Annotated in this window: 54 protein-coding genes (1 of these 54 only partly in view); 36 read left to right on the top strand and 18 right to left on the bottom strand. The window is 64.2% G+C overall.

The genetic code is table 11. The features are described from left to right. The 9 genes from rpsR to ABWY06_RS10900 form a co-directional block, all read left to right on the top strand. On the top strand, window positions 1-113 hold a 113-nt coding region (gene rpsR, locus ABWY06_RS10860; protein WP_353925631.1), incomplete at its 5' end, for a 30S ribosomal protein S18. A 36-nt stretch (window positions 114-149) separates the two neighbouring features. Next, the gene (locus tag ABWY06_RS10865) at window positions 150-1,043 is read left to right on the top strand and encodes a YybS family protein (protein ID WP_353925577.1); all 894 of its coding nucleotides are present in this window, start codon (window positions 150-152) and stop codon (window positions 1,041-1,043) included. An 18-nt stretch (window positions 1,044-1,061) separates the two neighbouring features. Next, window positions 1,062-1,508 (top strand): 50S ribosomal protein L9, encoded by a 447-nt coding sequence (gene rplI, locus ABWY06_RS10870; RefSeq protein ID WP_353925578.1) that lies wholly within the window; start codon window positions 1,062-1,064, stop codon window positions 1,506-1,508. 108 nt (window positions 1,509-1,616) lie between these two features. Continuing rightward, window positions 1,617-3,011 (top strand): replicative DNA helicase, encoded by a 1,395-nt coding sequence (dnaB, locus tag ABWY06_RS10875; RefSeq protein WP_353925579.1) that lies wholly within the window; start codon window positions 1,617-1,619, stop codon window positions 3,009-3,011. Between the two features lie 94 nt (window positions 3,012-3,105). Continuing rightward, the gene (gene alr, locus ABWY06_RS10880; RefSeq protein ID WP_353925580.1) at window positions 3,106-4,182 is read left to right on the top strand and encodes an alanine racemase; all 1,077 of its coding nucleotides are present in this window, start codon (window positions 3,106-3,108) and stop codon (window positions 4,180-4,182) included. 150 nt (window positions 4,183-4,332) lie between these two features. Then, window positions 4,333-6,630: a YgiQ family radical SAM protein gene (locus ABWY06_RS10885; protein ID WP_353925581.1), complete on the top strand. Its 2,298-nt coding sequence runs from the start codon at window positions 4,333-4,335 to the stop codon at window positions 6,628-6,630. A gap of 236 nt (window positions 6,631-6,866) precedes the next feature. Further along, window positions 6,867-7,874 (top strand): SGNH/GDSL hydrolase family protein, encoded by a 1,008-nt coding sequence (locus ABWY06_RS10890; RefSeq protein ID WP_353925582.1) that lies wholly within the window; start codon window positions 6,867-6,869, stop codon window positions 7,872-7,874. Between the two features lie 139 nt (window positions 7,875-8,013). Beyond that, complete coding sequence (locus ABWY06_RS10895; RefSeq protein WP_353925583.1) at window positions 8,014-9,252, top strand: parallel beta-helix domain-containing protein; 1,239 nt, start codon at window positions 8,014-8,016, stop codon at window positions 9,250-9,252. Then, window positions 9,249-10,364, top strand: a complete 1,116-nt coding sequence (locus ABWY06_RS10900) for an SO2930 family diheme c-type cytochrome (RefSeq protein WP_353925584.1) — start codon at window positions 9,249-9,251, stop codon at window positions 10,362-10,364. Before ABWY06_RS10895 ends, ABWY06_RS10900 begins: the two co-directional genes overlap by 4 nt. A 323-nt stretch (window positions 10,365-10,687) precedes the next feature. On the opposite strand, the gene ABWY06_RS10905 is transcribed toward ABWY06_RS10900, so the two are convergent. From ABWY06_RS10905 to ABWY06_RS10925, 5 genes are all read right to left on the bottom strand, one after another. Beyond that, a complete protein-coding gene (locus ABWY06_RS10905; RefSeq protein ID WP_353925585.1) occupies window positions 10,688-12,406 on the bottom strand; it encodes a diguanylate cyclase domain-containing protein in 1,719 nt (572 codons plus the stop codon). After that, entirely contained in the window at window positions 12,403-13,452 is a 1,050-nt protein-coding gene (locus tag ABWY06_RS10910; protein ID WP_353925586.1) for an extracellular solute-binding protein, read from the bottom strand. The genes ABWY06_RS10905 and ABWY06_RS10910 overlap by 4 nt, the downstream gene beginning before the upstream one ends. Before the next feature lie 178 nt (window positions 13,453-13,630). Then, window positions 13,631-13,819, bottom strand: coding sequence for a hypothetical protein (locus tag ABWY06_RS10915; protein WP_353925587.1), 189 nt, complete (start codon window positions 13,817-13,819; stop codon window positions 13,631-13,633). Between the two features lie 100 nt (window positions 13,820-13,919). Next, the gene (locus ABWY06_RS10920; RefSeq protein ID WP_353925588.1) at window positions 13,920-14,681 is read right to left on the bottom strand and encodes a tetratricopeptide repeat protein; all 762 of its coding nucleotides are present in this window, start codon (window positions 14,679-14,681) and stop codon (window positions 13,920-13,922) included. A gap of 118 nt (window positions 14,682-14,799) precedes the next feature. Continuing rightward, window positions 14,800-15,759: a DUF808 domain-containing protein gene (locus ABWY06_RS10925; protein ID WP_353925589.1), complete on the bottom strand. Its 960-nt coding sequence runs from the start codon at window positions 15,757-15,759 to the stop codon at window positions 14,800-14,802. Between the two features lie 490 nt (window positions 15,760-16,249). On the opposite strand from ABWY06_RS10925, the gene azu reads away from it, so the two are divergent. After that, window positions 16,250-16,699: an azurin gene (azu, locus tag ABWY06_RS10930; RefSeq protein ID WP_353925590.1), complete on the top strand. Its 450-nt coding sequence runs from the start codon at window positions 16,250-16,252 to the stop codon at window positions 16,697-16,699. Window positions 16,700-16,765: 66 nt separating this feature from the next. Here the strand turns inward: azu and ABWY06_RS10935 are convergent, their stop codons facing one another. Continuing rightward, on the bottom strand, window positions 16,766-17,785 hold the full coding sequence (locus tag ABWY06_RS10935) for a 2-oxoadipate dioxygenase/decarboxylase family protein (RefSeq protein ID WP_353925591.1): 1,020 nt from the start codon (window positions 17,783-17,785) through the stop codon (window positions 16,766-16,768). Window positions 17,786-17,867: 82 nt separating this feature from the next. Next, window positions 17,868-18,842 carry a LysR family transcriptional regulator gene (locus tag ABWY06_RS10940; protein ID WP_502948186.1) on the bottom strand — a complete coding sequence of 325 codons (975 nt, stop codon included), beginning with the start codon at window positions 18,840-18,842 and terminating at the stop codon, window positions 17,868-17,870. Window positions 18,843-18,981: 139 nt separating this feature from the next. Between ABWY06_RS10940 and amaB the strand changes: the two genes are divergently transcribed. From amaB to ABWY06_RS11005, 13 genes are all read left to right on the top strand, one after another. Then, a complete protein-coding gene (amaB, locus tag ABWY06_RS10945; protein ID WP_353925592.1) occupies window positions 18,982-20,472 on the top strand; it encodes an L-piperidine-6-carboxylate dehydrogenase in 1,491 nt (496 codons plus the stop codon). 45 nt (window positions 20,473-20,517) lie between these two features. Further along, window positions 20,518-21,801, top strand: coding sequence for an L-pipecolate oxidase (gene amaA / locus ABWY06_RS10950; RefSeq protein WP_353925593.1), 1,284 nt, complete (start codon window positions 20,518-20,520; stop codon window positions 21,799-21,801). Window positions 21,802-22,270: 469 nt separating this feature from the next. Then, window positions 22,271-23,392 carry a branched-chain amino acid ABC transporter substrate-binding protein gene (locus ABWY06_RS10955; protein WP_353925594.1) on the top strand — a complete coding sequence of 374 codons (1,122 nt, stop codon included), beginning with the start codon at window positions 22,271-22,273 and terminating at the stop codon, window positions 23,390-23,392. A gap of 186 nt (window positions 23,393-23,578) precedes the next feature. Continuing rightward, a complete protein-coding gene (locus tag ABWY06_RS10960) occupies window positions 23,579-24,493 on the top strand; it encodes an ABC transporter permease subunit (RefSeq protein ID WP_353925595.1) in 915 nt (304 codons plus the stop codon). A gap of 3 nt (window positions 24,494-24,496) precedes the next feature. After that, window positions 24,497-25,777: a high-affinity branched-chain amino acid ABC transporter permease LivM gene (gene livM / locus ABWY06_RS10965; RefSeq protein WP_353925596.1), complete on the top strand. Its 1,281-nt coding sequence runs from the start codon at window positions 24,497-24,499 to the stop codon at window positions 25,775-25,777. A gap of 32 nt (window positions 25,778-25,809) precedes the next feature. Beyond that, a complete protein-coding gene (locus ABWY06_RS10970; protein WP_353925632.1) occupies window positions 25,810-26,649 on the top strand; it encodes an ATP-binding cassette domain-containing protein in 840 nt (279 codons plus the stop codon). Then, window positions 26,646-27,359 (top strand): ABC transporter ATP-binding protein, encoded by a 714-nt coding sequence (locus tag ABWY06_RS10975; RefSeq protein ID WP_353925597.1) that lies wholly within the window; start codon window positions 26,646-26,648, stop codon window positions 27,357-27,359. The genes ABWY06_RS10970 and ABWY06_RS10975 overlap by 4 nt, the downstream gene beginning before the upstream one ends. Before the next feature lie 99 nt (window positions 27,360-27,458). Continuing rightward, window positions 27,459-28,400: a bifunctional Delta(1)-pyrroline-2-carboxylate/Delta(1)-piperideine-2-carboxylate reductase gene (gene lhpI / locus ABWY06_RS10980; RefSeq protein WP_353925598.1), complete on the top strand. Its 942-nt coding sequence runs from the start codon at window positions 27,459-27,461 to the stop codon at window positions 28,398-28,400. Window positions 28,401-28,618: 218 nt separating this feature from the next. Continuing rightward, the gene (locus tag ABWY06_RS10985) at window positions 28,619-29,392 is read left to right on the top strand and encodes an SDR family oxidoreductase (RefSeq protein ID WP_353925599.1); all 774 of its coding nucleotides are present in this window, start codon (window positions 28,619-28,621) and stop codon (window positions 29,390-29,392) included. Window positions 29,393-30,359: 967 nt separating this feature from the next. Beyond that, window positions 30,360-30,524 carry a hypothetical protein gene (locus tag ABWY06_RS10990; protein ID WP_353925600.1) on the top strand — a complete coding sequence of 55 codons (165 nt, stop codon included), beginning with the start codon at window positions 30,360-30,362 and terminating at the stop codon, window positions 30,522-30,524. Window positions 30,525-30,940: 416 nt separating this feature from the next. Beyond that, window positions 30,941-31,351 carry an Imm70 family immunity protein gene (locus ABWY06_RS10995; protein WP_353925601.1) on the top strand — a complete coding sequence of 137 codons (411 nt, stop codon included), beginning with the start codon at window positions 30,941-30,943 and terminating at the stop codon, window positions 31,349-31,351. 293 nt (window positions 31,352-31,644) lie between these two features. After that, window positions 31,645-31,806 (top strand): DUF2986 domain-containing protein, encoded by a 162-nt coding sequence (locus ABWY06_RS11000; protein ID WP_353925602.1) that lies wholly within the window; start codon window positions 31,645-31,647, stop codon window positions 31,804-31,806. Between the two features lie 134 nt (window positions 31,807-31,940). After that, window positions 31,941-32,153: a DUF6434 domain-containing protein gene (locus tag ABWY06_RS11005; RefSeq protein WP_353925603.1), complete on the top strand. Its 213-nt coding sequence runs from the start codon at window positions 31,941-31,943 to the stop codon at window positions 32,151-32,153. Window positions 32,154-32,357: 204 nt separating this feature from the next. Here the strand turns inward: ABWY06_RS11005 and ABWY06_RS11010 are convergent, their stop codons facing one another. The 6 genes from ABWY06_RS11010 to ABWY06_RS11035 all read right to left on the bottom strand — a co-directional run bounded on the left by ABWY06_RS11010 (window position 32,358) and on the right by ABWY06_RS11035 (window position 36,900). After that, on the bottom strand, window positions 32,358-33,491 hold the full coding sequence (locus ABWY06_RS11010) for an AGE family epimerase/isomerase (RefSeq protein ID WP_353925604.1): 1,134 nt from the start codon (window positions 33,489-33,491) through the stop codon (window positions 32,358-32,360). Between the two features lie 132 nt (window positions 33,492-33,623). Further along, a complete protein-coding gene (locus ABWY06_RS11015) occupies window positions 33,624-34,196 on the bottom strand; it encodes a HupE/UreJ family protein (protein ID WP_353925605.1) in 573 nt (190 codons plus the stop codon). Window positions 34,197-34,232: 36 nt separating this feature from the next. Continuing rightward, window positions 34,233-34,847, bottom strand: coding sequence for an urease accessory protein UreG (gene ureG / locus ABWY06_RS11020; protein ID WP_353925606.1), 615 nt, complete (start codon window positions 34,845-34,847; stop codon window positions 34,233-34,235). A 15-nt stretch (window positions 34,848-34,862) separates the two neighbouring features. Further along, window positions 34,863-35,540, bottom strand: a complete 678-nt coding sequence (locus ABWY06_RS11025; protein ID WP_353925607.1) for an urease accessory protein UreF — start codon at window positions 35,538-35,540, stop codon at window positions 34,863-34,865. Window positions 35,541-35,583: 43 nt separating this feature from the next. Further along, window positions 35,584-36,084 carry an urease accessory protein UreE gene (ureE, locus tag ABWY06_RS11030; RefSeq protein WP_353925608.1) on the bottom strand — a complete coding sequence of 167 codons (501 nt, stop codon included), beginning with the start codon at window positions 36,082-36,084 and terminating at the stop codon, window positions 35,584-35,586. Window positions 36,085-36,267: 183 nt separating this feature from the next. Beyond that, complete coding sequence (locus ABWY06_RS11035) at window positions 36,268-36,900, bottom strand: TetR family transcriptional regulator (protein WP_353925609.1); 633 nt, start codon at window positions 36,898-36,900, stop codon at window positions 36,268-36,270. A 144-nt stretch (window positions 36,901-37,044) separates the two neighbouring features. On the opposite strand from ABWY06_RS11035, the gene ABWY06_RS11040 reads away from it, so the two are divergent. Beyond that, the gene (locus ABWY06_RS11040; protein ID WP_353925610.1) at window positions 37,045-38,160 is read left to right on the top strand and encodes a ferredoxin reductase; all 1,116 of its coding nucleotides are present in this window, start codon (window positions 37,045-37,047) and stop codon (window positions 38,158-38,160) included. A 44-nt stretch (window positions 38,161-38,204) separates the two neighbouring features. Next, window positions 38,205-39,287, top strand: a complete 1,083-nt coding sequence (locus ABWY06_RS11045; RefSeq protein WP_353925611.1) for a fatty acid desaturase family protein — start codon at window positions 38,205-38,207, stop codon at window positions 39,285-39,287. A 79-nt stretch (window positions 39,288-39,366) separates the two neighbouring features. Here the strand turns inward: ABWY06_RS11045 and ABWY06_RS11050 are convergent, their stop codons facing one another. Beyond that, on the bottom strand, window positions 39,367-39,885 hold the full coding sequence (locus ABWY06_RS11050) for a hypothetical protein (protein ID WP_353925612.1): 519 nt from the start codon (window positions 39,883-39,885) through the stop codon (window positions 39,367-39,369). 358 nt (window positions 39,886-40,243) lie between these two features. Here ABWY06_RS11050 and ABWY06_RS11055 point away from each other — a divergent pair, with 358 nt between their 5' ends. The 3 genes from ABWY06_RS11055 to ABWY06_RS11065 all read left to right on the top strand — a co-directional run bounded on the left by ABWY06_RS11055 (window position 40,244) and on the right by ABWY06_RS11065 (window position 43,789). Further along, a complete protein-coding gene (locus ABWY06_RS11055) occupies window positions 40,244-42,331 on the top strand; it encodes an AsmA family protein (RefSeq protein WP_353925613.1) in 2,088 nt (695 codons plus the stop codon). 68 nt (window positions 42,332-42,399) lie between these two features. Then, a complete protein-coding gene (locus tag ABWY06_RS11060; RefSeq protein ID WP_353925614.1) occupies window positions 42,400-42,774 on the top strand; it encodes a Rho termination factor N-terminal domain-containing protein in 375 nt (124 codons plus the stop codon). Between the two features lie 124 nt (window positions 42,775-42,898). Then, complete coding sequence (locus tag ABWY06_RS11065; RefSeq protein WP_353925615.1) at window positions 42,899-43,789, top strand: esterase/lipase family protein; 891 nt, start codon at window positions 42,899-42,901, stop codon at window positions 43,787-43,789. A 16-nt stretch (window positions 43,790-43,805) separates the two neighbouring features. Here the strand turns inward: ABWY06_RS11065 and ABWY06_RS11070 are convergent, their stop codons facing one another. Both ABWY06_RS11070 and ABWY06_RS11075 read right to left on the bottom strand, forming a co-directional pair. Then, complete coding sequence (locus ABWY06_RS11070; protein ID WP_353925616.1) at window positions 43,806-44,015, bottom strand: hypothetical protein; 210 nt, start codon at window positions 44,013-44,015, stop codon at window positions 43,806-43,808. Window positions 44,016-44,034: 19 nt separating this feature from the next. Beyond that, the gene (locus ABWY06_RS11075; RefSeq protein ID WP_353925617.1) at window positions 44,035-44,757 is read right to left on the bottom strand and encodes a class I SAM-dependent methyltransferase; all 723 of its coding nucleotides are present in this window, start codon (window positions 44,755-44,757) and stop codon (window positions 44,035-44,037) included. Between the two features lie 260 nt (window positions 44,758-45,017). Between ABWY06_RS11075 and ABWY06_RS11080 the strand changes: the two genes are divergently transcribed. The 4 genes from ABWY06_RS11080 to ABWY06_RS11095 all read left to right on the top strand — a co-directional run bounded on the left by ABWY06_RS11080 (window position 45,018) and on the right by ABWY06_RS11095 (window position 48,148). Beyond that, window positions 45,018-45,338 (top strand): hypothetical protein, encoded by a 321-nt coding sequence (locus tag ABWY06_RS11080; protein ID WP_353925618.1) that lies wholly within the window; start codon window positions 45,018-45,020, stop codon window positions 45,336-45,338. A gap of 162 nt (window positions 45,339-45,500) precedes the next feature. Then, window positions 45,501-46,430 (top strand): ZIP family metal transporter, encoded by a 930-nt coding sequence (locus ABWY06_RS11085; RefSeq protein ID WP_353925619.1) that lies wholly within the window; start codon window positions 45,501-45,503, stop codon window positions 46,428-46,430. A 33-nt stretch (window positions 46,431-46,463) separates the two neighbouring features. Next, window positions 46,464-47,390, top strand: coding sequence for an ABC transporter ATP-binding protein (locus ABWY06_RS11090; RefSeq protein WP_353925620.1), 927 nt, complete (start codon window positions 46,464-46,466; stop codon window positions 47,388-47,390). Beyond that, window positions 47,387-48,148 carry an ABC transporter permease gene (locus ABWY06_RS11095; RefSeq protein WP_353925621.1) on the top strand — a complete coding sequence of 254 codons (762 nt, stop codon included), beginning with the start codon at window positions 47,387-47,389 and terminating at the stop codon, window positions 48,146-48,148. Before ABWY06_RS11090 ends, ABWY06_RS11095 begins: the two co-directional genes overlap by 4 nt. Before the next feature lie 13 nt (window positions 48,149-48,161). On the opposite strand, the gene ABWY06_RS11100 is transcribed toward ABWY06_RS11095, so the two are convergent. After that, window positions 48,162-49,427 (bottom strand): Hsp70 family protein, encoded by a 1,266-nt coding sequence (locus tag ABWY06_RS11100; RefSeq protein WP_353925622.1) that lies wholly within the window; start codon window positions 49,425-49,427, stop codon window positions 48,162-48,164. A gap of 340 nt (window positions 49,428-49,767) precedes the next feature. Between ABWY06_RS11100 and gbpA the strand changes: the two genes are divergently transcribed. Next, the gene (gene gbpA, locus ABWY06_RS11105) at window positions 49,768-51,189 is read left to right on the top strand and encodes an N-acetylglucosamine-binding protein GbpA (protein WP_353925623.1); all 1,422 of its coding nucleotides are present in this window, start codon (window positions 49,768-49,770) and stop codon (window positions 51,187-51,189) included. 210 nt (window positions 51,190-51,399) lie between these two features. Next, a complete protein-coding gene (locus ABWY06_RS11110) occupies window positions 51,400-52,344 on the top strand; it encodes a substrate-binding domain-containing protein (protein ID WP_353925624.1) in 945 nt (314 codons plus the stop codon). Window positions 52,345-52,367: 23 nt separating this feature from the next. On the opposite strand, the gene ABWY06_RS11115 is transcribed toward ABWY06_RS11110, so the two are convergent. After that, window positions 52,368-53,498, bottom strand: coding sequence for a sensor histidine kinase (locus ABWY06_RS11115; protein ID WP_353925625.1), 1,131 nt, complete (start codon window positions 53,496-53,498; stop codon window positions 52,368-52,370). Window positions 53,499-53,737: 239 nt separating this feature from the next. Between ABWY06_RS11115 and ABWY06_RS11120 the strand changes: the two genes are divergently transcribed. Both ABWY06_RS11120 and ABWY06_RS11125 read left to right on the top strand, forming a co-directional pair. Beyond that, a complete protein-coding gene (locus ABWY06_RS11120; protein WP_502948187.1) occupies window positions 53,738-54,502 on the top strand; it encodes a substrate-binding periplasmic protein in 765 nt (254 codons plus the stop codon). Between the two features lie 118 nt (window positions 54,503-54,620). Then, window positions 54,621-55,284: the 5' portion of a type II secretion system F family protein gene (locus ABWY06_RS11125; protein WP_353925626.1), read on the top strand. It continues 335 nt past the right edge of the window; only the first 664 of its 999 coding nucleotides appear in the window; the start codon lies at window positions 54,621-54,623; its stop codon lies off the right edge, out of view.

Genomic DNA, 55,284 nt, shown 5'->3' on the forward strand with positions numbered 1-55,284 from the left:
TTCCAAGCCGTATCACCGGTACCAAAGCACGTTATCAGCGTCAGCTGGCCACCGCTATCAAGCGCGCCCGCTTCCTGGCCCTGCTGGCCTACACCGACAGCCACGGCCGCTGAGACCGGGCAGTCGACAAGTAGTAAGGGATTGAATGCATGCGCGCCTTAGCTGAGTTCATCATGCGCGGTCGCGTGCAGGCCACTCTGGTAGTGGCTGGATGTGCAGCATTGCCGTTGTTGTATTGGTTGGGTGCTGCCGCTGGATGCCTTGTGCTCCTGCGGCGCGGTTTGCAGGATGCCGTTGGTGTCCTGGCCCTGGGAGTGCTGGCCGCCTTGATCTGGTGGCTGCAACTGGGCGAACCCAAGGTACTTCTGGTACTGCTGGGGTCGTCGAGCCTTGCGTTGGTTTTGCGCGCAAGTGAGTCCTGGGTCCGCACGCTGCTGGTCAGCGTGGCACTGGGGTTGGTGTTTTCGGTGTTGATTGACGCGGCTTTCCGCCCGCAGATCGAGGCGCTGTCGCAAGAGATCGTCAAGATCCTGCCGATGGCCCTCGGGGAACTCTACCAGCAGCTGTCGGTAGAAGAGCGAGCGCGACTGGCAACACTGATTGCACCGGCCCTGATCGGCCTGATGGCGGTAATGATGCAGATCGTCAGTTTGCTGAGCCTGATGCTTGGGCGTTATTGGCAGGCGTTGTTGTACAACCCGGGTGGTTTTGGTCGCGAGTTTCGCAGTATCAGAATCCCCGTGGGCCCGGCGATGTTGCTGCTGGCACTCATGGTGGTCGGACCGTACTTCGGTTCACACGCCGCCTTGCTGGTGCTGTTTTGCAGCGTACCGCTGGTGTTTTCCGGACTGGCCCTGATGCATGGGCTGGTCGCGCAGAAGTGCCTGGCCAAGTTCTGGCTGGTGGGGATGTACGTAACGATGCTGGTGTTCATGCAACTGATCTATCCGTTACTCGTGGTTTTGGCCATTGTCGACGGCCTGATTGATTTTCGCGGTCGTCTGGCGCCGAAAGACGCCGATAACGCGAACGGTGAAGGTTAAAAGTTAGAGGATTTTCACATGCAACTGATCCTTCTGGAAAAAGTCGCCAACCTGGGCAACCTGGGCGATAAAGTGAATGTTAAGGCTGGTTACGGCCGTAACTTCCTGCTGCCGCATGGCAAGGCCACCGCTGCGACCGCCGCCAACGTGGCTGCGTTCGAACTGCGTCGTGCCGAGCTGGAACAGCTGGCTGCCGACAAGAAGGCGTCGGCTGAAACCCGCGCTGCCCAACTGGCCGAGCTGGAGGTGACCATCACCGCCACCGCGGGCGACGAAGGCAAGCTGTTCGGTTCGATCGGTACCCACGACATCGCTGACGCCCTGACCGCCTCCGGCGTGGAAGTGGCGAAAAGCGAAGTGCGTCTGCCGAACGGCACCATCCGTCACGTGGGCGAATTCGACGTGGCGGTGCACCTGCACTCCGACGTCGAAGCCACCGTACGTGTGGTGGTGGTCGCGGCCTAAGCTGCGTCCCCGCGTCTGGCACCCCGGTGCCGGGCGGTTTAACATTTGGCACGGCCCGCGCGAGCGGTGCCGTGCCTTTTGTCTTTTTAGACACGGATCGCCTGTACCATGAACGAACTCTCCGCTCCCGAGCAGTACGACCTGCAGACCGCAGCGCTCAAGGTGCCGCCGCACTCGATCGAAGCCGAGCAGGCCGTGCTGGGTGGTCTGATGCTGGACAACAATGCCTGGGAGCGGGTGCTGGACCAGGTTTCCGACGGCGATTTTTACCGGCATGACCACCGCCTGATTTTCCGCGCCATCTTCAAGCTGGCTGAGCGCAATCAGCCGTTCGATGTGGTCACCCTGTCCGAGCAACTGGACAAGGAAGGGCAGATCAGTCAGGTGGGCGGCCTGGCCTACCTGGGCGAACTGGCGAAGAACACCCCCTCGGTGGCCAACATCAAGGCTTACGCGCAGATCATCCGCGAGCGGGCCACCCTGCGTCAGCTGATCGGCATCAGCGGCGAGATCGCCGACAGTGCCTATGCCCCGCAAGGCCGCACCGGTGCGGAGATTCTCGACGAGGCCGAGCGGTTGATCTTCCAGATCGCCGAGGCGCGGCCCAAGACCGGCGGGCCGGTGGGCATCAACGACATCCTGGTCACCGCCATCGACCGGATCGACAGCCTGTTCAACAGCGGTGACGCGATCACCGGGATTTCCACCGGTTTCAACGACCTGGACGCCCAGACCAGCGGTCTGCAGGCCGCCGACCTGATCATCGTCGCCGGCCGTCCGTCCATGGGCAAGACCACCTTCGCCATGAACCTGGTGGAGAATGCGGTGCTGCGCAGCGACAAGGTGGTGCTGGTGTATTCCCTGGAGATGCCCGCCGACTCCCTGGTCATCCGGATGCTCGCCTCGCTGGGGCGCATCGACCAGACCAAGGTACGTACCGGCCGTCTGGACGACGACGATTGGCCGCGCCTGACCTCGGCGGTCAACCTGCTCAACGACCGCAAGCTGTTTATCGACGACACCGCGGGCATCAGCCCTTCGGAGATGCGCGCGCGGACCCGGCGGCTGGCCCGCGAGCACGGCGAGATCGGCATGATCATGGTCGACTACCTGCAATTGATGCAGATCGCCGGTTCCAGCGGCGACAACCGCACCAACGAAATTTCCGAGATCTCGCGCTCGCTCAAGGCGCTGGCCAAGGAGTTCAATTGCCCGGTGATTGCCCTGTCGCAGCTTAACCGCTCCCTGGAGCAGCGCCCGAACAAACGCCCGATCAACTCCGACTTGCGTGAATCCGGGGCGATCGAGCAGGACGCCGACATTATCATGTTCGTCTACCGCGACGAGGTCTATCACCCCGAGACCGAGTACAAGGGAGTGGCCGAAATCATCATCGGCAAGCAGCGTAACGGTCCCATCGGCACCACGCGCCTGGCCTTTCTCGGCAAGTACTCGCGTTTCGAGAACCTGGCGGCCGGCAGCTACAACTTCGACGACGAGTGATGCGGCGTCGCAGCGCGCACTTGGCCCAGGTCAATGGACACCGGCGGCACCAGGGGTAAACTGCCCGCCCGTTTTTGACCCGAGGACCTTGCCCATGCGCCCGCTGCTCGCCACTGTCGACCTGGCCGCGATTCGCCATAACTACGCCCTGGCCCAACGCTGCGCGCCGAGCCGGCAGGTGTTTGCCGTGGTCAAGGCCAATGCATACGGGCATGGGGTGCGCGAAGTGGTCAGCAGCCTCGAGGCGGCGGATGGCTTCGCGGTGGCCTGCCTGGAAGAGGCCGTGACGGTGCGGGCGTTGCACGAGCGGGCGCGGGTCCTGCTGCTGGAAGGCTGTTTCGAACCAGCCGAGTACCGCCTGGCGTCCCAGCTGCGCCTGGATGTGGTGGTGCACGACGCGGCGCAGGCCGAAGCGTTGTTGGCGGCGGAGCTGGCCGCGCCCCTGGCGGTGTGGCTCAAACTGGACAGCGGGATGCACCGGCTGGGGTTCAATGACCGCGACCTGCGTCACTGGCATGGGCGCCTGGTGGCGGCCGCGTCGGTCGCCGAGCTGAATGTGCTGAGCCACCTGGCTTGCGCCGACGAGCGCGGCCATCCGCTGATCGAAGAGCAGCTCGAGGCGTTTCTCGCGGTGCTCGACCTGCCGTTCGCCCAGCGCTCGCTGGCCAACTCCGCCGCCGTGCTGACCTTGCCGGCGGCCCATATGGACTGGTTACGCCCGGGTATCCTGCTGTACGGCAGCAGTCCGTTTGCCGACCTTAGCGCGGCGCAACTGGGCCTCAAGCCCGCCATGCGCCTGACGGCGCGGCTGATCGCGGTGCGCGAGGTGGCCGTGGGGGATACGGTGGGCTACGGCGCCGCTTGGCTGGCGCAGCGACCGTCGCGCATCGGCACGGTCAGTTGTGGGTATGCCGACGGTTATCCGCGCCAGGCGCCAAGCGGCACACCGGTGGCGATCGGGGGACGACGGGTGCCCCTGGTCGGCCGGGTCTCCATGGACCTGCTGTGTGTCGACCTCACCGACGCGCCGCAGGCGCAGCTGGGCGACGAGGTGGAGCTCTGGGGCGCGCAGGTGCCGGTGGATGAGCTGGCTCAGGCCTGCGGCACCCTCGGCTACGAGCTGCTGACCCGGGTCACGGCGCGCGTGCCGCGGCGCTACTCCAACGGTTAAGCACGAGGTGTGGCCGGTTGCTGAGGGGAGGGATCCAGCGCGGGCGGGTGGCTGCGATTAAACCCAGCGCCATGGTCGGATTTGGTCAAAATTTGTGCTATATTCCGCGACCGCGTTATTTATCCTCGAAAGCCATTACCGGTCATTCTCATGCAAGCAGCCAAGCCGTTATTTGACTATCCCAAGTACTGGGCCGAATGTTTCGGCCCGGCACCTTTCCTGCCCATGAGCCGGGAAGAAATGGATCAACTTGGCTGGGACTCGTGCGACATCATCATCGTCACCGGCGATGCCTATGTCGATCACCCGTCCTTCGGCATGGCGATCATCGGCCGCTTGCTGGAATCCCAGGGCTTTCGGGTTGGCATCATTGCCCAGCCGAACTGGCAGTCCAAAGACGACTTTATGAAGCTCGGCGAGCCCAACCTGTTTTTCGGGGTGGCGGCCGGCAATATGGACTCGATGATCAACCGCTACACCGCGGACAAGAAGATCCGCTCCGATGACGCCTATACGCCGGGTGGCCTGGCCGGCAAACGCCCGGACCGCGCCAGCCTGGTCTATAGCCAGCGCTGCAAGGAAGCCTACAAGCACGTGCCGATCGTGCTGGGGGGTATCGAGGCCTCGCTGCGTCGCATCGCCCACTACGATTACTGGCAGGACAAGGTGCGTCATTCGATCCTGATCGACGCCTGCGCCGATATCCTGCTCTACGGCAACGCCGAGCGCGCCATCGTCGAAGTGGCCCAGCGCCTGTCCTATGGGCAAAAGGTCGAAGACATCACCGACGTGCGTGGCACCGCCTTTATCCGCCGTGATACGCCGAAAGACTGGTACGAAGTCGATTCGACGCGCATCGACCGGCCGGGCAAGATCGACAAGATCATCAACCCTTATGTGAATACCCAAGACACCCAGGCCTGCGCCATCGAGCAGGACAAAGGTCCGCAGGAAGACCCGCAGGAAGCCAAGGTGGTGCAGATCCTGGCCAGCCCGCGCATGACCCGCGACAAGACGGTGATCCGCCTGCCGTCCTTCGAAAAAGTCCGCGGCGACTCGGTGCTCTATGCCCACGCCAACCGCGTGCTGCACCTGGAAACCAACCCGGGCAATGCCCGCGCCCTGGTGCAGCGCCACGGCGAAGTGGACGTCTGGTTCAATCCGCCACCCATCCCCATGACCACCGAGGAAATGGACTACGTGTTCGGCATGCCCTATGCCCGCGTGCCCCATCCGGCCTACGGCAAGGAAAAGATTCCGGCCTACGACATGATCCGGTTTTCGGTGAATATCATGCGCGGCTGTTTTGGTGGCTGCACCTTCTGCTCCATCACCGAGCACGAAGGGCGAATCATCCAGAACCGCTCGGAAGAATCGATCATTCGCGAGATCGAGGAGATCCGCGACAAGGTGCCCGGTTTCACCGGAGTGATTTCCGACCTGGGCGGGCCGACCGCCAATATGTACCGGATCGCCTGCAAGAGCCCGGAGATCGAGTCCGCCTGCCGCAAGCCGTCCTGTGTATTCCCGGGCATCTGCCCGAACCTGAATACCGATCACTCGTCCTTGATCCAGCTGTACCGCAGCGCTCGCGCCTTGCCGGGGGTGAAGAAGATCCTGATCGCCTCGGGCCTGCGTTACGACCTGGCGGTGGAGTCGCCCGAGTATGTGAAGGAGCTGGTGACCCACCACGTCGGCGGCTACCTGAAAATCGCCCCGGAGCACACCGAGGAAGGCCCGCTCAACCAGATGATGAAGCCGGGCATTGGCAGCTACGACAAGTTCAAGCGCATGTTCGAGAAATACTCGAAAGAGGCGGGCAAAGAGCAGTACCTGATTCCCTATTTTATCGCCGCGCACCCGGGGACCACGGACGAGGACATGATGAACCTCGCCCTGTGGCTCAAAGGCAATGGCTTCCGCGCGGACCAGGTGCAGGCGTTCTATCCTTCGCCCATGGCCACCGCCACCGCCATGTACCACTCCGGCAAGAACCCGCTGCGCAAGGTCACCTACAAGAGTGACGCGGTGACCATCGTCAAGAGCGAGGAGCAGCGCCGCCTGCACAAGGCCTTCCTGCGTTATCACGACCCCAAGGGCTGGCCGATGTTGCGCGAGGCGCTGACCCGCATGGGCCGTGCCGACCTGATCGGGCCGGGCAAAAACCAGCTGATTCCGTTGCACCAGCCGGCCACCGAGGGTTACCAGAGCGCGCGGCGCAAGAACTCCACCCCGGCGGGCAGCCACAAAGTGGCCAAGGAACAGAAGATCCTGACCCAGCACACCGGCCTGCCGCCGCGGGCCAGCGACGGCGGCAATCCCTGGGACAAACGCGAGGAGGCCAAGGCCGCAGCGTTCGCCAAGAACCAGCAGGCGGCCAAGGAGCGCTTCGATGCCAGCAAAGGCAAGGGTAAAAAACCGCTGAAACGGCCGGTGGTGCCGCGCTAACGCGCGATTGGCCACCGTTGATCAGCCCCCGTAAGGGGGCTTTTTATTGGGTTGTGTTTGGGGGCGGTCGCGCCCGTGGCGTTACTGGCCGCACAGCCTGCCGTGCTTGTCGCTGCCCCGCGGTTCGTCTAGTTTCAGTAGGCTGGAGAACCGGTCCCGCTGGCCGGATCGTCGCCGTCGTTCGTGTTTGCCTCGAGTCATCCCAGTCCTCCACTTCCCTTCAAGAGGCTACTGATATGAACTACGAGAGCGAAGAAACCCTGGCGAAAATCAACCTGGCCCTCTGGCAGCAGGAGCCCTCCGACCTGCCCGTGGAGCCTGGCAGCGCGCCGTTCCTGTTCGGGGCCAATGGCGTGCGAGTGGTCGCCCAGGGGGACTCCTGGTTCAACTACCCGCCCGGTATCGATATCATCAAATGGCTCAAGCTGACCTCGGGCTATCGCATCAGGAACTTCGCCACCGCCGGCGATACCCTGGAGAACATGATTTATGGCACCCAGATCAATGAAGGTGCCTGGACCCGCGACCCCGTGGAAATGGCGGCGGTGCTCGACGAGATCCGCACTACCCAACCGAGTTTTTTCCTGTTCTGCGGGGGCGGCAACGATATCGTCGGCGAGCAACTGGATGGCTTTCTCAACCATGCCAGTTCCAACCCTGCCAGCCTGCTGCGCGATGAATTCCTCGACTACACCGTCAACACGGTGTTCAAGGGCGCCTACGAGCGGATGATCGCCCAGGTGCAGCAGGCCAATCCGCTTATCCATATCCTGTTCCACGGCTATGGCCGGGCCATCCCCACCGGCAAGGCGGTGATCAATATCGGCCCGCTACGGATCATTGGCCCTTGGCTGCGGCCCGCGCTGACCCGCAAGAACATTCTCGACCCGGCGGCGCAGCGCCTGTTGATGGCGGAAATCGCCAACCGCTTCAATGTCATGCTCCAGGGCCTGACGGCGGGCCAGCCGAGGCTGCACTACCTTGACCTGCGTGACGAGATCAGGGACGACGACTGGATCAACGAGACCCACCTGACCTCTTTTGCCCACCGACGGGTGGCAGCCTTGTTCGAGGCGAAGATGAATGCCTTGTTGCCCCCGGGGCTGGTCGCGCAGCAGACGCAGGCCAAAGCCACCACCCTGGCGGCATTCCAGGCCCTGGAGCGCTCGCTGGACAATCAGGCCAGCGCCAGTCCCGGCAAACGCAAGGCGCGCCAGGATGACCTCAGGGCACCGGCCGTGTGACCTGGCGTTAACCTGTAGCAGTGCTGTCGCGGGATGTCAGGGGCGCCCGCGGCGGCTGCGCGGCAGCATTTAAGGCTTGGATTTGAATTTTATTGGCACTATAGTGCCAATAAAATAGAGATGCCTTTAGGAGTCCGCCATGCGCATTGCGCCGTTTCCCCTGCTCGCCCTGTCCATCCTGTTGGCCGCCTGTGGCGAGGCGCCTGCGCCTGAGGCGAACCTGGACTTCCAGAAGGAACTGCAGGGCCGCCTGATCAAGGCCAAAGCCGGTACCGTTATCGAGATTCCCGCCGGCACCTACCACCTGGACCGCAGCCTCAGCCTCAAGGCCAGCGGCGTGACCCTGCGCGGCGCCGGCATGGACAAGACCATCCTCAGTTTCAAGGGGCAAAAAAGCGGTGCCGAGGGGCTGCTGGTCGACGCCTCGGATTTCACCATCGAAGACATCGCCTTCGAGGACACCAAGGGTGATTCGCTGAAGATCGTGGGCGGCAAGAACATCATCATTCGCCGGGTGCGCACCGAATGGACCAACGGCCCGGCGACCGAGAACGGCGCCTACGGCATTTACCCGGTGCAGACCGAAAACACCCTGATCGACGGTGCGGTGGCCATCGGCGCCTCCGATGCCGGCATCTATGTCGGCCAGTCCCGCAATGTGGTGGTGCGCAACAGCCGTGCCGAACGCAACGTGGCCGGCATCGAGATCGAAAACACCATAGGTGCCGACGTCTATGACAACGTCGCCACCGGCAATACCGGCGGCATCCTGGTGTTCAACATGCCCAACCTGCAGCAACCGGGGCGGGCGACGCGTGTCTACCGCAACCGGGTGCAAGGCAACAACCATGACAACTTCGGCCACAAGGGCACGCCGGTGGCGAGCGTGCCGGCCGGTTCCGGCGTGGTGATCAACTCCAATGACGAGGTGGAAGTGTTCGACAACGATATCGGTGAGCACCGCACCGCCAATGTCATCGTCAGCAGCTACTTCAGCACCGGCTACACGGACCTGTCCACCGCCGAGACGTTCGACCCCTACCCGGAGGGCATCTTTATCCACGGCAACCGCTTTGGCCCGGGTGGCGACAGCCCCGACAACCTGGAGCTCAAGGCGCTGAAAATTACCCAGTACGGCCTGAACGGACGGCTGCCGGATATCCTCTGGGACGGCTATTTCGATCCAAAAAAACTGGTCGGCGGCAAGCTGCCGGCCAACCTGGCCATCTGTGTCGATAATGGCGCGGCGGGGCTGATCAATGTCGACGGCCCCAATGGCTACAAGAACATCAGCACCGACATGGCGCCCCATGCCTGCACCTTGCCGCGGCTGCCGGCCATCGAACTGGTCAGCGCCCAGGCCCCGGCGGGTACATGAGAGGCTGGAGCCTGCTGGGACTGCTCCTGCTGCTGGCCGGTTGCGACCGCGCCAGTACGCCGCTGTACCTGCCCGACGGTGAGGACTATCCCGCGACCCTGAGTGCCTGGGGCCTGCTCGAACGCGACGGGGGACGATTGCAGCCGGTGGCCGCCGCCGTGCCTTATGACCTCAATACGCCCTTGTTCACCGATTACGCACACAAGCTGCGCACGCTCTGGATGCCGCCCGGCAGCCACGCGCGGTACGCCCAGGACCACTTCGACTACCCCTTGGGCACGGTGTTGAGCAAGACCTTCTATTACCCCCGGGACGCCCAGGGACACCTGCGCCGTACCCGCGCTGGAGATCCGGACATGGCGCGCAGCCTGGTGCTGGACAAGGTCCAGTTGATCGAGACACGCTTGCTGCTCAAGCAACGGCAGGGTTGGGTGGCGCTGCCGTACGTCTGGGACGCCGACCAGCGTGAGGCGCGTCTGGAGTGGGCCGGTGCCAGCCAGTCGCTGAGCCTGCTGGATGAGCAGGGGCAGACCCTGGCGGTGGATTACCAGGTGCCGGACGCCAACCAGTGCGCGGGCTGCCACGAGGAGCGGCATGGGCAAGGGATCAATCCGCTCGGCCCCAAGGCCCGGCACCTGAACAAGTTGTTCGACTATGCCGAGGGACCGCAGAACCAGCTGACGGAGTGGCAACGCCGGGGCGTGCTCGACGCCCTGCCCGCGGACCTGACCACAGTCCCGCAAAACGCCCAGTGGGGGCAGCCGCGGACGGGCGAGACCCTGGAGCACCAGGCGCGCAGCTACCTGGATGCCAACTGCGCGCATTGCCATAACCCCCAGGGGCCGGCGCGGACTTCAGGATTGCTGCTCGACCCCGGCACGCCGCTGAGCATTGCCTTCGGCCTGTGCAAACCGCCGGTGGCGGCGGGCAAGGGCTCTGGCGACCGGCTGGTGGATATCCACCCCGGTCAGCCCGAGCGCTCGGTGCTCAGCTATCGGGTGCAGAGCGTCGACCCCAGCGTGATGATGCCGGAGCTGGGACGTTCCACGGTGCATCGGGAGGGGGTGGAGGTGCTGAACCGCTGGATCGCCCAATTGCCCGGCGGCTGTTAGCTGAGCAGGCTTGGCGCGGGGTGTGCCGGTTTGTCTGCCATGGGGTGCCTTCGACCCAACCCATCACATGCTGTTGGGTTGGGCCAGAGGACATCCCCATCGCGAGTCGCGTTGCCGCGAAGCAGGGCCCCAGGCCCGGCGCGGAACGCAGCTCTTTGTAGGGCGGGCAGCGACCGCGAATCCTGGCGAGATCGTCGTCCTGTACCTGCGTGGTCCAGCGCCGTACCCAGCAGCGCCCGGCGGGGCAAACAGGTTGTTAAAGTCGCCGGACTCTCCCACCCGCCCCACGCGCCCCTGAGCGGCGGCGGTCAGGCCTCGAGGGCTCAGGCGCCCTGGTCGAAGAAGGTGAAGGTATTGCGCCCATCCTTTTTGGCGTTGTACATGGCGCGGTCGGCCTGCTGGATCAGGCTTTCAGCGGTGTTGCCGTCGATCGGGTAGAGGCTGACGCCGATACTGGCCTGGATCTTCAGCTCGCGCCCGTCGATCAGCATGCTGCTCTGGAAGCGCATATGCAGTTTCTGCACGATGGCCAACACATGGCGCGGGTCATCCATGGCATCGAAGAGGATAACGAATTCGTCGCCGCCCCAGCGCGCCACGGTGTCCACCTCGCGGGTCGCCGAGGTGAGCAGGGCGGAGACTTTCTTCAGGACCCCATCGCCCAAGCTATGGCCGAAGGTGTCGTTGATCGCCTTGAAATGGTCGAGGTCGACGAACAGCACGGCCAAGGCCTTGCCGCTGCGCCGGGCGGTGGCCAGGGCATGCTCCAGGCGGTCGAGGAACAGCCGGCGATTGGGCAGGCCGGTCAGCGGGTCGTGCTGGGAAAGGTGGTCCAAGGCACTGCGGCTGAGGTTGAGTGCATCCAGGTGCTTGAGGATTTCGGTCTGCATCTCATGGAAGTTATGCGCCAGCAAGCCAATTTCATCGCTGCGTTGCAGCGGCAAGCTGCTGAGTACCCGTTCGCTGGAAAACCGTTGCATGGCCGCCACCATGGCGTTCAGCGGACCGGTGAAGGCGCGCGCCACCAGCACCGCCAGCAAGCTTGCCAGCAGGCTGAGCGCGGCAACTATCTGGATGATCCGTCGACCGAGCACGCCGCTTTCCTCGACTATGGTGGCGGTGGGTTGGGACAGGCCCAGGATCACAAAACCCTGGCGTTCGCTTTCACCGAACGGCAACCGTTCGAACGCTGCCACCAGGTCCGGTGCATCGGGAGCGCTGGCCTTTACGATCAGGCTGCGCCGTTTATCCTTGAACAGCCGCGCAACGTCCGGGAATTGCTCCTGGATCAGGATGCGTCGACCGCGTTCGAAACCGAAGGTCTGCTGCGGGTCGGGATGAATCAGAAAATCGCCTTGGTGATTGCTCAGGTACAGTTGATAGGAGTCGGGCAGATCGTTCTTGAGCTGGGTGAACAATTGATGCAGGTCGATATTGATCACGATCAGACCGCGCACCCGCGCCGCGTCGTCTACTACCGGCGTCGAGACCTGCAGGCTCGGCCGGTTCAGCCCCGAGTGGGCGCCCTCTTCGTGATTGATCAGGATTTGCGACAGGCGTACCGCGCCGCCTGGCAGGCGCAGGGTCTCGAAGACATAGGGCAAATGCGCCTTTTCCTGCAGGTCCTGCCCCGTTACGCGGGTCAGCAGGGCGCCGTCGCGGTCCACCCGGACCCGCTCCAGGCCATGCCATTCGGAGCTGATCAGGCGGATCTGGACATATTCAGGATGGACTTTCAGCAGGCTGCGGAAGGTATCGCTCAACTCGGTCTCGATACGCTCGGTCGTGCCGGTGTCGAGGTTGCCCAGGGGGCTGGTGGCCTGGGCCAGGCTGGCCAGCACCCGGACATCCTTGCTGACGTTATCCAGGTTGGCCACCAGGTTGCGCCCCAGCACCTGGGTGGCGCTCAGCAAACTCTGCTCGGCGGCCTTGAGCAGCATGGCGTGGCTACTGACATAGGAATAATAACCGGTCAGTCCGGTGACCAGAATGCCGAAGCCGGCCATCAGGCTGGCCAGCTTGAAGCCAATGCCGAACCTCATGGCGCGAGCAACGCTTGCGGGCGATAGCCGGAGACGATGCGCGCCCACAGGTGGGCCCGGCGCGCCGCGTCCTCCACTGGCTCGAGCCAAAGGATGGTGTCGGTATAGCTGCTGGTCGCGGGCAACTCCAGGGTATTGGCCAACCCCTGGCGGCGGCTGAATTCCCGGCTCACGCTGGGCTCAAGGTTGTAGTTGATCCATTGCTCGGCCAGCAGCGGGTCCCGCGCGCCGCGACTGACCGCCCAGCAGTCGAGCCAGGCGAGGGCCCCTTCACGAGGGATGACGTAGCCGACGTCGGCGCCTGCATCCACCAGCTGCTTAAGCTGCTGGCGGCCATAGTTGGCATAGACCAGGGCGATCGAGTGCTCCTTGAACAGGCTCACGACCTCCTCGGGCAGGGTGTAGAACGTCAGTACGTTGCGCCTCAGGGCGATCAGCTTCTCGCTAACCGCGGGGAAGTCGGCGTCCTTGATCGCAAAAGGCGCACCGCCCAGCGCCAGGCTGGCGATCGAAAAATTGTGGCTGCTGGTGTCGAAGGCCAATACGCGCCCCTGGTAAGTCGGGTCCCAGAGGCTGGCGAGGGACGTGGGAGGGCTGCGCCATTGCTTACGATCGTAGATCAGGCCCATTTCCGAATAGGTGAAGGGCACGGCATAGGCCTTGCCATCCCGGCTTGCGCCGGGAATCGCCGCCAGGTCGCGGAAGCGTTTGAGCTGGCGAACCGTATTGGGCAAGTGCTCCAGGCGCAGTGGCTGGACCAGGCCCTGTTCGATGTAGTGCTGCATCTCGGCGGTATTGGCGGCAAATACGTCGTAGTCGCCGCCTTGCGCGCGGCCGAGCTTCTCGCGCATGACGTCGTCCGAACTGACGAAGCTGACTTCGACCTGAACGTCGTAGCGCTTCTCGAACACCTTGACCATATCGGCGTCGGCATACCCCGGCCAGGCGAGAACACGCAGGGGCTGCTCGGCCGCGAATGCGCTGCTGTCACTCAGTGCGAGCAGCACGAGGGCGACGAGTGGACCGGCGAAGCGATAACACGGCATGGCGTTGACCGGGGCGCGGGGGAGTAGCCTTCAGTCTATACGAGGAATCTATATGGCCCATGGCCAGTTTTTGCCAGGGGTCAAGCAGTGGAAATACTGACGCGCGGTGGCCACGGCCCTGCGAGCGGCGCTGCCCGGCCAGCCGCCGCGGGGCGCGCCGGGCAACCGGGGCGGGGTGTCAGGCGTTCGAGGTCTGCTCGTCGTCCGCCACCGGTGCGACCGTGGCGTCGGCATCCGCTGGGGTGGTGGCGTCTTCGGCGGCCGGCTCGGTCAGGGCGGCGTTCTTGCGCTGCAGCTTTTCTTCTTTTTTCTGCTCTTTAGCCAGGTCGCGTTGACGTTTGGCAAAGGAATAGTTGGGTTTGGCCATGTGCGATCCTCTCTCTCGGGAATTAATGCCAGTGATTATGACAGTGACTCGGGGAGCTGTGGGTCTTCTCGAGAAGCTGGCGTGATTTAAAGTTGCCGCCTCAGCTCGACGGCGGCCGCGACAGGTCTTGCAGGGCCTGGCGGGTGAGTGCCAGCCAGGGTTTGTGCAGGTTACGGTAGTACCTCGGGGCTCGCCGCGCATAGGCCTCGATCTGCTCCAGCAACTGTCGGGACTCCACGGCCCGGCCCTGCTGCATCAGTAGCTGGGCGTAATGGTAGCGGGCCTCGGGGCCGGCGAACGACTCGATCAGGGCGCGAAACTCGTCCTCGGCCTTGCTCGTCTCACCCACTTGGCTCAAGGCTCGGGCATACAACAGGTGGCCGTCGGCGGAACGGTACTGCGGGTTGTGCTCGATCAGCCGCTCCAGGGTGGCGCGGCACTGGCCGGCATGGCCCTGGGCGAATTCCGCGCGCGCCAGGTTCAGCAGCAGTTCCGGTGCCTGGGCGTGCACCCCGCGCAAGGCCTGCTGGTACTGATTGGCGGCTTCCTCGGCGCGGCCCAGGCGTAACAGCTCGTCGCCCAGCAGCGCGCGGTTCTGCGGTGTGTCGCCCACGCTCACCTCGTCGCGCAAGGCGCGCAGCGTGCGTTCGGGATCGAGTTTGTCCTGCACCCGGCTTACGGCGCGGCGTCCATTGCGGCTACCGAGCATCTCCGGCAGCATCACGCCCAAGCCATAGATCAGGCAGCCGAGGCCGGGCAGGGCAATGATCAGGTACAGCCAGGAGCGTTCCTGACCGCTACGCACCACATGCAGGCCGCAGGCGACCTGACAGAGAATCACCAGCAAGGCGAGTATGGGCATGGCAGCGCTCCGATGAACCGAAAAATGGCGCGCCATCTAAGCACGCCTGCACGGCGCTGTCAGACCCGGCATTGCGCCCTGCATCACAGCCCGGACACTGGTTGTGGAGGCGACGAACTCAGTTGGCCTTACCGCGCACGGCCTGCCATAGGCGGCTGCCGAGACTGACCACGGCCAGTACCAGGGCGCCAGCGACGACACCTGCCAGGCCGTTAAGCAACGTCGGCGTCAGGGCGGCCAGGGTCGGCCCGACGGCGCCCCAGGTCGCGACGCTAGCCGTCCACTGCTCGATGGCGTGATGGGCCAGGGGGATGCCGTGGGTCAGGATGCCGCCACCGACCATAAACATGGCGGCGGTGCCGATCACCGACAGGCTCTTCATCAGGTAAGGCGCAGTGCGCAGTACTCCGCGGCCGAACCCGCGCTGCAGGCGCGTGAACAGACCCTCGCCGGTCTTCTGGCTCAGGTACAGGCCGCCATCGTCCAGTTTGACGATACCGGCCACCAGGCCGTAAACGCCGATGGTCATGACCAGGGCGATCAGTGCCAGCACCGCCAGCTGCTTGCTGAAGGGTTCGCCGGCCACGGTACCCAGGGTGATGACGATGATTTCCGCCGAGAGGATAAAGTCGGTGCGCACCGCGCCACGGATCTTGTCCTGCTCGAAGGCCACCAGGTCGACCGTGGGATCGGACAGGGCCTGCACCAGCTCCTCGTGGTGGGCCTGGTCACTGTCAGCGCTGTGCAGGTACTTGTGCGCCAGTTTTTCGAAGCCCTCGTAGCACAGGAACGCGCCGCCGAGCATCAACAGCGGAATCACCGCCCAGTTGGCGAAGGTACCGATGGCCAAGGCGGCGGGCACCAGGATCAACTTGTTTTTAAACGAACCCTTGGCGACGGCCCAGACCACCGGCAACTCACGGTCGGCCTTGACGCCCGAGACCTGCTGCGCATTCAGCGCCAGGTCGTCGCCCAGTACGCCGGCGGTCTTTTTCGCCGCGACCTTGGTCATCAGGGCGACGTCATCGAGCACGGTGGCGATGTCGTCGATCAGGGTGAACAGGCTGCTTCCGGCCATTGAAGGATTCCTATTGAGGCAAGCGGGGACTGACGGGCGCAGACGCCCCATCGATCGGTCATAAAGTGCGGGAATTAGAAGCCATGCGCGGCGGCGGGTAAAGCCTGGTATCGCCAACCGCCTGTTCTGGTGGGTCGGGCCGGGCTGTTTTCACGCCCTGCCTGCCCTGGGGGCGCCTGGACGGCGAGCCGGCCCTCCCGAGGCGGACGGTCATTGCGGGCTGGCACCGCTGACGCCACAGGCATAGGCGGCGAGCAACTGGTGCAAAAGGCTCGGAAGGTTCATGGCAGGGCTCCTGGTCAGGCGAGCCCCAGGGTAGGCGCTGCCAGACTCAGCGGGCGGTTGATTCTCTGCATCGGGTCGATAGTTGACGCGTCAGGCAGGCCCCGCGGCCGCACTGCGACTGGCTGTCGCAACCCCTGTGAACTCCCCAGGGAATCAGGCAGTCTGTTTTTGAAGCACCTGACCATCACTGCCTTTAGGAGGCACCATGTTGCGCAAACTCATAGTCGCATCCGTTCTTGGCCTGGCTGCCGCGCCCCTGTGGGCCGCGGAATGCGCGGTGGAGATCGATTCCACCGACCAGATGACCTATACCAGCAATGCCATGACGGTCAGCAAGAGCTGCAAGACCTTCACCGTCACCCTTAAACACGTCGGCAAACTGCCGAAGAACGTCATGGGCCATAACTGGGTCCTGAGCAAGACGGCCGACGCCGCGGCCATCGCCAGCGACGGCATGGCAGCCGGTATCGACAACAATTATCTGAAGCCCGGTGATACCCGGGTGCTGGCCTTCACCCCGCTGATTGGCGGCGGTGAAACTACCTCGGTGAGTTTCGATGTGGCCAAATTGACTGGCAGCGAGCCGTACCAGTTCTTCTGCTCGTTCCCCGGTCACGTGTCGTTGATGAAGGGCACCCTGACCTTGGTCGACTGATCTCTGGCAACCCTGCGTGACCTGAAGGGCCGCTGAATCAGCGGCCTTTTTTATGGCCTTTTTTGTTCAACGGGCGTCGGTCATCTTGAAGATGCCCTGGGCGTTGCCACTGTCGAAGGCCAGGTCGAGTTCGCCGGTGTCGGGGTCGACCTGGCGCTGGATAAACTCGACAAAGGAGCCCGGTACCTCATGCAGCCGTGCGACACCGAATCCATCGAGCAGCGGGCGGTGCACCGTGACCGCGCGGTAGGCGGTCTGGCGCACCCGTCCCGAGCTGGACACCTCGACGCTGGGTTTCATCGGCCGCGCCTTATGCCGCTGCACGGCCACCGTGCTTTCCAGGTCGTCGACGCGGTCGGTCAGGTGATTGAAGCGATTGCCCTCGGTGGCGATCCAGGCCATTTCCGCGCTTTCCTCGCGCAGCAGCCGGTAATCGGCTTCCCGGGCCGGGCCGTGCTGGCAATCGAAGGCGCGGTACAGCGCCGGCAGCAACTGGTAGGCCGCCGCCGGGCTGCAGTGACGGCTGCGGCGCAGGGTCTGCAAGGTGGCCAGGTGCTCGGGCTGCAGCGGCTCGCGACTGTCGGCGACGACTCGGCCGACCGCCGCCTGGAAGGGTTCGCTAAAACGTCCCGGGTGCAGCTCCGAGACGAAGAACTGGGCAATGTCCGCCGGCAGGTCCTGGTGCTGGTAGGCCCAGCCGGTCATATTCAGCTTGTTCAGCGGGTAGGTGCGCACGTCGGTGAACCCCAGGGGTTCGAGTAACCGACTGAACGCCAGGCGCCCGCGCGGCAGGGCGCCGTTTTCCGGCCAATCGACCGTGCGGATGGCGCCGTGGTCGAACCGCACCCGACGACCCGCTTCGGCCTGCTCCTCGACATAACGCTGGCCGTCCGGTACCGCCTGCACCAGCTTGTGGAACAGGCACAGGTTGAGTGCCTCGGCCAGCCAGGCACGGTGCAACCGCTCGCTGTCCCAGATAAAGCCGGTCAGGCCGGCAGGGACTTCGACATGGGTCCGCAGCCACTGCGCGGCGGTGTGGCCGGTCACCTCGGCGACCAGGTCGAAGAGCGCGTCGAATCGGGGCATGGCAGAAGGCTCCACTGGGCAAGGGCGATGCCCTATCAGAACCGCCCGGCGCGCCGTCGACAAGCGAAAAAAAACGACCGGATCATTCCTTTTTTTCTTTCTTGGCTCGGCCTGTGACGCTTGCTGCCTCGCCGCAAATTTCAGTTGGGCTGGAGGAGGGCTGCGGGCTGTCTGCCAGTTGCTCGAGCATCCAGCGCACAAAGTCGCGCACCTTGGGCACCTCGGCGGCGTGTTCGGCGTAGGCCAGGTAATAGGCGTTGCTGCTGGGCATGGCGTAGGGCCAGGGAATCACCAGCTTACCGTCTGCCAGCTCTTCTTCCACCAGAAAGCGCGGCAGCAAGGCCACTCCGCAGCCCACCTGGGCGGCGCGGATACACATATAGAAGCTGTCGAAGCGCGGGCCGTGGTAACTGTGCTCGGTGTGGCGGCCCTGGTCCTGGAACCACTGGTGCCAGGCGGCCGGGCGGCTGGTGTTTTGCAGCAGGACCAGCTCGGTCAACTGGGTCGGGTCGCTCAAGGGCGTGGCCGGCAGGGCCGCCGGGGCGCAGACCGGGACCATTTCCTCGCCGAACAGGGCAATGCATTCGGCGCCCGGGCGGGCGCTCTGGCCGAAGTAGAAGGCCACATCGCTGCGCCCCTGGGCCAGGTCGTCCGGGTCGTTTTCATGGTGCACGTCCAGGTGGATCTGCGGATGGCGCAGGCGCCAGCCCTTCAGCCGGGGCACCAGCCAGCGCGCGCCGAAGGTCGGCGGGGTGGAGACCCGCAGCACCTCGGTGGCGCCGCCGTAGGAGAGCATGTAGTGGGTGGACATCTCGACCTGGGTGAGGATCTTGCGCACTTCGCCCAGGTACAGGGAGCCGGCCGGGGTCAGCTGCAGGCGCCGCCGCACCCGCCGAAACAGCAGGTGCTGCACCAGCTCCTCGAGCTGGGCCACCTGCTTGCTGACCGCGCTCTGGGTCAGGTTCAGCTCCTCCGCCGCGCGGGTAAAACTCAGGTGGCGGGCGACGGCCTCGAAGCAGTGCAGGGCGGTCAACGAGGGCAGATGGCGTTTGAGCATGGGCTTCTCGGGCGGCGATGGGGCGTGGCATAACCAAACGGAATGATATAGAGAATAAAGGTCGTTTGTTGCCACGCGCCACTGCAGCTATTACTGAGGGCATGGCGCCCCCGCCGCAATGCATTCAGGAACCCCTTACATGATCAGTGACCTGCTGGAAAAACTCGGTGTCGATCCGCGCGCCTATCAACAGGGCTCGCATGTCGTTAACAGCCCCATCGACGGCAGTCGCCTGGGCTCGGTGCAGCTGGAGAGCCCGGCTGAAGTCGAACAGAAAGTCGGCCGCGCCGAGCACGCCTTTGCCGCCTGGCGCCAGGTCCCGGCGCCCCGTCGCGGCGAGCTGGTGCGGCTGTTTGGCGACGCCTTGCGCGAGCACAAGGCGCAACTGGGCGAGCTGGTGTCCTGGGAAGCCGGCAAGATCACCCAGGAAGGCCTGGGTGAAGTGCAGGAAATGATCGATATTTGCGACTTCGCCGTTGGCCTGTCCCGTCAGCTCTACGGTCTGACCATCGCCTCCGAGCGTCCGGGTCACCATATGCGCGAGAGCTGGCACCCGCTGGGCGTGGTGGGGGTGATCAGCGCCTTCAACTTTCCGGTGGCGGTCTGGGCCTGGAACGCCGCCCTGGCCCTGGTCTGTGGCAACCCGGTGCTGTGGAAGCCCTCGGAGAAAACGCCGTTGACCGCGCTGGCCTGCCAGGCGCTGTTCGACCGCGTGGCCAGCCGTTTCAGCGAGGCGCCGGCGTACCTGGCGCAGGTCATCATCGGCGAGCGCGACGCCGGCGCGGCACTGGTCGACGACCCGCGCGTGGCCCTGATCAGTGCCACCGGCAGTACCCGCATGGGGCGCGAGGTGGCGCCCAAGGTGGCGGCCCGTTTCGCCCGCAGCATCCTCGAGCTGGGCGGCAACAACGCGATGATCCTGGCGCCCAGCGCCGACCTCGACCTGGCCGTGCGCGCGGTGCTGTTCAGTGCCGTGGGCACCGCCGGCCAGCGCTGCACCACCCTGCGCCGGCTGATCGCCCATGAGTCGGTCAAGGACGAGTTCGTCGCGCGCCTGAAAACCGCCTACGCCAAGGTGCGTATCGGCCACCCGCTGGAAGGCAACCTGGTCGGCCCGCTGATCGATCGCCAGGGTTTCCAGGCCATGCAGGATGCCTTGAGCCAGGCGGTCAGCGAAGGTGGCCGGGTGTTCGGTGGCGAGCGGCAGCTGGCCGAACAGTTTCCCAAGGCCTATTACGTGGCCCCGGCCATCGTCGAGATGCCGGAGCAGAGCGCGGTGGTGCGCCACGAGACTTTCGCGCCGATCCTCTACGTGCTCGGTTACCAGGCGTTCGATGAGGCCCTGCGGCTGAACAATGAAGTCCCGCAAGGCCTGTCCTCCTGCATCTTCACCAACGATGTGCGCGAGGCCGAAGCCTTCCTCTCGGCCACCGGCAGCGACTGCGGCATCGCCAACGTCAATATCGGCCCCAGCGGTGCGGAAATCGGCGGTGCCTTCGGTGGCGAAAAGGACACCGGCGGTGGCCGCGAATCCGGTTCGGACAGCTGGCGCGCCTATATGCGCCGGCAGACCAATACCGTCAACTATTCCCGTGAGCTGCCGCTGGCCCAGGGCATCACCTTCGACTGAGTGGCGCCGTGCCCGGTGCTCCGGGCGCGCATTGAGGAGTGTTGCATGAGCCTGCTGCAAAAGTGCCTGTGGGAAACCCTGACTCCGGAGCGGCCGACCGCACCGGCCTTGAACGGCCAGGTGACTGCCGACGTCTGCGTGATCGGTGCCGGCATCACCGGGCTGTCGGCCGCCCTGCACCTGCTCGAGCAGGGCAAGCGGGTCTGTGTGCTGGAGGCGCAGGAAACCGGCCATGGCGGCTCCGGGCGCAATGTCGGCTTGGTCAACGCCGGGATGTGGATCGCGCCGGATGACGTCGAGGCGGGTTTGGGTGCGGCGGTGGGCAGCAAGTTGCTGACCACCATGGGCGCGGCCCCGTCCCTGGTGTTTTCCCTGATCGAGCGCCATGGCATCGACTGCCAGGCGCGCCGCGAAGGGACCCTGCACATGGCGCACAACCGCCGCGGCGTCGCTGACCTGCAAAGCCGCTGCGAGCAATGGCAGCGCCGGGGTGCCGATGTGCAGCTGCTGACCGGTGCGGCGTGCCGCGAAGCCACCGGTACCCAGCGGATCGCCGCGACCCTGCTCGACCGGCGCGCCGGCACGCTCAACCCCATGGCTTACACCGCCGGCCTGGCGCGGGCGGTGCAGCGCCTGGGGGGGGCGCTCTATCACCACTCGCCGGTGTCGCGATTGGAACGTCAGGGCAGCGGCTGGTGCGTAGTGACTGCCCAGGGCTCGGTAATGGCCGAGCAGGTGGTGATCGCCTCCAACGCCTATACCGAGGGCGAATGGACCGAGCTGCGGCGCAACTTCTTCCCCGGTTTTTATTACCAGGTAGCCTCCGTGCCGCTGACCTCGGAGGCTGCGCGCGAGGTGTTACCGGGGGGGCAGGGCGCCTGGGATACCCGCCAGGTGCTTAGCAGCATCCGCCGTGACGCCGCCGGGCGGCTGTTGCTCGGCAGCCTGGGCAGCGGTACCGGCAAGCCCGCCTGGTTCCTGCGTGCCTGGGCCGATCGCATCCAGCAGCATTATTTTCCGGCGCTGGGCAAGGTCGACTGGGAGTGCACCTGGACCGGCTGTATCGCCTTTACCCCGGACCATCTGATGCGCCTGTTCGAGCCGGCCCCGGGCCTGCTCGCGGTCACCGGTTACAACGGCCGTGGGGTTACCACCGGCACCGTGGTGGGCAAGGCTTTCGCCGATTACCTGGTCAGTGGCGATGCGCAGGCGCTGCCCATGCCCCTGCAACCGATGACGCCGATCAGCGCCATCGGCGCCCGCAGTTTCCTCTACGAGGCCGGGTTTTCCCTCTACCACGCGGGCCAGTGCCTGCGCGTAGTGATCTAGAGCATTTTCGCCATATCTTGGTCCGCAGTTCCAGATATCGGCAGCGAGAAGCTCTACAAGGTTGAGCACCTCACCCAACGCGTACGCAGGCGCGCTTTTCGTAGAGTGGCGTAACCCACGCGGACGGGCGCCCAGGTGCAGACGGGCTTTTAGTGAAACGGCTCTAGGATCCTGGGCCGCGATGACCCTGAGTCGCGCTGGTGCGGTGAGTCATTTAGCCGCACCAGCGGCGTGCAAGTGGGCGGAGCCCCGGGCTCGTTACCAAAAGTAAAAGCATCCGAGCCGATCAATGCAGCCTTGAAATCGGAGAAATCCCCTGTTTTTCAGATACTTCAAAAAAAATATGCCTTAACCCTACGGTTTTTTATCAAAAGCCTCTGTTTCTGCTCTATCGTTCCATTGGAAAAAATAATGGCACAAGGCTTGCTATCGTCCCGTGCCATCACAAGATCCCTCAGGAGCAAAACCTATGTCGCAGACGATTTTCCGCAAAGGCTTTCTGGCTCTCGCTGTAACCGCCGCAATGGGCGCTTCCGCCCTGGCGCAGGCTGATATCGTCATCGGCGTGGCCGGCCCCATGACTGGCGGCAACGCGGCGTTTGGTGAGCAGATGTGGCGCGGCGCCAATCAGGCCGCCATCGACATCAATGCGGCCGGTGGTATCAATGGGGAGCAGATCAAGCTGATCAAGGCGGATGATGCCTGCGAGCCGAAACAGGCCGTGGCCGTGGCCAACCGCCTGGTGGATTCAGACAAGGCGGTGGCAGTAATCGGGCACTTCTGCTCCTCGTCGACCATCCCGGCCTCCGAAGTCTATGACGATGGCGGCATCCTCTCGATCACCCCTGCCTCCACCAACCCGACCGTAACCGAGCGTGGTCTGGGCGCGCAGTTCCGTATCTGCGGCCGTGATGACCAGCAGGGCATAGTCGCTGGCGACTACATCGTCGACACCCTGAAAGCGACCAAAGTGGCGATCATCCATGACAAGGACACCTATGGTCAGGGTCTGGCGGATGCGACCAAGGCGCAACTGACCAAACGCGGTGTCACCGAAGTGCTGTACGAGGGCCTGACCCGCGGTGAGAAAGACTTCAACGCCCTGGTCACCAAGATTCGTTCTTCCGGTGCCGAAGTGGTCTATTTCGGCGGTCTGCACGCCGAAGCCGGTCCGCTGGTGCGTCAGCTGCGTGAACAGGGCTCGACCGCCTTGTTTATCTCCGGCGACGGCATCGTCACCGACGAGCTGGTCACCACCGCCGGCGGCCCGCAGTACACCAAGGGCGTGCTGATGACCTTCGGTTCGGACCCGCGCAAGATTGAGGCGGGCAAATCGGTGATCGAGAAGTTCCGCGCCGACGGTTACGAGCCAGAGGGTTACACCCTGTACTCCTACGCGGCCCTGCAAACCGTCACCGCGGCCTTCAAGGCCACCGGCGGCACCGACTCGGCCAAGGCCAGCGCCTGGCTGAAGAGCAATCCCGTCGCCACCGTCATGGGCGAAAAAGCCTGGGACAGCAAGGGCGACCTGAAAGTCTCCGACTACGTGATGTACGAGTGGGACGACAAGGGCAAATACACCCAGAAGTAAGCACTCGCCCCGTCCTCCAGGCGCCAAATGCCTGGGTGGGCGGGCACTATTTCCGGGTACTGCCGAGCTCCTCCTTCCGTTCGCCACGGCATGCCGTGCCGTGGTTCGTTCTGCAGTACCCGTCTGACTTCACTTGAACAGGCCGGCCCCACGAAGGCCGGCTGTTTAATCGGCGAGATAGAGTCAATGGACGGTATTTTTCTGCAACAAATGATCAACGGGTTGACCCTGGGGTCGGTCTACGGGCTGATCGCCATCGGCTACACCATGGTCTACGGCATCATCGGTATGATCAACTTCGCCCATGGCGACGTGTATATGATCTCCGCTTACCTGACCGCCATCGGCCTCGCCGTACTGGCCTTCTTCGGTCTCGAATCCTTTCCACTGCTGATCCTCGGCACCCTGGTCTTTACCATAGTGGTAACCGGCCTTTACGGCTGGACCATCGAGCGCATCGCCTACAAGCCGCTGCGCAACTCCACGCGCCTGGCGCCGCTGATCTCCGCCATCGGTATGTCGCTGATCCTGCAGAACTATGTCCAGGTCGCCCAGGGGGCGCGGCAGCAAGGGGTACCGACCCTGCTCGAGGGCATGATCAAATTCGAGGTGGGCAGCGGCTACGTGCAACTGACCTACACCAAGCTGTTTATCATCATTGTGTCGCTGGTGGGCATGGGGGTGCTGACCTATATCATCCAGAACACCAAGCTCGGCCGCATGTGCCGGGCGACTCAGCAAGACCGCAAGATGGCTTCGATCCTGGGGATCAACACCGACCGGGTGATCTCCTACGTGTTTGTCATCGGCGCGTCCATGGCCGCCCTGGCCGGCATGCTGATCACCATGAACTACGGCACTTTCGACTTCTACGCCGGCTTTATCATCGGTATCAAGGCCTTTACCGCCGCGGTACTGGGAGGCATCGGTTCGTTGCCTGGCGCCATGCTCGGTGGCCTGATCCTGGGTGTTGCCGAAGCGCAGTTCGCCGGCCTGGTCAACTCGGACTTCAAGGACGTGTTCTCGTTCTCCCTGCTGGTGCTGATCCTGATTTTCCGACCGCAAGGGCTCATGGGCAAACCCCATGTGGCGAAGGTGTAAGTGATGTCCGTTAGCCAATCCTCGATTGACCTGAAACGCTGCCTGATCGACACCGTGTTGTCCGGGCTGGTGGCCCTGATCGTCTTCGGCCCCATCGTCGGCATCGTCCTGCAGGGCTACAGTTTCGACCTGCACCTGGATCGCGTCGGCGTGCTGGTGGCCATCGTCATGGCCGGCCGCTTCTGCCTCAGCCTGTTCCTGCAGACCGCCCGGGGCCAGCGCATGGCCCATGCGATGCAGAACAAGGAGGCCGGCGTGCACGTGCTGCCGGTCGACCACAAGTCGATCCTGCGCTTCGTGGTTCCAGTGCTGATCCTGCTGGCGATCAGCTTTCCCTTCTTCGCCAACAAATACCTGCTGTCGGTGGTGATCCTCGGCCTGATCTACGTGCTGCTGGGCCTGGGCCTGAACATCGTGGTCGGCCTGGCCGGCCTGCTGGACCTGGGTTTTGTCGGCTTCTACGCCATCGGCGCCTACGGCCTGGGGCTGGGTTACCAGTACCTGGGCCTGGGTTTCTGGTCGATGCTGCCGTTGGCGATGATCCTGGCGGCCTTCGCCGGCGCCTTGCTGGGGTTTCCGGTGTTGCGCATGCACGGCGACTATTTAGCCATCGTCACCCTGGGCTTTGGCGAGATCATTCGCCTGATCCTGAACAACTGGGTGTCGCTGACCAATGGCCCGAACGGCATCGCGATTCCCGGCCCGACCCTGTTCGGCCTGGAGTTTGGCAAGCGCGCCAAGGAGGGCGGCACGCCCTTTCATGAATGGTTGGGCGTGGCCTATAACCCCAATGCCGAGCTGATCTTCACCTTCTCCGTGCTGTTTCTGGTGGTGATGGCGGTGCTCTATATCAAGCACCGGCTGACCCGCATGCCGGTCGGCCGGGCCTGGGAAGCACTGCGCGAAGACGAAATCGCCTGCCGGGCCATGGGCTTGAACCATGTGCTGGTGAAGCTCTCGGCCTTTATGATGGGCGCCGCCGTGGCGGGTATCGCCGGGGTGTTCTTCGCCACCAAGCAGGGTTTTATCGACCCGTCGTCCTTCACCTTCTTCGAGTCGGCGCTGATCCTGGCGATCATCGTGCTCGGCGGCCTGGGCTCGACCCTGGGGGTGGTGATCGCCGCCTTCGTGCTGACCGTCGCGCCCGAGTTGCTGCGCAGTTTCGCCGAGTACCGGGTACTGATGTTCGGCATCCTGATGGTGCTGATGATGATCTGGCGTCCGCGCGGGCTGGTGCGTATCAGCCGCAGTGGTTTCGCCGTTAGAAAAGGGGTGAAGCCGTGAGCCACGACATCATTCTGTCCGTCGAACACCTGATGATGCAGTTCGGCGGTATCAAGGCGCTGAACGATGTGAGTTTCGCCATCAAGCGGCACTCGATCTCGGCCCTGATCGGCCCCAACGGGGCCGGCAAGACCACGGTGTTCAACTGCCTGACCGGGTTTTACAAGGCCACCGGCGGCGATATCCGCCTCGATGCCCAGGCCAAGATCACCCAGGTCGGCAAGATCATGGGCGAACCCTTCGAGGTCGGCGATTTCATCTCGCCGCCGAAGTTTTTCAACCGGCTGTTCTACAAGATGTTCGGCGGCACCCACCTGGTCAACCGCGCCGGCCTGGCGCGCACCTTCCAGAACATCCGGTTGTTCAAGGAAATGTCGGTGGTGGAGAACCTGCTGGTGGCCCAGCACATGTGGGTCAACCGCAGCATGTTCGCCGGTGTGCTTAACACGCCGGGTTTCCGCGCGGCGGAGAACACGGCGTTGGACACGGCCTTCTACTGGCTCGAGGTGGTCGACCTGGTCGACTGCGCCAACCGCCTGGCGGGCGAGCTGTCCTACGGCCAGCAACGCCGTCTGGAGATTGCCCGGGCCATGTGCACCCGCCCGGAAATCATCTGCCTGGACGAGCCGGCCGCCGGTCTCAACCCCCAGGAAACCGAGGCGCTGAGCCGGATCATCCGGCTGTTGCGTGACGAACACCAGATCACCGTTCTGCTGATCGAACACGACATGGGCATGGTTATGAGCATTTCCGATCACATCATCGTGCTCGACCACGGCGCGTTGATCGCCGAAGGCGGCCCCGAGGCGATTCGCAGCAATCCCAAGGTGATCGCCGCCTACCTGGGCGCGGACGAGGAGGAGCTGGTATGACGGCCCTGCTCGAGTTCAAGGATGTCGACGTCTACTACGGGCCGATCCAGGCCCTGAAGAAGGTCAACCTGCATATCAACGAAGGCGAGACCGTCAGCCTGATCGGCGCCAACGGCGCCGGCAAGTCGACCCTGCTGATGTCGATCTTCGGTCAGCCCCAGGCCGCCGCCGGGCAGATCGTCTACGCCGGTACCGACATCACGCGCAAGTCCTCGCACTTCGTCGCCTCCAACGGCATCGCCCAGTCGCCCGAAGGGCGGCGGGTGTTCCCGGACATGAGCGTGGAAGAGAACCTGCTGATGGGCACCATTCCCATCGGCGCCAAGTATGCCGACGAGGACATGAAGCGCATGTTCGCCCTGTTTCCGCGTCTGGAGGAGCGGCGCAACCAGCGGGCGATGACCATGTCCGGCGGCGAGCAGCAGATGCTGGCCATCGCCCGGGCGCTGATGAGCCGGCCGAAGCTGTTGCTGCTGGACGAGCCGAGCCTGGGCCTGGCGCCGATCGTGGTCAAGCATATCTTCCAGACCTTGCGTGAACTGGCCAAGGGCGGCATGACCATCTTCCTGGTCGAGCAGAACGCCAACCACGCGTTGCGCCTGTCCGACCGCGGTTATGTGATGGTCAACGGTGAGATTCGCCTGTCCGGCACCGGCCAGGAGCTGTTGGGCAACGAGGAAGTGCGCAACGCCTACCTGGGCGGCCACTGAGTCCTGCGGGCACGTTCGGCATGCGCCGGATGCGCCCGCCCTTTTTCTTCCCCGTACCGCCGTCGCCCCCTGGGCGTCGGCCGGTCCAGGAGTGTCGCGATGCACAGCCTGCGCTTTTTCACCGACGCCGATGTGGCGGCGGCGTTGCCCTATGCCCCCTTGATCGAGGCCCTGCGCCGTGGCCTGCAGCAGCCCTGCCAGGCGCCGGTGCGCAGCGCCCATGGGTTGCCGGCGGACGCCAGCCTGTTGCAGATGCCCGTCTGGCAGGCTGGCCAGGGCATCGGCGTCAAGCTGGTCACGGTGTTCCCTGGCAATGCGGGCCTTGGCTTGCCGTCGGTGGCCGCGGTGTTTGCCCTGTTCGACGACCAGACCGGCCAGCCGTTGGCGTTGCTGGAAGCGACGGAGCTGACCGCCCGGCGGACCGCCTGCGCCTCGGCCCTGGCCGCCGATTACCTGGCGCGGCGCGATGCCAAGCGACTGCTGATCGTCGGCAGCGGCACCCTCGCGGCCCATATGGTACGGGCCCATTGCAGCGTGCGTGATTACCAGCGGGTGCAGATCTGGGGTCGCAGCGCGGCCAAACTGGCCCCCCTGGTGGCGCAGCTGCGGGGCGAGGGTTATCCGGTCGAGGCCAGCCTGGACCTGCCGGCCAGTGTCCGGGAGGCCGACAGCCTCAGCTGCGTGACCACCTCGCGCGAGGCGCTGGTGTTGGGGGCCTGGCTGACACCGGGCTGCCACCTGGACCTGGTCGGGGCCTTTCTGCCGAGCATGCGCGAGACCGACGCCGCGGCAGTAGCCCGGGCGCGCATCGTGGTGGACACCCGCGACGGGGCGTTGGCCGAGGCCGGCGACCTGCTGGCGGCCATTGCCGAGGGGGCCATCACCGCCGACTCCATCCAGACCCAACTGTGCGACCTGCTGCAAGGTCGCGGGCAGCGCCGGGATGAACAGGAAATCACCTTGTTCAAGTCCGTCGGCTATGCCCTGGAGGACCTGGTGGCGGCCCGGGCGCTGCTCGCGGTCCTCGACCGGCCGAAATAACCCTCGCAATTCAAACCCTTGGCCCGTTTTGCCGGCGACTTATCCCAGTGGTCTGTGGAGCGAACTGTGGATAACATGGGTAAATCCGCGCTCACCCCACATGCGGCGCGCCCTGCACGCCATCGTACGTTATTTGACCAGTGGGGCCGAGTGAACGCTATGCCACGCCGGAAATCCCGGCCCGGCTGCTCAGACGCCCCCGATCGAGGAAAGCATCCATGACGTCCAATACCCTGTTTATCACCGGCGCCACGTCCGGGTTCGGTGAGGCCTGCGCCCGACGCTTCGCGCGCGACGGCTGGTCACTGGTGATCACCGGCCGCCGCGCGGAGCGGCTGCACGCCCTGCGCGACGAGCTGGCGGCGCTGACCGAGGTGCATGCCCTGGAGCTGGATGTGCGCGACCGGTCCGCCATGGAGAGTGCCATCGCCAGTTTGCCGGAGTCGTTTTCCCGCCTGCGCGGGCTGATCAACAACGCGGGCCTGGCGCTGGGCGCCGACCCCGCGCCCCAGTGCGCGCTGGACGACTGGGACTGCATGGTGGACACCAATATCAAGGGCCTGCTGTACAGCACCCGCCTGCTGCTGCCCCGGCTGATCGCCCATGGCCGCGGCGCCAGCATCGTCAACCTGGGTTCCATCGCCGGCAGTTACCCCTACCCGGGCAGCCATGTGTACGGCGCCACCAAGGCCTTCGTCGAGCAGTTTTCCCTGAGCTTGCGCTGCGACCTGGTGGGCAGCGGGGTGCGGGTCAGCAATATCGAGCCGGGCCTGTGCGAAAGCGAGTTTTCCCTGGTGCGCTTCGGCGGCGATCAGGCGCGCTACGACGCCACCTATGCCGGCGCCGAGGCGATCCAGTCGGCGGACATCGCCGAGACGGTGTTCTGGGTGCTCAACCAACCGGCGCATATCAATATCAATCGCCTGGAGCTGATGCCAGTCAGCCAGACCTGGGCCGGTTTTTCCATCGACCGTTCGGCCAGGCCGGCCTGAGCCTTTGGCGCGAACCCGGGTGCAGGGGCGAATTTATTCGCTGGGCGACCGAGGGTCTTAGGCCTGTGTAGGCAGCGCGGGGACGCCTGGCCCATAAGCGCGCAGCTTGGGCCGTTTTGCCGAGGCGCTTTTCGTTGCGTGGTGGGGGCCGCCTAGGATCGCCGCGCGCTAAGCCGCTGCAACAAACCACTCTGCGGCCGCCCAGATGCAGAGGTTTTCCAGAACACGCTACATGGGGTGCCGCCTAGCGCGTTTTCGCCTTATCTTGGTCCGCAGTTTCAGATCTCGGCCGCGAAGAGTGCTACAAGATTGAGCACCTCCCCCGACGTGTACACAGGCGCGCTTTTTGTAGGGTGGTGGGGGCCGCCTAGGATAGCCGCGCGGAAAACTGCGCCAACAAACCACGGCGCGGCCGAGCGCGGCGTAACCCACGCGGACGGGCGCCCAGGTGCAGACAGACTTCTAGTGAAACCGCTCTAGGCTGAGCGCAGCGATACCCATCGAGCCAGTATCCGGTCTACACGCGTTGTTTTAAGCGTGCGCCACGCCCAGCCCCGCAGCGCCCTTCGCTTGGCTCCGGCGACCCACTGCACTATGCTCGGCCAACGCAATGAAATGTCAGCCAACCCGGGCTATCCGGCACGAACAATTGTTATCCCCGTTGCATGCAGGGGGGGCGGTAGCCTGTCCGCATCAGACTAACCGCAGCGGACTGTCCCCCGGAAAGTACAGGCTTGTGCAGCGGATGGACGCGAATGGGGCTGCGTTGTCCCGATGCAGTCGTATCGGACGAGCACAATGTGGAAGCCAAGCGAATAATGGCTGGGTATTGAGGGGGCGGGTAAGTTGATATTTATATTGATTTTTGCGTAGCTGTAAGGCTGTGCGTGCGGATTTATCTAGAGGTCACTGTTATGCAAAGTTGTGGAATTCCATCTCGTCACTGTTATGTATCAAGGAGATACACATGAATGCGGAAAGCTCAGCGCAATCGGAGGAAATAATGCAGCTTGAACCAAAGGAAATTAAACGCCCCTGGTATGTTTATTTAATGGCCGTGTGGGCATTTATCGGCATCGGTGGCCTCCTGTCGACTGTAGTTCGTTACTTCGCCAGCCCAGGCGATGAGTAATATAAATTGGCTGCGGTTTTCATTATGATTTTTGCAGTTGTATTGGCCGTAAGCATAATTCAAATGAAGAAATTATCCATAATTGTATTTGGAGTCTTGTGCGCAGTAATTGCGGCCTTTCAAATCTTTAATATGGTATACATCGCATATCAAGGAGTCCCAGTCGTCTCGCTTGCGCCCATGCTGGTTTTCATACTCCCTTCATCAGTCTTTGCAGCTCTTTCACTCCGTCCAAAATTATTAAAATTGGCAGTGTCATTTAGAGAGCCAATCGAACGAGAGGCAATGATAAAGTACGCCATGAAAAAAGTCAGAGGCTGAGTAAGTGCAGAAATTAGTTCAAATCGTTAGCTTCGCTTCGCTCCCTCGGCCCGGCTAAAGCCGGCCCTTAACCAACCGATAACCGAAGAGGGAATATGGCCGTAGGAATTACTGTTGGATCGATAACGGATGAGATAGGGGCGCCTAGCTTTGTCCATGCATTCTTCTCAACCATTAGCGCTCATTGCGAGCCTAATGGCTGGGGCACAAGCTTCCCCGGCCTGATGAAAGAACTCTATCAGGGACGCCTTTCATTTATGCATTCCAAAGCTGCTCTGGGTGAACTGGAACAGGCCAAGCTGCTACTTAAGGATTTACAGCCGTCACAGGTTGTCTGGGATATCGAAGATCGTAAAACTCAACCCCCGTGGGGCAACAACATTGCGAGTACTATTACCAATCTAAGCAACTACTTCGTATCAAGCACTGGAGGAGACGTTTTCGCTTTGCTTGAGGCGGCACTTAGGGCATCAGCTGATAAAGGGCGTGATGTCACTCTCGGCTAGCAATGCGCTCAAAGCGCTCACTTCGTTCGCTGGGGCGGATTAAAGTCAGCCCCTTAACCAAACGTTATGTATCGCAAATGGCTAAGGAGTGGTATTCAGTAAAAGAGCTACTCCAGTATTCAGGGGCGGAGTCGATTTTTTGAGGGTCAATAAGGGTCAAAGTCATTGGTTTTTAATTCGATAAAACGGAAGCCGAACGATAGAATACCTCTTGGCCCTGTTCTGGAGCAGAATGCCGGAGCGGGCGGTGGTGGCGATCTGCGAATTCAAGAATCACAAGCTGAGTAGAAGATATGAATCGTCGTAAAAAAATAAATCAGTTATTAAAAGCTCATGCCAAAAAAGCCAGTGCCAAATTGGCGCCAAAAACTAAGGATAAGTACATCAGTAAAGCTGATCGATTGAAGCTGGCCGCTGAAGCCACTCAAGATTCAATCGTTTCTTCTGAGGGCTGATTTGTTTATCTTAAGCGCCAAGGTGGGTTGAGGGTATTCAGGGTCAGAGTCGATTTCCGCGCTTCTTTCACTAGGACTGCATTTCGTAGACCCTCAACCTAAGCGTCAGGCAATATTGAAACCAAGGAGCAAAGATGGCTGATTTTGATTGGCATGCTGGTGAGATAACGAAGAACACCTTGGTGACTGATACCTATCGGAATACTCAAAACGTGCGCCGATTTTTGATTGAGGCGTGCGGGCCCGATTTCAAGTTTGACCGAGCGTTTATGGCCTGGATAACAGATGGCACATCCAAAACAATGGGCGAGGTGGCGGTTGAGTGGCTGCGGCGACATAACCTGTAATGGGCTAGTGGCCGGTGTGGCAAATTGACTGAGTCCATTTCGGCGCCCAAGGCCCCGGTACTGCGTGGCTGATCCTCGCCATGGCGGGCTATGACTCGTTACAGCGCCGTGTTTCAGAACCCCAGGCATCCGAACCTAACAGGCCACTGGTTTCCGCCAACCGGCGTGGCCTCTTCCCTGCATCACCAGGCGTTGCAGAGCACGCTACTGCAAATACGGCAAATACGCCGCCAACCCGGCATAACAGGTCGCCAGGTGATAGGGCGTGGTCGAGGGCATATCGTGGCGGGCCGGGCGGCCATCGCCCTCGCGGCATTCGGTCCAGCCGGCGGGGTGCAGGAAATGCTGCTGTAGGGCTCGCAGCTGCTGCAGCACCCGGGCCTCGCCTTCCGGGCGCAGGGTCAGGGCACGCAGGTACTCGGCCTGGGCCCAGATCCGCCGGGTGCCGTCCAGCAGCTGGCCGGACGGCGCCAGCCGGGCCTGCACGGCTCCGTCTATCACCCCTAGGCGCTCGACCTGTTCGAAGGCCCGCTGCAGCGACGTGTGCAGGGCGCCGCCGCGCAGCAGGGGCGAGGACTCGACCAGGTAGAACCACTCGAACTGATGCCCTGGCTCGAACCAGTTGTTCGCCGTGCCCAGGGGGTGCTCCAGCACCAGGCTCCGCTCGGGGTCGACGAAACGGCGCTGCATGCCATCGGCCAGGCGCATGAGGGTAGTTGCCAGCGCCGGGCTCGGGCGCAGGTCGAGGCTGACCAGCAGGGCCTCCGCCAGGTGCATCAGCGGGTTCTGCAACGGGCCGCTGCCCAGGTCGCTCCAGTCCTCGGCGAGTTCGGCGTGGTAGAGCCCGTCGCCATCGGCAAAGTGCCGGGCCAGCAGATCCAGGGCCTGGTCCAGCACCGCGTCGACCTGCGGATCGGCGACCTTGCCCCGGTAATGGGCGCAGGCAAAGATCACGAAGGCGTGGCTGTAGAGGTCCTTGCGCCGGTCCAGGGGCTGGCCCAGGGCGTCGATGCTATAGAACCAGCCGCCGTGCAGCGGGTCGTGGAAATGCCGCTGCAGCGAGTCGAACAGCTGCGCGGCATGAGCGCGGGCATCAGCTTCCTGGGGCGTGTCGAGCAGGCTGGCGAACAGGTACAGCTGGCGGGCGCAGGCCATGGCTCGGTAGCGCTGCGGCGCCAGTGGTGTGCCTTCGAGCAGGGCCTCATAGGGCAGTGCCAGCACCGGGTTCCAGCCGGGACCTTGCCAGAGTGGCACCACGACCTGGTGGAAATGCCGTTGCACCTGGGCAAAGGTGTCGCGCAGCGCGGCGCTGGACGTGGAGCGGGACGGGTCGGGCATGGGCGGTCACGGCAAGAGGCAGTGCGCCCATGGTAACAGCCGCCAACCGCCGCCGAATATACGCCGCAGCGTCGGGCCCGTTCATCTGGGCCGACAGGCAGGGCTATCGACTGCGCCGAGCGTCTCGCCCGGTTAGCTGGCCAGCAGCCAGAGACCGGCGGCTGCCGAACCGGCCCCTGCCAGGCGCACCAGGGGCGCCGCCGCCCGCGGCAGGCCGCGTACCAGGGCATAGCCGGCCCCATGCAGCGCCGCGGTGGCCAGGGTAAAACCCAGGGCATAGCCGGCGGGGCTGGTCAGTGCCGGCAGCTCAAGGCCATGGGCCAGACCGTGGGCCAGAGCGAACACCGCCGTCAGCGGCAGGGCCAGGCCCAGGGGCGGGCGGGCGGCCAGGGCCACCAACAAGCCGAGTGCCAGCACCGAGGCGGCGATGCCGCTTTCCAGGCCCGGCAGCACCAGGCCCTGAAAGCCCAGCAGGCCGCCGAGCGTCAGGCTGACGACGAAGGTGGCCGGCAGCGCCAGGCGCGCCAGGCCTTGTTGCTGGGCGGCCCAGAGGCCCACGGCAAGCATGGCCAGCAAATGGTCCAGGCCAAACAGCGGATGCGCCAGGCCAGCCAGCACGCCGCTGTGGCCATGGCCGTCATGGGCCAGGGCGAGACCGGGCAACAGGAGCAGGGTTAAGCCGAGCAGGGCGGTTCTAGGCATCATGGGACTGTCCTTGTGGGAGATAAAAACGCAAGCGCATCAGGCGGCGACCAACAGGCCCTGGCGCTCAATAAAGGCGATGATCGCGTCCAGGCCCTGGCCGGTTTTCTGGTTACTGAAGACGAAGGGTTTCTCGCCGCGCATCTTCAGGGTGTCGCGTTCCATCACCTCCAGCGAGGCGCCGACCAGGGGCGCCAGGTCGATCTTGTTGATCACCAGCAGGTCCGACTTGCAGATGCCCGGCCCGCCTTTGCGCGGCAGTTTGTCGCCGGCCGAGACGTCGATCACGTAGAGGGTCAGGTCGGAGAGCTCCGGGCTGAAAGTGGCGGACAGGTTGTCGCCGCCGGACTCGACGATGATCAGGTCCAGCCCGGGAAAGCGCCGGTTCAGTTGCTCAACCGCCTCCAGGTTGATCGAGGCGTCTTCGCGAATGGCGGTGTGCGGGCAGCCGCCGGTTTCCACGCCAATGATTCGCTCCGGCGCCAGGGCCTGGTTACGCACCAGGAAGTCGGCGTCTTCACGGGTGTAGATGTCGTTGGTCACCACCGCCAGGTTGTAGCGCTCGCGCAGCGCCAGGCACAGCGCCAGGGTCAGGGCGGTCTTGCCGGAGCCAACCGGGCCGCCGATACCGATGCGCAGGGGTTGCTGGGTCATGGCGTTATCCTCTTCTTAAGATCGGAACAAACGGCTGTACTGGCGCTCATGGGCCATGCTGACCAGGGCCAGGCCAAAGGCGGCGCTGCCCCAGTGGCCAGGTGGCAGGGCGCAGCAATGCTCCTGGGCCTGCTGCAGGCAGGGCAGCAGGCGCGAGGTCAGGCGCTGGGCGGCTTGCTGGCCCAGGGGCAGGGTTTTCATCAACACCGCCAGCTGGTTTTCCAGCCAGCCCCAGAGCCAGGCGGCCAGGGCATCCGCCGGCGCGATGGACCAGGCTCGCGCCGCCAGCGCCCAGGCCAGGGCCAGTCCGGGCGGCGCGGCACGGTTTTCCAGCAGCCCGCGGGCGGTGTCGTCCAGTTCCGGCAGGCCGCTGAGCAACTGCTGCAACGAGTAGCCCATCTGCCGGCTTTCCTGTTGCAGCTCGCGGGTCTCACGGCTGGCCCGGTGCTCCTCGTCCAGGCTCAGCAGCTCGGGCCAGTCGGCCGCAGCGGCGGCCCGGCAATGGGCCAGCAGCAGCGGCGCCTCGAAGCGCGCCAGGTTCAAGCGCAGTTGATCGCTGACCCAGACAAAGGCGGTCTCGGCGTCATGCACCCGAGCCTGCTCGACCGCCATTTCCAGGCCTTGGGAATAGCTGTAGCCGCCGATCGGCAGTTGCGGACTGGCCAGGCGCAGCAGTGCCCAGGCGGGATTCATCGCCGGTTGCCCGCTGTGGAGCGGGGCGAGCCGTTGCAAGGGTTCATGGGCGCACGCCGAACTGGTGCAGGCGTGGCGCGTAGCTGAACTGCGCCTCGCCGGCATGGGAGTGGTGATGGCCGCCGCCATAGGCGCCCTGTTCCGGCTGGTAGGGCGCCTCCAGGGGTTCGACACGGGCGCCGAGTTGTTCGAGCATGGCCTGCAGGACATGGTCCTCCGGCAGGCGCAGCCAGCCGTCGCCCAGCTGCAAGGCGACATGGCGATTGCCCAGGTGATAGGCCGCCCGGGTCAGTTCGAAGGGCGACACGCAGGTCACGTGCAGCAACCGCTCGGCGCGGGCGCGCACGCGCACGATCCGACCGTCCTCGGCCTGCAGGCAGTCGCCCTCCTGCAACGGCGGCTGGCCGCGCTCGAGAAATAGTCCGACCTCCTCGCCGGTGGCGCTGAAACAGCGCAGCCGAGTCTTGCTGCGAGCCTCATGGGTCAGCTGCAGTTCGGCATCCCAGTGTGCTTGGAGGGGGAGGCGTTGACGAATTACCAGCATAAGCAAGGTCCGGCCAGGGCAGTGGCTGGAAGTAGAGCAAAGGCCTTGCCAATTGCCGCCAGCGCCCGCTGCACGCGGACTGCGGACACTCCCGCCCTGGCATGCCTGGGATTGGGGCGCCCTTGCGGGCACATTTGGTGCGGGGTGCCCGGTGCTGCGCGGGGTTGGTGCGTGAGCCTGGCCTCAGTAAGGCTTGCCCAGGCCTTGCCAGTGTTTGGCGCCGATAAAGATAAAGCGCAACTGCTGGATCATCTTGGCTTCGGGCGTCAGGTGGGGCGGCAGTTCGGGCGAGGGCGGGTCGATCAGTTCCGGCAAGGTGGCGAAGACGGTCTTGACCACCAGGTCGGCGATCACCGCCTGGGCGGCGATATCCAGGTGCGGCAGCTTGCGCATGCCACTCAGGTCGCTGACCAGGTCGGCGGTAAAACCCTCGCGCAGGGTGGCGATCGCCTGGCGCACCAGTTGCGAGCCACCGTATTGCTCGCGGGCCAGGAACAGGAACTGCGAGCGGTTGGCCGTCACCACGTTGAGAAAAATATGCACCGAGGCGTCGATCACGCCACCCAGTTCGAACTCGTTCTGCCGCACCACCCGGATGGTCTCCCGGAAGGTCTCGCCCACTTCGCTGACCAGCGCCAGGCCGAGCTGGTCCATGTTGTCGAAGTGGCGATAAAAGCCGGTGGGCACGATGCCGGCGCTGCGCGCCACCTCGCGCAGGCTGAGGCTGCCAAAGCCGCGGCCACTGTCCATCAGGCTGCGGGCAGCGTCCATCAGAGCGAGGCGGGTTTGCTGCTTCTGAGAGGCGCGTGGCGACATGCGGAGGACTGCTTTTTATGACCGTGCCCGGGAGTCTAACAAAGGCGCTTCGCTGGCGTCGAACCGGTATTTCGGTGAACAAGTGTTGACTGAAGCGAAGCGCTCAGGCAGTTTAGTGAACAACTGTTCACTGGAGGCTTCGCCATGCCCTTTGCCCGTTTGGCCCCGAACCTATGGCTGGGGCGCCTGTTGCATCCCGTGCGCTGGTTGACGGCGCGCGGTTGGCTGCGTGAGGCCGAGGTCGACGCCGTCCTGGCCCGCCTGCACCCCAGCTGGCGGTTGCAACGGGTGTTCGCCCGTGTCGAGCGTCGACAGTGGGTGGCCGAGGACATGCTGGCCCTGACCCTGCGGCCCAATGGCAATTGGCCTGGCGCCCGACCCGGCCAGCACCTGCAGCTCTACCTGGAGTGCGACGGGGTGCGCCTGTGCCGCAGTTACAGCCTGACGGCCCAGCACCCGGATGGTTCGTTGGAAATCGCCATCAAACGTCAGCCGGACGGGCGCCTGTCGAACCCGCTGCTGGACCGGGTGGAAGTCGGGCAGGTGCTGGAGCTGGGCACGGTCGCCGGTGAACTGCGCTGGCCCGCCGCGCCCCAGGGCGTTCTGCTGCTGGCCGCAGGCAGCGGGCTGACGCCCGTGCTGGGCTTGCTGCGGCATGCCCTCGAACAGGGCTTTTCGGCACCGGTCACGCTGCTGCACTACGTGCGTCGTCATAGCCAGCGCGCCTTTGTCGACGAGCTGGACGCGCTGCAGCGGCGATACCCCAATTTCCGGGTGCATTGGGGCCTGAGTGGGGAGAGCGGCGATGCTGCCACCCTGCGTGGACGGTTTTGCGCCGAGCACCTGGAGGCATTGCCGCCGGCCGCGGTGCAGCAGGTGATTGCCTGCGGGCCGGGTGGTTTTGTCGCGCAGGTGCAGCACTGGTGGCAACAATTGGCGGCGCCAGGCGACCTGCAGCTGGAGTCGTTCAGCCCGGCGCATGTGCCGCAAACGCTGCTGACCACTAAGGTGCAGCTGCGTTTCGCCCGCTCGGGCCAGCACTGCACGGGGGATAACCAACGCAGCCTGTTGCAACAAGCCGAAGCCGCCGGGCTGCGTCCGGCCCATGGCTGTCGCCAAGGCATCTGCGCCAGCTGCACCTGTCGCCTGCTCAGTGGCGCGGTGCGCGACCTGCGCAACGGCCAGGTGCAAAGCGAACCCGATCAGGCGATCCGGCTGTGCGTCAGCGCGCCGCTGGGGGACGTGATCCTCGACCTCTAAATCCCTTCACTCATGGGCGGGCGCTGCGCCCGGGAGCCACTTCGATGAGACAAGATCGCGATTTGCAAGGCACCGAGCTGGACGCCTTTGGCGCTGAACTGGATGCACTACGCCTGCGCACCCTGGCGGACCTGGGCGAGGCGGATGCCCGTTATATCCGCCGGATCCGCGCCGTGATCCGTGGCTGCGCCGGCAGCGGCCGGCTGCTGCTGTTCTGCGGCTGGTTCGCCCCCAGTTGGCTGCTGGGTACCCTGTTGCTGGGGCTGGCGAAAATTCTGGAGAACATGGAGCTGGGCCACAACGTCATGCACGGCCAATACGACTGGATGAACGATCCCGAGTTGGCCGGTCGGAGGTATGAGTGGGACATCGCCGGCAGCGCCGATTTCTGGCGACACACCCACAACCATATCCATCACAGCTACACCAATGTGCTGGGCATGGACGATGACATCGGCTATGGCGTGGTGCGCCTGTTCCCGGAGCAGCGCTGGAAGCCCTTTTACCGCTGGCAGCCGCTGTGGGTCACGGTGCAGGCCGTGCTGTTCCAGTATTCGATCGCCATTCAGCATCTGCGCCTGGACAAGGTCTACAAGGGCCGTCTGGCCATGGACGAGGTGCGACCCCTGCTGCGCCAGTTCCGGCAGAAGTTGCTGCGTCAGTGGAGCAAGGACTACCTGCTGTTTCCGCTGCTGGCGTTGCTGGTGGCAGCGCCGGTTGGCGCCGTGCTGCTGGGTAACCTGATGGCCAACCTGATACGCAACCTGTGGACCTTCACGGTGATCTTCTGCGGCCATTTCACCGAGCAGGCGGCGGTCTTTCCGGCCAGCGTGCTGCAGGACGAAAGCCGCGGTCACTGGTACCTGCGCCAGCTACGCGGTTCCAGCAACCTGCAGGGCGGACCGCTGTTCCATATCCTCACCGGCAACCTCAGCCACCAGATCGAGCACCACCTGTTCCCCGACCTGCCCGCCCGGCGTTATGCCGCGTTGGCCATCGAGGTCCGCGCCATTGCCGAACGTTATGGCCAGACCTATAACAGCGGGCGCCTGGGCGCGCAATTCCTTACCGTGCTCAAACGCATCTGGCTGTATCGCCTGCCCAATCGCGAGGCCTTGCCGGTTTGACCTGTCCCTGAAACGACCAGCCCGGCATTAGCCGGGCTGTTAAGGGTGACAAAGACATTGTCATGGGCCGATCTCCGAGTCAGCTGACGCGATGACTGTCCAGCGTGCGCTCGGCACCGCCTTCTGCCAGCTCAAAGCGCTGTTGCTGTGGGGTACGCTCGGTACCGCCTTCGGCCAGCTCAAAACGCTGTTGCTGCGGGGTACGCTCGGCACCGCCTTCGGCCAGCTCAAAACGTTGCTGCTGCGGAGTACGCTTGGCACCGCCTTCGGCCAGGTCAAAACGTTGTTGCTGCGGGGTACGTTCGGCACCGCCTTCGGCCAGCTCAAAACGTTGTTGCTGCGGAGTACGCTCGGCACCGCCTTCGGCCAGGTCGACGCGTTGCTGGCCGAGGTCATGGCGGGTCAGGCCCGCGGTGACCCGAATGCGTTGCAGCAGGCGTTCGGCTCCGCCTTCGGCGAGGTGGCGATCGAGGATGCGCGGTGCTTGCTGGCTGTCGCGGGCTTCACCGAGCAGGGGTTGGGGATCGTCGCTGGGCAGTGCCAGGGCGTTGGCGGCAAACACGCTCAGGGCCAGGCCGAGAACAAGTGGGCGTTTCATGATGGGGTCTCCTGGGAGATCAATAATGGCTACGGAGCCAATACTAAGGACGGGGCCGGGAATAAGAAGTTGAGTCGGGTAATAGTCACCATCAATTCCTTCGATGGTGGGTTGGGCGGCTCTAGGGCGGGGCCTGCAGCCCGGTGTCAAGCCCTCGCGGCCGGCCGTCGCGGCCTCCCGGGTGGGCTGTCGAAAGGGCGACGAGGCGGTCGCGCCGACGCGCTCGGGCAAATCTGATGGAGTCTTTCCGGGCTTTTGCCAGTCGATAGCTTATGCCTGCTCCTTTCTCCTCCCGTCAGTGCCCGGTGTTGCCAATACGGGCTGCGGCTGAACCGATGGACTTCCAGGAGCTTCCTGCATGAGCCGTGGCGTCAAGCGCCTGTTGGTCAGTGTTGCCCTGCTGTTGCTGCTGTTCGGCGGCGCGTTGGCGGTGCTGGTTACCTTGGATTGGAACCTGATCAAGCCCCAACTCAATGCCCGGGTGTCGGCGGCGTTGCAGCGGCCCTTCGCGATCGAGGGCCCGCTGCAGGTGAGCTGGCAGCGGCAGGCCGGGGAAACCGGTTGGCGCGGCTGGTTGCCCTGGCCCCGGATCCGCGCCCAGCAACTGACCCTGGGCAACCCCGAGGGGATGGCACAAGGTGGTTTTGTAGAGCTCGCTCAGGTCGAGTTTCGCCTTTCGCCCCTGGCGCTCTTCGAGCAGCGCCTGGTGATTCCGCGTATCGAGCTGAGTGCACCCCAGGTGGCGCTCGAGCGCCTGGCCGACGGACGTAGCAACTGGCGTTTCGACAGTGGTGAGCCGGCGCAACCGTCCCGTTGGCGTTTGGAGATTGGCGAGCTGGCCTTCGATCGGGCCCGTATCGCCGTGCGCGACGCGCAGTACGCCAGCCAGTTCGCCCTCGAGGTCGAGCCCCTGGGCGCGCCCATCGTGTTCAAGGACCTGCTGGCCGCCCCTGCTGCTGCCCCAGGGCGAGCGTCCAGGGTCGAGCCCGCGGCCCCGCCATCGGCTGCCACCCCGATGCCCGCTGCGGACTATGCCTTTGCCTGGCGGGTCGAGGGGCGTTATCGCGATCAGCCACTGTCCGGCGCCGGGCGGCTTGGCGGGCTGCTGGCGTTGCGCGAGGGTCGGGAGCCCTTGGCGGTGCAGGCCGACCTGCACCTGGGCAGCAACCGGGTACGCTTGAGCGGCACCCTGACCGACCCATTGAACCTGGCCGCACTGGACCTGCAACTGGCGTTGTCGGGCAGCACCCTGGCCAGTTTCTACCCAATGACCGGGGTCGCGCTGCCCGAGACGCCGGCCTTTGCCACCGAGGGACGCTTGCGGGCGCGGCTGCGCGCGGCGGGCGGTCCGGTTTTTCACTACCAGGACTTCACCGGGCGTATCGGCGGCAGCGATATCGGCGGTGATGTGACCTATGTTCTGCGGGCGCCGCGGCCGAAGTTATCCGCAGTGCTGGTTTCCGAGGCGCTGCGGTTCGAGGACCTGGCGCCCTTGATCGGCGCTCGCAGGCGTACGCCGCCGACACCCGACACGCCTGCGGCCGAGCGGCGACCGGCGGGCAAGGTACTGCCCGTAACCGCACTGAATACCGAGCGCTGGCAAGCGATGGACGCCGATGTGCAGTTCACCGGTAAACGCATCGTCCACAGCGAGCAGCTGCCCTTTACCGATCTTTACACCCACCTGCTGCTGGACCAGGGCCAGTTGCGCCTGGAGCCTTTGCGCTTCGGCGTGGCCGGGGGGCGCCTGGAGGCGCGCATCCGCCTCGAGGGCGCGACCACCCCGTTGCGCGGCCAGGCCCGGGTGAGCGCCCGGCACCTGCAGCTCAAGCAACTGGTCCCGGGTTTCGAACCCATGCAGACCAGCCTGGGCGAGCTCAATGGCGACGCCGACCTGCGCGGCAGCGGTGCGTCCATCGCCGCGTTGCTGGGCAGTGCCGACGGCGAGGTGCAATTGCTGATCAATGACGGTGCGGTCAGTCGCGGCCTGATGGAAATAGCCGGGCTTAACCTGGGCAATTACCTGGTCAGCCGCCTGTTCGGCGACGACACGGTGAAGATCAACTGCGCGCTGGCCGATATCGAGGTGCGCCAAGGGGTGGCCCGTCCGCGGGTCATGGTGGTCGACACGGAAAATGCGCGAATCGAGGTGGCCGGTAGCATCGATATGGCGCGCGAGCGCCTGGATCTGAGCATCGACCCCGAGGCCAAGGGGCTGCGGCTGCTGTCCCTGCGCTCGCCGCTGTATGTGCGCGGGCCTTTTGGGCGGCCCGATGCCGGCGTCGACGCCTTGCCGCTGGCGGCCCGGGGGGCCGGTTTGCTGGTCGGCGTGGCCGTGGCGCCCTGGGCCGGCTTGCTGGCCCTGGTGGTGCCAGGCCGCGATGCGCCTGAATCCTGCCGGGGGCTGCTGCAGCCCGAAACACCGGCGGCCGGCGCATCACCATAAGGGTCGGCGGCGAACCCTTGCGTCCCTGACCGGTCACCTGGATAAGCCCCCCCTTTCAGGAGAGCGACATGCCCCGCGGCGACAAAGGCACCTACAGCGACAAACAGAAGCGCCAGGCTGAACATATCGAACAGGGGTATGAGCAGCGCGGCGTGCCGCCCGAAGAAGCCGAAGCCCGGGCCTGGGCCACGGTCAATAAGATCTCCGGCGGCGGCGAGAAAGCGGGTGGCGTCGGCCGCCAGCGGCCCGCCGCGGAAAAAGCCGCGGCGCGCCAGGACGTGGCCCAGCGCGCGGCGGCCAGCCGGCAACGGCACGCCGAAGAGACCGTCAGGTTGCAGGCCATGAGCACGCCGCAGCTGCGGGCGCTGGCGGCCGAGCGGCAGCTGCCGGGGCGCTCGCGGCTGCGCAAGCAGGCGCTGATCGATGCGTTGCTGGAGCCATAAGCTCAAGCGCGGCGTCGAACCTCCCTCGACGATTGGCGTCAGACCCCATGATGCCATGGACCCGGGCGCCACGTAGCGCATGGTCCAACGCGTGACTTTTCCCACCCTGAAAGGACGCCGCCTGATGCTTGCCGAACGCACGACCCGTTACCCCCTGGTGCTGGTCCCCGGGCTGCTGGGGTTTATTCGCCTGCTGGGCTACCCCTACTGGTATGGCATTGAGTCGAAGCTGCGCAGCCTGGGCTTCCAGGTGTATCCGGTGCGGGTGTCACCCCTGCATGCCAGCGAAGTCCGTGGCGAGCAGCTGCTGGAGCGGATCCAGGCCCTGTTGCTGGAAACCGGCGCCGACAAAGTCAACCTGATTGGCCATAGCCAGGGGGCGCTGACCGCCCGCTACGCGGCGGCGAAACGGCCGGAGTGGATTGCCTCGGTCACCTCGGTGTCCGGCCCCAATCACGGCTCGGAGTTGGCGGATTACTGTCAGCGCCAGGCGCCCGTGGGCACTTGGCGGGAGCGCCTGTTTGCCTGGGCAATGCGCAGCACCGCACGCTGGATCGGCTGGCTGGAAAGCGGTGCCATCGGCCCGACCTTGCCACTGGATGCCCGGGCCTGTGGCGAGTCCCTGAGCACCGCGGGGGTGGCGCTGTTCAATCACCGTTATCCCCAGGGGCTGCCAGAGGTGTGGGGGGGCGAAGGGGCCGAGGAGGTGGCGGGGGTTCGTTATTACTCCTGGTCCGGCACGCTGCAGCCTGGTTTAACCAATCGTGGCGGCAACCTGTTCGACGGGCCGAACCTGGCGTGTCGCTTGTTTGCGCAAACCTTCACTCGGGAGATCGGTCAGTGCGACGGCATGGTCGGGCGTTTCAGCTCCCACCTGGGTAAGGTCATCGGCGACCAGTATCCGCTGGACCATTTCGACAGTATCAACCAGACCTTCGGCCTGGTCGGCAAGGGCGCCGACCCGGTCGGCCTGTTCATCGAGCATGGCCGGCGCCTGGCCGAGGCTGGTTTGTAACCAGTGCTCCCGCGGTCTACTGGTCGGCCTGTTCCAAGCGCTGGGTGCTTTGGGCATTGGCCTGGTCGATCTGCTGTTTCATCTGCTCCATCTGCTGTTGAGCCTGCTTGGCCTTTTCGGCCTGCAGCGTCGCGGTGGCGGCGGTTTCCGCCGCGCCACAACCGCCCAGTATTAGCGCGCCAAGCAGGCACGGAACCAGGTGGCAGGCATGAAATAAACGGGACATCGGCGACTCCAGGAGAGTGTCAGGGGCGGGTGGAAAATACGCAGGTCAGGTAGCGGTTGCTAAAACCGTAGCGCAGCATGGAAGCCAGGCGCAACAGCAGGTAAAACGGGTGCTTGCGGTAGTAGCGCAGTACCGCGTTGCCGACGCCTTCGGAGCGGTGCTGTTTGCTCGGACGGGAGCGGAACAGGCCTTTGAACTGCCACCACTGCACCTGTTCGAAGTGCCGCTGCGGCTTCAATCCATGGGGGCCAAACAGCGCGAAAAAAGTCCCCTTGCTGAAATCGTGCAGGTGATGCGGATTGCCGTCCAGGGTCGGGGTGATGGGCACGGAGGCGATGATCTGGCCGCCCTCGGCCAGCAGGCTGGCACAGTGCGCGGCCAGTTGCCGGGGGCGCGGCAGGTGTTCGATGGTTTCCAGGCTGACGATGGTATCGAACGCGCTCGTCGGCCTGAAGGTTTGCGCATCGGCGCACTGATAACTCAGGTTCGGCAGGCGGTAGTGGGCCTGGGCGTAGGCAATCGCCGCGGGGTCGATGTCGACCCCGATCACCGTCTTGTCAGGATGCGCCTCGGCCAGCAGGGCGGTGCCATAGCCGCAGCCGCAGGCCATGTCCAATACCCGTTCACCGGCCAGCCACTGGGCGGCGAAACCATAACGTTCCAGGTGGATACGCAGGGTGTCCTGGTCGTCCGGGCTCTGTGGGTCGAGTTGCAGCGGGTAGATACGTTCGATGGTCAGCATGTCTGCTCGTCCCTGGTTAACCGCAGAGTGTCTTCTGGGGCGGACTATAAGGCAGGACGGTGGAGCGCGCCCAGACACCGCCGTGTAATACCGCCGTTGGGGGAAACGCTCTGCGGGCGCAAAAGGATAGTGGCGTTATGCCTGATGTACGCGCTACGCTGAGCCTGCAGAACCGATCGGCTATGCTCGATCGAGCGCCATGCCCTGGTTCGATGCGCGCACGCTGTCCATCAACTGAACCGGTTAGTCAGGGGTACCCCATGAAAAAAATGAAGGATGTTGTCGCTGTGATTGCCTTGCTGGGCGTGGTGGGGACGGCGCAGGCTGCGGTGGAGTTCAAGCTGTCGAACGAGACCAGTGTTGCCGTGACCAGCTTCCAGATCGGTGCGGTCAGCTCCGATGAGTGGGGTGACAACCTGATGGAAGGCTACGAGTTGCCGGCCGACGGGGAAGTGCCGGTCAGTATCGACAACGGCGGCGTCTGCGAAGCGGATATTCTGGTGACCTTCGCCGACGGCACGACCAGCGACGAGCGCGGGGTCGATATCTGCAACCTGGGCACCTATTCGATTCACGAATGATCACGGCAAGCGGCGGGGATGCCCGGCGCCGCTTCGACGCCTGACGGCACCAGTTCTGACGCCTGGCGTCATGGTCGGGGTGCACAAAAGCCAGCGGTACTTGACGGGGCGCCCGGGCGTTGCTGTAAAACAGAGGCCTTAATCCGACTCCGGTGGCCCTGCATGGCAACCCTCTTTCCCACCGGCCGTTCCTTTGGCGCGGCCTGGATCGCCCAGGCCAGGGCCAACCCGATCATCGCCCTGGGGCTGGTCGGCGTCCTGTTGCTGCTGTGCGCATTGGTGGGGATGAGCCTTGACCAGGTCTTCAGCGGGGAGCAGGCCGGGCACCTGCGGTATGCGCTACTGGGTGGCTTGGCCGGGTTTGCCACTACCGCGCTGGGGGCCTTGGCGGCCCTGGTGCTGGGCGATATCTCGGCGCGTACCCAGGACTGCCTGCTGGGGTTTGCCGCCGGGATGATGCTCGCCGCCAGCTCCTTTTCGCTGATCCTGCCGGGACTGGCCGCTGCCCGCGACCTCACCGACAGCGGTGCGCTGGCCGCCTTGACGGTGGTGGCGGGACTGGGGCTGGGCGTGCTGTTGATGCTGGGCCTGGATCGCTTCACCCCCCATGAACACGACAGCACCGGTCCCTGCGGGCCAGGCAGCGAGCGGATCAGCCGGGTGTGGCTGTTTGTCCTGGCGATTACCCTGCATAACCTGCCCGAAGGCATGGCCATCGGCGTCAGTTTCGCCCAGGGTGACCTGCAGGTCGGCCTGCCGCTGACCACCGCGATCGCCCTGCAGGACATTCCCGAAGGGCTGGCGGTGGCGCTGGCCTTGCGTGCCACCGGGCTGTCGGCGCTGAAGTCGGCGCTGGTGGCGGTCGGCTCGGGGCTGATGGAGCCTCTCGGTGCGCTGATCGGCCTGGGCATCTCCAGCAGCCTGGCCATCGCCTACCCCATCAGCCTCGGCCTGGCGGCCGGCGCCATGATCTTCGTGGTGTCCCATGAAGTGATTCCGGAAACCCACCGTAACGGCCACCAGACCCCCGCGACCCTGGGTCTGATGGTCGGTTTCGCGGTGATGCTGTTTCTCGACACCGCGCTGGGCTGAGACGCCCGGCCGTCAATCGCTCAAGGAGTGCCTGTGCAACCGGTTATTTCCATCGAGGGCCTGACCAAAACCTATGCCTCGGGTTTCCAGGCCCTGAAGTCCATCGACTTGCAGATCCACCGGGGCGAGATTTTTGCCCTGCTCGGGCCGAATGGGGCGGGCAAGACCACCCTGATCAGCATTATCTGCGGCATCGTCAATCCCAGCAGCGGCCAGGTTCGCGTCGAGGGCCATGACATCGTCAAGGATTACCGCGCGGCCCGCGCGCGGATCGGCCTGGTACCCCAGGAGTTATTCAACGAAGCCTTCGAAAGCGTCTGGGCCACGGTGAAGTTCAGCCGCGGCCTGTTCGGCAAGGCGCCCGACCCGGTCTACCTGGAAAAGCTGCTGCGCGACCTGTCGCTCTGGGACAAGAAAGACAGCAAGACCATGGCCCTGTCCGGCGGCATGAAACGCCGGGTGATGATCGCCAAGGCGCTGTCCCATGAGCCGCAGATCCTGTTTCTCGACGAACCCACCGCCGGTGTCGACGTGGAATTGCGCCGGGACATGTGGGCCATGGTGCGGGGGCTGCGTGAGCGCGGCGTGACGGTAATCCTGACCACCCACTATATCGAGGAGGCCGAGGAGATGGCCGACCGTATCGGGGTGATCAGCAAGGGCCAGATCATTCTGGTGGAAGACAAGCAGGTGCTGATGGCCAAACTTGGCAAAAAGCAGCTGCGGCTGCACCTGCAGCGGCCGTTGACGGCCATCCCGCCGGCCCTGGCGGCGTACCCGCTGGAGCTCTGCGCCGAGGGCGAGGAGCTGCTGTACACCTTCGATACGCAACGTGAGCAGACCGGCATCGCCGAGCTGTTGCGCCTGCTGAGCGAGCACGGCATCGATTTCAAGGACCTGCAGTCCAGCCAGAGCTCGCTGGAGGAGATTTTCGTCAACCTGGTGAGGGAACAGCCATGAACTGGCATGCCGTACGCGCCATCTACCTGTTCGAGATGGCCCGCACCTGGCGCACGCTGATGCAGAGCATCGCTACCCCGGTGATTTCCACCTCGCTGTACTTCGTGGTGTTCGGCTCGGCCATCGGCGCGCATATGGTCGCCATCGAGGGCGTCAGTTATGCCGCCTTTATCGTGCCTGGGTTGATCATGTTGGCCCTGCTCACCGAGAGCATTTCCAACGCGGCGTTCGGCATCTACATGCCCAAGTACTCCGGCACCCTCTACGAGGTGCTATCGGCGCCGATTTCCTACCTGGAGATCGTCACCGGCTATGTCGGCGCGGCGGCCAGCAAGTCAGTGATCCTGGGGTTGATCATCCTGCTCACCGCGCGGCTCTTTGTACCGTTCCAGATCGCCCATCCCTTCTGGATGATCGGCTTTCTGCTGCTCACGGCACTGACCTTCAGCCTGTTCGGTTTTATCATCGGCATCTGGGCCGATGGCTGGGAAAAACTGCAGCTGGTGCCCGCGCTGATCGTCACGCCGTTGGCGTTTCTGGGGGGCAGCTTCTATTCGATCAGCATGCTGCCGCCGCTGTGGCAGAAACTCACGCTGTTCAACCCGGTGGTCTACCTGATCAGCGGGTTTCGCTGGAGTTTCTACGACGTGGCGGATGTCAGCGTCGCCCTTAGCCTGGGCATGACCTTGCTGTTCCTGCTGCTGTGCCTGGGCCTGGTCGGGTGGATCTTCAAGACCGGCTACCGGCTCAAGCAATAGCCCGCGCGCCGGGTCAGCCGTAGCGTTTTTTCGCTTCGATGGCCAGGCCGCTGCCGATGCTGCCAAACACGTTGCCTTCGGCCTGGCGGGCGTTGGGCAACAAGGCGGTGATGCAGTTGCGCAGCGCCGGCACGCTGCTCGAACCGCCGGTAAAGAACACCGTGTCGATCTGCTCGCCGCGGATGCCGGCATCGACCAGCAGCCGGCTGACGCTGCTTTCGATGCGCTGCAGCAGCGGGCCGATGGCTTCTTCCAGCAGCGTCTGGCTCAACTCGGCGACCAGTCCCGGTTCGATGCGCTCCAGGGACAGGCTGCGGCGTTCGGCCAGGGTCAGCTCGATCTTGCTCTCCTCGACCTGCATCGCCAGCCAGTGGCCGGCGCGTTGCTCGATCAACTTGAACAACCGATCGATGCCGGTGGTGTCGACGATGTCGTAGCGCATGCTTTGCAGCGCCAGCTGCGATTTTTGCGCATAGACCGCGTTGATGGTGTGCCAGGTGGCCAGGTTCAGGTGATGGCTGGTGGGCATAAAGGCAGCGCTTTTCATCCGGCTGCCGTAGCCGAACAACGGCATCACACTGGCCAGGGACAACTGCTTGTCGAAGTCGGTGCCGCCCACATGTACCCCGCCGGTGGCCAGGATATCCGAATGGCGATTGTCCAGTTGGCGGCGTTCCGGCGCCAGGCGCACCAGGGAAAAGTCCGAGGTGCCGCCGCCGATGTCGATGATCAGCACCAGCTCCTCGCGCTCGATGCCACGCTCATAGTCGAACGCCGCGGCGATCGGCTCGTACTGGAACGACACGTCCTTGAAGCCGATTTTCTTCGCCACCTCCACCAGCGTGTCCTGGGCTTCCTGATCGGCCTTTTCGTCGTCGTCGACGAAGAATACCGGGCGGCCCAACACCACTTCCTCGAAGGGGCGTCCGGCCAGTCGCTCGGCGCGCTCCTTAAGCTGACCGAGGAACAACCCGAGGATGTCCTTGAACGGCATGGCGCTGCCCAGCACCGTGGTCTCGGTTTTCAGCAGTTTGGAGCCCAGCAGGCTCTTCAGCGAGCGCATCAGGCGTCCTTCATAACCCTCCAGGTATTCGTGCAGCGCCAGGCGGCCATAGACCGGGCGGCGTTCCTCGAAGTTGAAGAAGACCACCGAAGGCAGGGTGATCTTGTCGTCTTCCAGCGCGATCAGCGGCTCCTGGCCTGGGCGCAGCCAGCCCACGGTGGAGTTCGAGGTGCCGAAATCGATGCCGCAGGCACGGGCTGGGAGGTCGTGTTTCATGGCGTCTGGTGTTCCAGGCAAAAACGGCCGCGCAGTTTATGCCAGCGGCGGGCGCCGTGCTCGGCGATTTGATCGCCGTTCGGCGACCCCCGATCTGCATCGATGACACCGTGCTCAGGAGCGAGCGGGGTGCCCCAGGTCTCAAAACCAGGGTGAACTGGTCAAAGGTTCTGTTGGCACTGCGTTGCGAAATCGCTACGGACGCTCAAAAACGGCCCTTCCGGCTGGTGCGGCAGCATTTTACCGCCAAGAATCGCGGCCTTTCCCGGCGTTTGGCCTAGGCTTGCTGGCTGCGTCGTGACGCGTACGCGAATCGTTATCACCCTGTTCAACGAGGTACATGGAAGTGAAGAAGTCCAATGTCATTATCGCCGGCTGTGCCCTGCTGGCCAGCTCCAGTCTATGGGCCCATGGCTATATCAGCATGCCCGAGGCACGTGGTTATCTGTGCAAGCAAGGCGGCAACAGCAACTGTGGGGCCATCCAGTGGGAGCCGCAGAGCCTGGAGGCGGTGTCCGGCTTTCCCGCCCAGGGCCCGGTCGATGGGCAGATCGCCGGGGCCGGTCTGGCCCAGTTCGGCGAGCTGAACGAGCAGACCAGCAGCCGCTGGAGCAAACGCGCCATGCAGGCCGGGCCGAATAGCTTCAGCTGGCAGTTCACCGCCAATCATGCCACCCGCAACTGGCGTTATTACATCACCAAGGCCGACTGGAACCCCAACCAGAAACTCAGCCGTGCCGCCTTCGAGCTGACGCCTTTCTGCGTGGTCGACGGCGGGATGAAGCAGCCGCCCAAGCAGGTGACCCACACGTGCAACGTGCCGGCGCGCAGTGGCTACCAGGTAGTACTCGGTGTCTGGGAAATCGGCGACACGGTCAACAGCTTTTATAACGTGGTCGACGTGATGTTCAAGGACAGCGTGCCACAGCCGCCAGTGGCCTGGGCGCAGAAGGGCACCATCTATCCCTCGGTCGACCTCAAGGCCGGGGACAGCGTGGTCAGCCGGGTTTTCGACGCCTCCGGAGAGCGCCGTGACCTGCAAACCAAGGTGGCCATCGGCAATGCCACCGAAGGGCAGCGCAACAACTGGGCGTACCAGCTGGCGGCGCGGATCAATGCCGAACAACCGCTGCTGCGTGCCGGGCAGATGGACCAGAGTGGCAAGGTCAGCCCGGTCTACGGTCAGAATGCGATCTACACCAAGGCCGACAGCAACCTGAGCCGAGTCGAAGTGCAGATCAACAAGGACCAGCCGCCGGTCACCGCCGACTTTATGGTCAGCTACCTCAAACCGGCCTACCGCATCACAAAAGGGCAATTGAGCATCGACTTCAGCCTGACGGCCGTGGGCGAGTTGGACGTCAGTGCCTATGTGTACGACCATGGCGGTGCCTCCAAGGGCTTCGCGACGGTGGCGCTTAACAACAATGCCTTGCCCGTGGTCCTCAAGTTGAATCAGCCCAAGGCCGGTCACCATCAGTTGGTCATCAAGGCGGTGGTCAAGGGCAGCGGTGAAGTGCTGCAGAAGACTTTCGACCTGATGCTCAGCGATGACAGCGCCGGCACCGGTCAGGACTACGTGTTCCCCGATGGCCTGCGCAGCTACAAGGCCGGTACCCGTGTGCTACAGCCCAAGACCGGGCTGGTCTATGTCTGCAAGCCGTTCCCCAACAGCGGTTACTGCGTGCAGTGGAGTCCATCGTCGACTCATTACGAGCCGGGAATCGGTTCGCACTGGCAGAGCGCCTGGACCCCGCAGTAAGCAGGCTGCTGTCAATTAGCTGAACAGGCCGCCCTCGGGCGGCCTGTTTGCACCGGGCCTGCTTATGCCCGACCGCCGGTTAGCGCCGACCCGATCGCGCGTTGGCGGCTATCCTGATCAGGATGACCATGGGCCATTGGGCTTGGCGGTTGACACGGGAGGCCTGCTGTTATCGTGAATGCGTATCGCACCGCCGTAAGTGCTTACCTTATGCAGCCTGTTGCCGCTCGGTTGCGGTGGCTGATCTTTGCCTTGCTGCTGCCCGGCCCGGCGGTGGCCGCGTCCTGTATCGGGGTGATTTCGGCCGGTGGCGAGGTTTTCTGGGACCAGGTGGCCGCGGGCGCTCGGCAGGCTGGCGAGGAACTCGGTGTCGAAATCTATTTCCGTGGGCCGATTCGCGAAGGTAATGTGCAGACCCAGCTGCAGATGATCGATTGGGTCGTGGCGCGCGGCTGCAAGGCCTTGGTCATCGCCCCCAGTGGTCCGGCCATCGGCGAGCGTGTGCAGGCGCTCAAGGCTCAGGGGGTCTTCACCCTGTTTATCGACCGGGATACCGGTAGCCAGGGGGTGGTGGCGGTCATTGCCACCGACAACTATCATGCCGGGCGGCTGGCCGGACAACACTTGGGGGCGTTGCTCAAGGGGCGGGGCCGGGTAGCGCTGATCCGTCTTAATCCCGAGGTGATCACCACCCGGGAGCGCGAGCGGGGATTCGTCGAGGCCGCGGAGGCGGCTGGGCTCAAGATCGTTTTCGATCGGTCCTTGAGCGAGGGCCACGAGCAGGTCATTCATGCCCTTGGCAAGCAACTTCCGGCGCTGGATGCCCTGTTCACACCCAACCTGGTGACCACGCGGGCCGCCTTGGTCGGCCTTTTGCATCTCAAGGCGGCGGGGAGCCTGACCCATATCGGTTTCGATTCCGACCCCTTGCTGCTAAAGGCGCTGGCGCAAGGGCAGATGGCCGCCCTGGTGCTGCAACAGCCCTATGCGATGGGTTATCGCGGGGTGCACTTGATCCAGCAGGCCGTGCGGGAGCAGGTAGTGTCGCCGACGGCGCAGCAGATTGAGCTGGACGTGGTGATGGTGACCCGTGAGCGCCTAAGCGACCCGTCCATACAGCAGCTGCTGGTCGCCCCTGCGCTGGAGAGGCCCTGATCCCGGCGCTGGCTAAGGCAGGTTCAGCCGTGTTTGGGCAGGCAGACGGTGAAGGTGGTGCCCAGCGCTTCGCTGGATTTGACTTCGATTTTGCCCTGGTGCGTCCCCACCACTTCCTTGACGATAAACAGGCCCAGGCCCAGGCTGGTCGAGCGATTGACATGCAGGTCCTCGCTGGGGCCGCGCACCAGCGGATCGAACAGGCTGGGCAGAATATCGGCGCCAATCGGCTCGCCCTGGTTATGCATTTCCAGGGTCACGTGCCGGGCGTCGCCCTCGACCCGCAGCGACACCGGGTGGTTTTGCGCGCCATGCTGCACCGCGTTGCCGATCAGGTTGGTCAAGACCTGGTCCATACGTGCCCGGTCCCATTCCCCCCGGGTGTCGCCCTTGATTTCCAGGCGCAGGTCCACGTTGGGATGAATCAGCTGGGCATCGTCGATGGCACTGCGGCAGGCGTCCGCCAGGTCCATGGGCGCGCGCACGATCGGCAATCCGGCTCCCAGGCGGCTGCGGACGAACTCCAGCAGGTCCTTGACCATGGTGCCCATCTGCCGGGTGCCTTGCTTGATGCGGCCGAGGGCGGTGCGTGTGCTGGCGTCCAGGTCTGCTTTACGCGCCAACAGCTCGGTGGACATCAGTATGGCTTGCAGCGGCGCCCGCAGGTCATGGCCAAGGATGGCCAGAAAAATGTCCCGCGAACGTTCGACCTGCTCGGCGTAGGCGGCCGTCGACTCGGCCAGGGCTTCATCGATTGCCTCGTTGAAGCGGATCATTTGGTCGAAATGGTCGCGTTCCGGCGTGCCCAGCGCCTCGACCCACAGGCGGATCACGCTGGCGCGCAAGGCTCTGAACTCCGAGGTCATCTGCACCAGATTGAAGCCCACCACATGGCGCAGTTCACCATGGTCAGCGGCGGCGTCATTCAGACTGGGGGTTTTTTCCGGTCCCTCGCCCTTGGCTTTGGCCGCTTGTTCGCGGGCGGTCTGCGGCACCTGCATATTACGGGCCGCGGCCAAGAGGATGGCGCCAGCGTGGTCGCGCAGCTCCACCCGGTCCAGGCATTCAGCGGCCGGCGTCAGGGTTTTGGCGAACCGCTCCCACTCGTCAACGAAACGCTCAACGTTTTGTACAATGAATTCGGAGAGTTGCATCAAGGAGTATCCTGCTGGTGGATCCGCTTGCCGTCGCGCGCCGCCTATATTAGCCGGTTTGTGCAAAAGGCCGGAGCGAAAGCTTAACTTCGTCCTTGTACCGCTCCGCCCCTGTTTTCCGCACACGCAATCCGGGTTTTTCCGGCGCCATAACCCGGTCACTGCTTAAATCCAGGCTAGACCTGGCCGAATCGGATCCCGGGCCCTGGATCCAAGGCCCATGTGCGGAGGTGGGAAGGGTGAGACGAGACAGCTACCGGGTGCTCATGCTGTGGCTGGGGCTGGTGTTCGCGGCCAGTGCCGCGGAGCTGCACCTGTATACCGAAGAGTCGCCGCCGTTGAATTTCCTTCAGGACAATCGGCCCCATGGGCTGGCGGTGGACCTGGTGGAAGCCCTTGCGCAGCGCAGCGGCGATACTATCCGCATCAGCCTGGGCCCCTGGACACGGGGCTATCAGGCCGCCCAGAGCCAAGCGGACACGGCAATCTTCTCGACGGTGCGCACCGCCGAGCGTGAGACAAAGTTCCAGTGGGTGGGCCCCATTCTGTTGGGACGCACCAGTTTCTATTCGCTCAAGTCCGCGGGCCTGCAGATCGACAGTCTGGCCGCGGCGGCGCAGAGTGGCCCATTGGCTGTGCCCAAGCAATGGTACACCTACGAAACACTGGCGGCGCACGGCTTCACCAACCTGTATCAAGTGCCCGGTTCACGGCAGATGGTGACCATGCTCAAGCACGGACGGGTCAAGCTGATCGCGACCGACGATGTCACCCTGCGCGAGGAATTGGCCATGGGTGGCTTGACCCCGGAAGAGGTCCAAGTCCAATTGACCTTTATGCGGTCGGCCTATTACATCGCCTTTTCCCTGCAGACCTCGCCAGCGGTCGTGGCGCAATGGCAGCGGCAACTCGATGCCATGCGCGGTGATGGCAGCTTCGAGCGAATTTTCCGCCGCTGGTTGCCCGAGGCCCCGCTGCCACCACTTCCTGCGGACCTGAAATAGTCAGACGAGTCCGTTGTTACTGGGCGGGATGTGCGGGTGCGCACGTTGAGGTTAAGCCGCTGCTGGCGTGCCGCCGCGGCATGATAAACACTGTGCCTTTTTATGGCCGAGAACGCCCATGTCACGTCGCCAACCCGCTCCCTTGTCGCTGGACGAACGCGCCAAGCTGTTCACCCATCTGGCCGCCCTGGAAAAAGCCGGTGTTTCCACCGAGCAAAGTTTTGCCCTGCTGAAACTGCCGGCCCACGCCCAGACGCGCTTGCAGCGCATGCGTCAGCAATTGGCGCAAGGGATGGACGTGGCGGCGGCGGGACACAAGACCGGCCTGTTGACCGGATTGGAGGTGGCATTGGTCGGCGCCGCGCAGAGCGGCGGCAGCCCGGCGGTCCTCTATCAGCGGTTGGCCGACACCTACCAGGTGAAGGCCCGCAGCGCCGCGGCCATCCGCTCGCGGCTGAGGATGCCGTTGATCGTCCTGGTCCTGGCCCTGCTGGTGCAGCCGCTGCCGCGCCTGGTCGCGGGTTCCCTCGGCTTCGCTGGCTACCTGTGGAACGTCCTGGCGCCGCTGATGCTGTTGGCCGGCACAGTTTACCTGCTGCGCAAGGGGCTGGTTTGGCTCGACTCCGCCGGCCCGAGCGGGCGCCAACGGCAAGTCGAGGCGTGGCTGCTGGCGATTCCGCTGCTGGGGCCCTGGCGCGCCCGGCAAGCGGCGCGGGATTTTTTCGAAACCCTTGGGCTGCTGCTGGAGGCGGGTGTTGCGATGTTCACCGCATTACCCAAAG

It is taken from the genome of Pseudomonas sp. (assembly GCF_040514055.1).
Taxonomy (GTDB): domain Bacteria; phylum Pseudomonadota; class Gammaproteobacteria; order Pseudomonadales; family Pseudomonadaceae; genus Aquipseudomonas.

Excerpts from the sequence above, each read along its gene's own strand:
- ABWY06_RS10865 (WP_353925577.1), top strand. The coding sequence starts at position 150 with ATGCGCGCCTTAGCTGAGTTCATCATGCGCGGTCGCGTGCAGGCCACT.
- rplI (WP_353925578.1), top strand. The coding sequence starts at position 1,062 with ATGCAACTGATCCTTCTGGAAAAAGTCGCCAACCTGGGCAACCTGGGC.
- dnaB (WP_353925579.1), top strand. The coding sequence starts at position 1,617 with ATGAACGAACTCTCCGCTCCCGAGCAGTACGACCTGCAGACCGCAGCG.
- alr (WP_353925580.1), top strand. The coding sequence starts at position 3,106 with ATGCGCCCGCTGCTCGCCACTGTCGACCTGGCCGCGATTCGCCATAAC.
- ABWY06_RS10885 (WP_353925581.1), top strand. The coding sequence starts at position 4,333 with ATGCAAGCAGCCAAGCCGTTATTTGACTATCCCAAGTACTGGGCCGAA.
- ABWY06_RS10890 (WP_353925582.1), top strand. The coding sequence starts at position 6,867 with ATGAACTACGAGAGCGAAGAAACCCTGGCGAAAATCAACCTGGCCCTC.
- ABWY06_RS10895 (WP_353925583.1), top strand. The coding sequence starts at position 8,014 with ATGCGCATTGCGCCGTTTCCCCTGCTCGCCCTGTCCATCCTGTTGGCC.
- ABWY06_RS10900 (WP_353925584.1), top strand. The coding sequence starts at position 9,249 with ATGAGAGGCTGGAGCCTGCTGGGACTGCTCCTGCTGCTGGCCGGTTGC.
- ABWY06_RS10905 (WP_353925585.1), bottom strand. The coding sequence starts at position 12,406 with ATGAGGTTCGGCATTGGCTTCAAGCTGGCCAGCCTGATGGCCGGCTTC.
- ABWY06_RS10910 (WP_353925586.1), bottom strand. The coding sequence starts at position 13,452 with ATGCCGTGTTATCGCTTCGCCGGTCCACTCGTCGCCCTCGTGCTGCTC.
- ABWY06_RS10915 (WP_353925587.1), bottom strand. The coding sequence starts at position 13,819 with ATGGCCAAACCCAACTATTCCTTTGCCAAACGTCAACGCGACCTGGCT.
- ABWY06_RS10920 (WP_353925588.1), bottom strand. The coding sequence starts at position 14,681 with ATGCCCATACTCGCCTTGCTGGTGATTCTCTGTCAGGTCGCCTGCGGC.
- ABWY06_RS10925 (WP_353925589.1), bottom strand. The coding sequence starts at position 15,759 with ATGGCCGGAAGCAGCCTGTTCACCCTGATCGACGACATCGCCACCGTG.
- azu (WP_353925590.1), top strand. The coding sequence starts at position 16,250 with ATGTTGCGCAAACTCATAGTCGCATCCGTTCTTGGCCTGGCTGCCGCG.
- ABWY06_RS10935 (WP_353925591.1), bottom strand. The coding sequence starts at position 17,785 with ATGCCCCGATTCGACGCGCTCTTCGACCTGGTCGCCGAGGTGACCGGC.
- ABWY06_RS10940 (WP_502948186.1), bottom strand. The coding sequence starts at position 18,842 with ATGCTCAAACGCCATCTGCCCTCGTTGACCGCCCTGCACTGCTTCGAG.
- amaB (WP_353925592.1), top strand. The coding sequence starts at position 18,982 with ATGATCAGTGACCTGCTGGAAAAACTCGGTGTCGATCCGCGCGCCTAT.
- amaA (WP_353925593.1), top strand. The coding sequence starts at position 20,518 with ATGAGCCTGCTGCAAAAGTGCCTGTGGGAAACCCTGACTCCGGAGCGG.
- ABWY06_RS10955 (WP_353925594.1), top strand. The coding sequence starts at position 22,271 with ATGTCGCAGACGATTTTCCGCAAAGGCTTTCTGGCTCTCGCTGTAACC.
- ABWY06_RS10960 (WP_353925595.1), top strand. The coding sequence starts at position 23,579 with ATGGACGGTATTTTTCTGCAACAAATGATCAACGGGTTGACCCTGGGG.
- livM (WP_353925596.1), top strand. The coding sequence starts at position 24,497 with ATGTCCGTTAGCCAATCCTCGATTGACCTGAAACGCTGCCTGATCGAC.
- ABWY06_RS10970 (WP_353925632.1), top strand. The coding sequence starts at position 25,810 with ATGATGCAGTTCGGCGGTATCAAGGCGCTGAACGATGTGAGTTTCGCC.
- ABWY06_RS10975 (WP_353925597.1), top strand. The coding sequence starts at position 26,646 with ATGACGGCCCTGCTCGAGTTCAAGGATGTCGACGTCTACTACGGGCCG.
- lhpI (WP_353925598.1), top strand. The coding sequence starts at position 27,459 with ATGCACAGCCTGCGCTTTTTCACCGACGCCGATGTGGCGGCGGCGTTG.
- ABWY06_RS10985 (WP_353925599.1), top strand. The coding sequence starts at position 28,619 with ATGACGTCCAATACCCTGTTTATCACCGGCGCCACGTCCGGGTTCGGT.
- ABWY06_RS10990 (WP_353925600.1), top strand. The coding sequence starts at position 30,360 with ATGAATGCGGAAAGCTCAGCGCAATCGGAGGAAATAATGCAGCTTGAA.
- ABWY06_RS10995 (WP_353925601.1), top strand. The coding sequence starts at position 30,941 with ATGGCCGTAGGAATTACTGTTGGATCGATAACGGATGAGATAGGGGCG.
- ABWY06_RS11000 (WP_353925602.1), top strand. The coding sequence starts at position 31,645 with ATGAATCGTCGTAAAAAAATAAATCAGTTATTAAAAGCTCATGCCAAA.
- ABWY06_RS11005 (WP_353925603.1), top strand. The coding sequence starts at position 31,941 with ATGGCTGATTTTGATTGGCATGCTGGTGAGATAACGAAGAACACCTTG.
- ABWY06_RS11010 (WP_353925604.1), bottom strand. The coding sequence starts at position 33,491 with ATGCCCGACCCGTCCCGCTCCACGTCCAGCGCCGCGCTGCGCGACACC.
- ABWY06_RS11015 (WP_353925605.1), bottom strand. The coding sequence starts at position 34,196 with ATGATGCCTAGAACCGCCCTGCTCGGCTTAACCCTGCTCCTGTTGCCC.
- ureG (WP_353925606.1), bottom strand. The coding sequence starts at position 34,847 with ATGACCCAGCAACCCCTGCGCATCGGTATCGGCGGCCCGGTTGGCTCC.
- ABWY06_RS11025 (WP_353925607.1), bottom strand. The coding sequence starts at position 35,540 with ATGAATCCCGCCTGGGCACTGCTGCGCCTGGCCAGTCCGCAACTGCCG.
- ureE (WP_353925608.1), bottom strand. The coding sequence starts at position 36,084 with ATGCTGGTAATTCGTCAACGCCTCCCCCTCCAAGCACACTGGGATGCC.
- ABWY06_RS11035 (WP_353925609.1), bottom strand. The coding sequence starts at position 36,900 with ATGTCGCCACGCGCCTCTCAGAAGCAGCAAACCCGCCTCGCTCTGATG.
- ABWY06_RS11040 (WP_353925610.1), top strand. The coding sequence starts at position 37,045 with ATGCCCTTTGCCCGTTTGGCCCCGAACCTATGGCTGGGGCGCCTGTTG.
- ABWY06_RS11045 (WP_353925611.1), top strand. The coding sequence starts at position 38,205 with ATGAGACAAGATCGCGATTTGCAAGGCACCGAGCTGGACGCCTTTGGC.
- ABWY06_RS11050 (WP_353925612.1), bottom strand. The coding sequence starts at position 39,885 with ATGAAACGCCCACTTGTTCTCGGCCTGGCCCTGAGCGTGTTTGCCGCC.
- ABWY06_RS11055 (WP_353925613.1), top strand. The coding sequence starts at position 40,244 with ATGAGCCGTGGCGTCAAGCGCCTGTTGGTCAGTGTTGCCCTGCTGTTG.
- ABWY06_RS11060 (WP_353925614.1), top strand. The coding sequence starts at position 42,400 with ATGCCCCGCGGCGACAAAGGCACCTACAGCGACAAACAGAAGCGCCAG.
- ABWY06_RS11065 (WP_353925615.1), top strand. The coding sequence starts at position 42,899 with ATGCTTGCCGAACGCACGACCCGTTACCCCCTGGTGCTGGTCCCCGGG.
- ABWY06_RS11070 (WP_353925616.1), bottom strand. The coding sequence starts at position 44,015 with ATGTCCCGTTTATTTCATGCCTGCCACCTGGTTCCGTGCCTGCTTGGC.
- ABWY06_RS11075 (WP_353925617.1), bottom strand. The coding sequence starts at position 44,757 with ATGCTGACCATCGAACGTATCTACCCGCTGCAACTCGACCCACAGAGC.
- ABWY06_RS11080 (WP_353925618.1), top strand. The coding sequence starts at position 45,018 with ATGAAAAAAATGAAGGATGTTGTCGCTGTGATTGCCTTGCTGGGCGTG.
- ABWY06_RS11085 (WP_353925619.1), top strand. The coding sequence starts at position 45,501 with ATGGCAACCCTCTTTCCCACCGGCCGTTCCTTTGGCGCGGCCTGGATC.
- ABWY06_RS11095 (WP_353925621.1), top strand. The coding sequence starts at position 47,387 with ATGAACTGGCATGCCGTACGCGCCATCTACCTGTTCGAGATGGCCCGC.
- ABWY06_RS11100 (WP_353925622.1), bottom strand. The coding sequence starts at position 49,427 with ATGAAACACGACCTCCCAGCCCGTGCCTGCGGCATCGATTTCGGCACC.
- gbpA (WP_353925623.1), top strand. The coding sequence starts at position 49,768 with ATGGAAGTGAAGAAGTCCAATGTCATTATCGCCGGCTGTGCCCTGCTG.
- ABWY06_RS11110 (WP_353925624.1), top strand. The coding sequence starts at position 51,400 with ATGCAGCCTGTTGCCGCTCGGTTGCGGTGGCTGATCTTTGCCTTGCTG.
- ABWY06_RS11115 (WP_353925625.1), bottom strand. The coding sequence starts at position 53,498 with ATGCAACTCTCCGAATTCATTGTACAAAACGTTGAGCGTTTCGTTGAC.